The sequence below is a fragment of the Streptomyces sp. NPDC057623 genome (assembly GCF_042800355.1).
In the GTDB taxonomy this organism is placed as follows: Bacteria; Actinomycetota; Actinomycetes; order Streptomycetales; family Streptomycetaceae; genus Streptomyces.
On the sequence record NZ_JBHVGZ010000022.1, the window covers coordinates 1 to 42,410 of the forward strand.

26 protein-coding genes, 2 pseudogenes and 1 riboswitch are annotated in these 42,410 nt (G+C 71.8%); of the genes and pseudogenes, 16 read left to right on the forward strand and 12 right to left on the reverse strand.

From position 1 onward, the window contains the following. The coding region (locus tag ACFU95_RS22710) for a precorrin-8X methylmutase (protein ID WP_383830479.1) at positions 1-564 on the reverse strand (564 nt) is incomplete at its 3' end. Next, on the reverse strand, positions 554-1,819 hold the full coding sequence (locus ACFU95_RS22715) for a cobalamin biosynthesis protein CobG (protein WP_383830482.1): 1,266 nt from the start codon (positions 1,817-1,819) through the stop codon (positions 554-556). The genes ACFU95_RS22715 and ACFU95_RS22710, both read right to left, overlap by 11 nt. Before the next feature lie 94 nt (positions 1,820-1,913). Next, positions 1,914-2,059, forward strand: a riboswitch (cobalamin riboswitch). Between the two features lie 30 nt (positions 2,060-2,089). Between ACFU95_RS22715 and cobN the strand changes: the two genes are divergently transcribed. Beyond that, the gene (gene cobN / locus ACFU95_RS22720; protein ID WP_383830485.1) at positions 2,090-5,674 is read left to right on the forward strand and encodes a cobaltochelatase subunit CobN; all 3,585 of its coding nucleotides are present in this window, start codon (positions 2,090-2,092) and stop codon (positions 5,672-5,674) included. 89 nt (positions 5,675-5,763) lie between these two features. Here cobN and ACFU95_RS22725 read toward each other — a convergent pair whose 3' ends face one another. Together ACFU95_RS22725 and ACFU95_RS22730 are read right to left on the reverse strand one after the other, a co-directional pair. Beyond that, positions 5,764-7,419 (reverse strand): purine-cytosine permease family protein, encoded by a 1,656-nt coding sequence (locus ACFU95_RS22725; protein ID WP_383830488.1) that lies wholly within the window; start codon positions 7,417-7,419, stop codon positions 5,764-5,766. A gap of 224 nt (positions 7,420-7,643) precedes the next feature. Beyond that, positions 7,644-7,879: pseudogene (locus ACFU95_RS22730) on the reverse strand (ABC transporter ATP-binding protein); the annotation flags it as partial. 317 nt (positions 7,880-8,196) lie between these two features. Between ACFU95_RS22730 and ACFU95_RS22735 the strand changes: the two are divergent. Then, a pseudogene (locus tag ACFU95_RS22735) lies at positions 8,197-8,397 on the forward strand (phospholipid carrier-dependent glycosyltransferase); the annotation flags it as partial. 143 nt (positions 8,398-8,540) lie between these two features. Here ACFU95_RS22735 and ACFU95_RS22740 read toward each other — a convergent pair. Further along, entirely contained in the window at positions 8,541-11,222 is a 2,682-nt protein-coding gene (locus ACFU95_RS22740) for a cellulosome protein (RefSeq protein ID WP_383830491.1), read from the reverse strand. Between the two features lie 329 nt (positions 11,223-11,551). Here ACFU95_RS22740 and ACFU95_RS22745 point away from each other — a divergent pair, with 329 nt between their 5' ends. The 5 genes from ACFU95_RS22745 (at position 11,552) to ACFU95_RS22765 (ending at position 17,486) form a co-directional block, all read left to right on the forward strand. Beyond that, on the forward strand, positions 11,552-12,574 hold the full coding sequence (locus ACFU95_RS22745; RefSeq protein ID WP_383830494.1) for a LacI family DNA-binding transcriptional regulator: 1,023 nt from the start codon (positions 11,552-11,554) through the stop codon (positions 12,572-12,574). 134 nt (positions 12,575-12,708) lie between these two features. Continuing rightward, a complete protein-coding gene (locus ACFU95_RS22750; protein WP_383830497.1) occupies positions 12,709-13,950 on the forward strand; it encodes an extracellular solute-binding protein in 1,242 nt (413 codons plus the stop codon). Position 13,951: 1 nt separating this feature from the next. Further along, positions 13,952-14,851 (forward strand): carbohydrate ABC transporter permease, encoded by a 900-nt coding sequence (locus ACFU95_RS22755; RefSeq protein WP_383830499.1) that lies wholly within the window; start codon positions 13,952-13,954, stop codon positions 14,849-14,851. Further along, positions 14,848-15,663 (forward strand): carbohydrate ABC transporter permease, encoded by an 816-nt coding sequence (locus ACFU95_RS22760; protein ID WP_383830502.1) that lies wholly within the window; start codon positions 14,848-14,850, stop codon positions 15,661-15,663. Before ACFU95_RS22755 ends, ACFU95_RS22760 begins: the two co-directional genes overlap by 4 nt. A gap of 59 nt (positions 15,664-15,722) precedes the next feature. Then, complete coding sequence (locus ACFU95_RS22765) at positions 15,723-17,486, forward strand: trehalase family glycosidase (RefSeq protein WP_383830504.1); 1,764 nt, start codon at positions 15,723-15,725, stop codon at positions 17,484-17,486. A gap of 83 nt (positions 17,487-17,569) precedes the next feature. Here ACFU95_RS22765 and ACFU95_RS22770 read toward each other — a convergent pair whose 3' ends face one another. The 4 genes from ACFU95_RS22770 to ACFU95_RS22785 are packed head-to-tail and all read right to left on the reverse strand — an operon-like array spanning position 17,570 to position 30,027. Further along, the gene (locus ACFU95_RS22770) at positions 17,570-19,336 is read right to left on the reverse strand and encodes a fatty acyl-AMP ligase (RefSeq protein WP_383830507.1); all 1,767 of its coding nucleotides are present in this window, start codon (positions 19,334-19,336) and stop codon (positions 17,570-17,572) included. After that, on the reverse strand, positions 19,329-19,595 hold the full coding sequence (locus ACFU95_RS22775; protein ID WP_383830510.1) for an acyl carrier protein: 267 nt from the start codon (positions 19,593-19,595) through the stop codon (positions 19,329-19,331). The genes ACFU95_RS22770 and ACFU95_RS22775 overlap by 8 nt, the downstream gene beginning before the upstream one ends. After that, positions 19,592-22,513 (reverse strand): aldehyde dehydrogenase family protein, encoded by a 2,922-nt coding sequence (locus ACFU95_RS22780; protein ID WP_383830513.1) that lies wholly within the window; start codon positions 22,511-22,513, stop codon positions 19,592-19,594. The genes ACFU95_RS22775 and ACFU95_RS22780 overlap by 4 nt, the downstream gene beginning before the upstream one ends. A 14-nt stretch (positions 22,514-22,527) precedes the next feature. Then, positions 22,528-30,027 carry an SDR family NAD(P)-dependent oxidoreductase gene (locus ACFU95_RS22785; protein ID WP_383830516.1) on the reverse strand — a complete coding sequence of 2,500 codons (7,500 nt, stop codon included), beginning with the start codon at positions 30,025-30,027 and terminating at the stop codon, positions 22,528-22,530. A gap of 440 nt (positions 30,028-30,467) precedes the next feature. Here ACFU95_RS22785 and ACFU95_RS22790 point away from each other — a divergent pair, with 440 nt between their 5' ends. Beyond that, on the forward strand, positions 30,468-30,878 hold the full coding sequence (locus ACFU95_RS22790; protein WP_383830519.1) for a hypothetical protein: 411 nt from the start codon (positions 30,468-30,470) through the stop codon (positions 30,876-30,878). A 150-nt stretch (positions 30,879-31,028) separates the two neighbouring features. Here ACFU95_RS22790 and ACFU95_RS22795 read toward each other — a convergent pair whose 3' ends face one another. Next, positions 31,029-31,253, reverse strand: a complete 225-nt coding sequence (locus ACFU95_RS22795; RefSeq protein WP_383830522.1) for a twin-arginine translocase TatA/TatE family subunit — start codon at positions 31,251-31,253, stop codon at positions 31,029-31,031. A gap of 247 nt (positions 31,254-31,500) precedes the next feature. On the opposite strand from ACFU95_RS22795, the gene ACFU95_RS22800 reads away from it, so the two are divergent. The 3 genes from ACFU95_RS22800 to ACFU95_RS22810 all read left to right on the forward strand — a co-directional run bounded on the left by ACFU95_RS22800 (position 31,501) and on the right by ACFU95_RS22810 (position 34,359). Continuing rightward, entirely contained in the window at positions 31,501-31,890 is a 390-nt protein-coding gene (locus tag ACFU95_RS22800; RefSeq protein WP_383830525.1) for a BlaI/MecI/CopY family transcriptional regulator, read from the forward strand. 6 nt (positions 31,891-31,896) lie between these two features. Next, on the forward strand, positions 31,897-32,829 hold the full coding sequence (locus tag ACFU95_RS22805) for a M56 family metallopeptidase (RefSeq protein WP_383830528.1): 933 nt from the start codon (positions 31,897-31,899) through the stop codon (positions 32,827-32,829). 237 nt (positions 32,830-33,066) lie between these two features. Further along, on the forward strand, positions 33,067-34,359 hold the full coding sequence (locus ACFU95_RS22810; protein ID WP_383830531.1) for an LCP family protein: 1,293 nt from the start codon (positions 33,067-33,069) through the stop codon (positions 34,357-34,359). A gap of 64 nt (positions 34,360-34,423) precedes the next feature. Here ACFU95_RS22810 and ACFU95_RS22815 read toward each other — a convergent pair whose 3' ends face one another. After that, positions 34,424-34,879: a tellurite resistance TerB family protein gene (locus tag ACFU95_RS22815; protein ID WP_383830809.1), complete on the reverse strand. Its 456-nt coding sequence runs from the start codon at positions 34,877-34,879 to the stop codon at positions 34,424-34,426. Between the two features lie 57 nt (positions 34,880-34,936). Next, a complete protein-coding gene (locus ACFU95_RS22820) occupies positions 34,937-35,920 on the reverse strand; it encodes a sporulation protein (RefSeq protein WP_383830534.1) in 984 nt (327 codons plus the stop codon). A gap of 361 nt (positions 35,921-36,281) precedes the next feature. Between ACFU95_RS22820 and ACFU95_RS22825 the strand changes: the two genes are divergently transcribed. The 5 genes from ACFU95_RS22825 to ACFU95_RS22845 all read left to right on the forward strand — a co-directional run bounded on the left by ACFU95_RS22825 (position 36,282) and on the right by ACFU95_RS22845 (position 42,345). Continuing rightward, positions 36,282-37,619 (forward strand): hemolysin family protein, encoded by a 1,338-nt coding sequence (locus tag ACFU95_RS22825; protein ID WP_383830536.1) that lies wholly within the window; start codon positions 36,282-36,284, stop codon positions 37,617-37,619. Continuing rightward, positions 37,616-38,638 (forward strand): hemolysin family protein, encoded by a 1,023-nt coding sequence (locus ACFU95_RS22830; RefSeq protein ID WP_383830540.1) that lies wholly within the window; start codon positions 37,616-37,618, stop codon positions 38,636-38,638. The genes ACFU95_RS22825 and ACFU95_RS22830 overlap by 4 nt, the downstream gene beginning before the upstream one ends. Positions 38,639-38,743: 105 nt before the next feature. Next, a complete protein-coding gene (locus ACFU95_RS22835) occupies positions 38,744-39,859 on the forward strand; it encodes an acyltransferase family protein (protein WP_383830543.1) in 1,116 nt (371 codons plus the stop codon). A 138-nt stretch (positions 39,860-39,997) separates the two neighbouring features. Next, positions 39,998-41,329: a hemolysin family protein gene (locus ACFU95_RS22840; RefSeq protein WP_383830546.1), complete on the forward strand. Its 1,332-nt coding sequence runs from the start codon at positions 39,998-40,000 to the stop codon at positions 41,327-41,329. After that, on the forward strand, positions 41,326-42,345 hold the full coding sequence (locus ACFU95_RS22845) for a hemolysin family protein (RefSeq protein ID WP_383830549.1): 1,020 nt from the start codon (positions 41,326-41,328) through the stop codon (positions 42,343-42,345). Before ACFU95_RS22840 ends, ACFU95_RS22845 begins: the two co-directional genes overlap by 4 nt. The last annotated feature ends 65 nt before the right edge of the window (positions 42,346-42,410 follow it).

Genomic DNA, 42,410 nt, shown 5'->3' on the forward strand with positions numbered 1-42,410 from the left:
CTCCAGGCCCGACGCGTGCTGGGCCAAGGCATCCTTGGACTCCATCGCGCCGACGAAGCCGACCGGGACGCCGATGACGGCGGCCGGGCGCGGGGCGCCCTCCTCGATCATCTCCAGCAGCCGGAACAGCGAGGTCGGCGCGTTCCCGACCGCGACCACCGAGCCCTCCAGCCGGTCCCGCCACAGCTCCATGGCGGCCGCGCTGCGCGTGGTGCCCATCTGCGCGGCCAGCCCGGGGACGGCCGGGTCGGACAGGGTGCACAGCACGTCGTTGCCGGCGGGCAGCCGCTTGCGGGTCACACCGCTCGCCACCATCTGCACATCGGTGAAGATGGGCGCACCCGCACGCAGGGCCTCCCGGGCACGGGCCACCACCCCCGGCGAGTACACGAGGTCGCGCACCAGGTCGACCATCCCGCAGGCATGGATCATCCGGACCGCGACCTGACTGACGTCGGCGGGCAGGCCCGCGAGGTCCGCCTCCGCGCGGATGGTGGCAAAGGACTGGCGGTAGATGGCCGCACCGTCCTTCTCGTACTCGAACACCGTGCTCCTACAGGTCATGCGTGCGGGCCGCCGCCAAGTCGGCGGCGAGCTTCGATGGGTTGTCGGTCGTCGTCGTGGCGCGGACCCGGCCGCCTCGTACGACGGAGATCAGGTAGCCGCCGTCCGGGGCCGCGACGACGTCCACGTGATCGCCGCGCGGGCGACCGCAACGGCGCTCGCAACCGGACCAGTACGCCGGCAGCCCGCCGCCCGTGGTGAGCGACGCGGCCGCGTCCGTACGGATGTCCGCCCGCGACTTGGCGCAACCTGGCCGTCCGATGCAGGCACCGATGCCCAGCCAAGGGGAGTCCGGGTCCGTGATCAGACCGACGGAGTCTAGGCCGGGCAGCCGGTCGGAGCGCACTGTGGGAAGGATCACCCCGCGCCAGGGTGTGAGGCGCAGCTCCCCGGACACGGCCGCGGTCAGCTCCGTCCACTGCGCCGCGGTGAGGCGGCCCAGCGGGGCGAGAACGGAGAGGCTCGTCGTGCCGTCCGGGCCGGTGACGACGCCGGGGGAGGGGGAGATGCCGCTCGCGAGCGGCCAGGCCGGCGAGACCTGCCCGCCCCCCAGCCGCCGTACCACCTCGTGCGTCAACTCCTCGGCGGGCGACGGAAGTTCGGCCACCCGCCAGACCTGGCCGCCACTCGCCTCCAGGAACACCTCGGCGGCCAGCAACGCGGCCCTGGGCGCGTCCTCGGCGCTCAGGACGGCGACGGAACCGGCGGCCCCGATCCGCAGCCACCCACCCCCGTCCGGCGCGGCCCGCAGCGTCACGTCCGCATCGAGCCCCGCCACGTCCCCGCGCCCGTCGTCGAGCGCGAACAGGAACCGCCCGGACAGCCGGGCCGCCGCCTCGCTCGCGCACAGCAACGCGTCCAACGTCCGCAGCCACGGCCGTACGTCGGCGAAGCCGCGCCCGTCCAGCCCGGACAGGGGCGAGGCCACCACGTTGCGCACCCGCTCGTGCCGCCACGACGGCAGCAGCCCAGCCGCGTCCAGCCGGGTCGCCAACTCCCCGCCGCAGCCGGTCGTCAGACCGCGCAGCTGGACGTTTCCCCGCGAGGTCAGATGCAGTTCCCCGTCGCCCAGTTCGCGCGCCGCCCGGCCGAGATCCCGTGCCTGACCGACCTGAAGCACACCCCCGGGAATCCGGATCCGGGCGAGTGCGCCGTCGTCCGCCGTGTGCAGCCTCAGTGCGCCCGGGCATGCGTCGCCCCGGTCCCGTGAGACCCCTGTGGCCTGGGACGACGGTCGGATCGACGGCGTGGACATGGCGGCGAGCATACCGACCGCCCCGCCGACCGTATGCGCCGCCTCGGTAGGCCGACGCCTCTTCCCGCGCCCCCTGCCCGCGCCCCTTACTATGCTTCTCGGTGGATCATCCGGTCCGCCACCGCCACGACGGCGACAGGGGAGGAAGCCGGTGCGAATCCGGCGCGGTCCCGCCACTGTGAGCCCACCCCGCCAGGGTCGGGTGAGTCAGGAACTCCCGCCGTCAGACACCGCCCGGGGCGCGGACACCCCGAGGAAGGCCGACGCCGCATGATCCTTCTCCTGTCGACGTCCGACACCGACCTGCTCAGCGCTCGCGCGGCGAACGGCCCGGTCCCGTACCGCTTCGCCAACCCGGCCCGGCTCCCGCTCGACGACCTGCCCGCGCTCCTCGACGGCGTCGACCTGGTCGTCGTACGCCTGCTCGGTGGTCTGCGCGCCTGGCAGGAGGGCCTCGACCTGCTGCTCGCCGACGGCCGCCCGGTCGTCGTCCTCTCCGGCGAACAGGCCCCGGACGCCCAGCTGATGGCCGCCTCCACGGTCCCCGTCGGCATCGCCGCCGAGGCCCACGCCTACCTCGCCCACGGCGGCCCGGCCAACCTGGACCAGCTCGCCCGCTTCCTGTCGGACACCGTGCTGCTGACCGGGCACGGCTTCGAGGCACCGGCGCCCGCGCCGAGCTGGGGCCCGCTGGAGCGCGAGTCCCGCGCCGACGGCCCGACGATCGCCGTGCTCTACTACCGCGCCCACCACATGAGCGGCAACACCGCCTTCGTGGGCGCCCTGTGCGACGCGATCGAGGAGGCCGGCGCCCGGCCGCTGCCGCTGTACGTCGCTTCACTGCGGGCCCCCGAGCCCGAACTCATCGACGAACTGCGCGCAGCCGACGCCATCGTCACCACCGTCCTCGCCGCCGGCGGCACCAAGCCCGCCGAGGCATCGGCCGGCGGCGACGACGAGTCCTGGGACGCGGGCGCCCTGACCTCCCTCGACGTGCCGATCCTCCAGGCCCTGTGCCTGACCGGTTCGCGCACCGCCTGGGAGGAGAACGACGAGGGCGTCTCCCCGCTGGACGCCGCCAGTCAGATCGCCGTGCCCGAGTTCGACGGCCGGCTCATCACCGTGCCGTTCTCCTTCAAGGAGATCGACGAGGACGGCCTGCCCGCCTACGTCGCCGACCCCGAGCGCGCGGCCCGGGTCGCCGGAATCGCCGTACGCCACGCGCGTCTTCGCCACATCCCGGCCGCCGACAAGCGCCTGGCCCTGGTGCTGTCCGCCTACCCGACCAAGCACTCCCGGATCGGCAACGCGGTCGGCCTGGACACCCCCGCCAGCGCCGTCGCGCTGCTCAGGCGGCTGGTGGCCGAGGGCTACGACTTCGGCGACAGCGACATCCCCGGCCTGGTCTCCGGCGACGGCGACGAGCTGATCCGCGCGCTCATCGAGGCCGGCGGCCACGACCAGGACTGGCTCACCGAGGAGCAGTTGGCCCGCAACCCGGTGCGCATCCCGGCGGCCGACTACCGGCGCTGGTTCGCCACGCTTCCCGAGGAGCTGCGCACGTCCGTCGAGGAGCACTGGGGCCCGGCGCCCGGCGAGATGTTCGTCGACCGCAGCCGCAACAAGGAGGGCGACATCGTCCTCGCGGCCCTGCGCTTCGGCAACCTGCTGATCCTCATCCAGCCCCCGCGCGGCTTCGGCGAGAACCCCATCGCCATCTACCACGACCCGGACCTGCCGCCCTCGCACCACTACCTGGCCGCCTACCGCTGGATCGCCGCCCGCGCCGAGGACGGCGGTTTCGGCGCCGACGCGATGATCCACCTCGGCAAGCACGGCAACCTGGAGTGGCTGCCCGGCAAGAACGCCGGCCTGTCCGCCGCCTGCGGCCCCGACGCCGCCCTCGGCGACCTGCCCCTGATCTACCCGTTCCTGGTCAACGACCCCGGCGAGGGCACCCAGGCCAAGCGCCGCGTCCACGCCACCCTCATCGACCACCTCGTCCCGCCGATGGCCCGCGCCGACTCCTACGGCGACATCGCGCGCCTGGAGCAACTCCTCGACGAGTACGCCCAGATCTCCTCCATGGACCCGGCCAAGCTCCCGGCCATCCGCGCCCAGATCTGGACCCTCATCCAGGCCGCCAAGCTCGACCACGACCTCGGCCTGGCCGACCGCCCCGACGACGACGGCTTCGACGACTTCCTGCTGCACGTCGACGGCTGGCTGTGCGAGGTCAAGGACGCCCAGATCCGCGACGGCCTGCACGTCCTCGGCGCGCCGCCGCAGGGCGGCGACCGCGTCAACCTCGTCCTCGCCATCCTCCGCGCCCGCCAGATCTGGGGCGGCACCACCGCCCTGCCCGGCCTGCGTGAAGCTCTCGGCCTCGACGAGTCCGCCGCGACCCGTACGACCGCCGACGAGGCGGAGGAGAAGGCCCGCGCCCTGGTCCAGGCGATGGACGACGCGGGCTGGGACCCGGCCGCCGTACCCACCGAGCACGGCGAACAGGTCGCCGCCATCCTGGAGTTCGCCGCCCGCGAGGTCGTCCCGCGGCTCGCCGCGACCACCGCGGAAATCGACCACGCCCTGCACGCCCTCAATGGCGGCTTCGTCCCCGCCGGGCCCTCCGGGTCCCCCCTGCGCGGCCTGGTCAACGTCCTTCCGACGGGCCGCAACTTCTATTCCGTCGACCCGAAGGCCGTCCCGTCCCGCCTCGCGTGGGAGACCGGCCAGGCCCTCGCGGACTCGCTGCTGGAGCGCTACCGCACCGACAACGGCGAATGGCCCACCTCCGTCGGTCTCTCCCTGTGGGGCACGAGCGCGATGCGCACGGCCGGTGACGACGTCGCCGAGGCCCTCGCGCTGCTCGGCGTCCGCCCGGTCTGGGACGACGCCTCCCGCCGGGTGACGGGCCTGGAGGCCATCCCGTACGAGGAGTTGGGCCGCCCGCGCATCGACGTGACCCTGCGGATCTCGGGCTTCTTCAGGGACGCCTTCCCGCACACGATCGGGCTGCTGGACGACGCCGTACGGCTGGCCGCCTCGCTGGAAGAGCCCGCCGAGGTCAACCACGTACGCGCCCACGTCCAGTCCGACCTGGCGGCCCACGGCGACGAACGCCGCGCCACCACCCGTATCTTCGGCTCCCGCCCCGGTACCTACGGCGCCGGACTGCTCCAGCTCATCGACTCCCGCGACTGGCGCACCGACGCCGACCTCGCCGAGGTCTACACGGTCTGGGGCGGCTACGCCTACGGCCGCGAACTCGATGGCCGCCCGGCGCGCGACGAGATGGAGACGGCGTACAAGCGCATCGCGGTCGCGGCGAAGAACACGGACACCCGCGAGCACGACATCGCCGATTCCGACGACTACTTCCAGTACCACGGTGGCATGGTGGCCACGGTGCGCGCACTGCGCGGCACCGCGCCCGAGGCGTACATCGGTGACTCCACCCGGCCCGAGACGGTCCGCACCCGCACGCTGGTCGAGGAGACCTCGCGTGTCTTCCGCGCCCGTGTCGTCAACCCCAAGTGGATCGAGGCGATGCGCCGCCACGGCTACAAGGGCGCCTTCGAACTCGCCGCGACCGTGGACTACCTGTTCGGCTACGACGCCACGACCGGCGTGATCGCCGACTGGATGTACGACAAGCTCACCGAGACCTACGTCCTGGACCCCACCAACCGTGAGTTCCTCCAGGAGGCCAACCCCTGGGCCCTGCACGGCATCGCCGAGCGGCTGCTGGAGGCGGAGTCGCGCGGGATGTGGGAGAAGCCGGACCCGGCGGTGCTGGAGGCGCTGCGCCAGGTGTACCTGGAGACGGAGGGTGACCTGGAGGGCGGCGAGTGAGGCACCGCCGCCGCATGTGACACGGCGAAGGGCTCCCGCGAGCACCCGCTCGCGGGAGCCCTTCGCCGTGTCCCCGGGGTGAAGTGCCGTCAGGCGACGGTGGGTGCGGCCGGCAGTACGTGGTCGCCGAGCTTGTCCGTGCTCAGGCACAGGGAGCAGACCACGGCGTCGTGCGTCTGGCAGGCCGCCACGTCGGGGCGCTCGAACTGCTGTCGGCACACATGGCAGTCGTAGGTGACGGCGCTGGGGTTGCCGTCCTCGTCCAGGAGCGGCTCGTCGATGCCGTCGTCGGTGCGGCGCAGGTAGTACCTGCCCTTGGTGACGATCGCCATCAGCGGGGTGAGGACGAAGGCGATGAGGGCGGCGGCCACGGGGGAGTACGGCTGAAGGGTGTCGCCGAGTGCGTGGAAGTACATGGCGATGGAGAGGCCGGAGGCGGCGACGAAGGCCACCACGCCGACGGGGTTGACGGCGTAGAGCATGCCGCGGCGGAACTCGGGCTGCAGCGGGGAGAGCTTCAGCAGGTACTTGTTGACGCCGATGTCGGTGGCGACCGTGACGACCCAGGCGATGGCGCAGTTCGAGTAGAAGCCCAGGATGCTGTTGAGGAAGCTGAACATGTCGGCCTCCATCAGCACCAGCGCGAAGGCCAGGTTGACCAGGACGAAGACCATCCGGCCCGGGTAGCGTCCGGTGACCCGGGTGAAGGAGTTCGTCCAGGCGAGGGAGCCGGAGTAGGCGTTCGTCACGTTGATCTTGATCTGGCTGATCACGACCAGCGCCACGGCCAGCGGGAGGACGATCCAGGACGGCATCATCGCGTCGAAGGCGTGCTTGAACTGCTGGATCGGCTCGGGCGCGGCGGTCGGACCGACCTCGGCCAGGATGTAGACCGCGAGGAAGACGCCGATGGCCTGCTTCAGGGCGCCGAGCACCACCCAGCCGGGACCGGCCATGACCACGGCCGTCCACCAGGCGCGCTTGTTCGCCTCGGTCTTGGGCGGCATGAAGCGCAGGTAGTCGATCTGCTCGCCGATCTGTGCGATCAGGGAGAGACACACGCCCGCGCCGAGCAGCACGGCGGCGGTGTTGACGCCGCCCTCTCCGTCGGTGCCGGCGTAGGCGAGGAAGCGGTCGACCGTGCCCGGGTCGGTGGCGACCAGGTAGACCAGCGGGCCGACCATCAGCAGCAGCCAGATCGGCGTGGTCCACACCTGGAGCTTGCTCAGCGCCTTCATGCCGTAGATCACCAGCGGGATCACCATGAGGGTGGAGACCAGGTAGCCCAGCCACAGCGGCAGTCCGAGGCCCAGCTTCAGGCCCTGGGCCATGATCGAGCCTTCGAGGGCGAAGAAGATGAAGGTGAAGCTGGCGAAGATGACACTGGTGAGGACCGAACCGAAGTAGCCGAAGCCGGAACCGCGGGTGATGAGGTCCAGGTCGATGTTGTAGCGGGCCCCGTAGTAGGCCAGCGGGAAGCCGGTCACGAAGATGACGACCGCCGCCACCGCGATGGCGATCAGCGCGTTCCCGGTGCCGTGGGCCAGGCCGATGCCGGCGCCGATGGAGAAGTCGGCCATGTAGGCGATGCCGCCGAGGGCGGTGGTGGCCACGACCATGGGGCTCCAGCGGCGGTAACTGCGCGGCGCGAAGCGGAGGGTGTAGTCCTCCAGAGTCTCCTTGACCGCCTGGTCGGCGGATGGTGTCGGGTCTGTCGTTGCCGACCGTGACTCTGTGGTGCTCATGTCACGCCTCCCGGTGGCGCTCGGTTCGGGTGGTGGGGGGATGCGTGGGAGCCCCGCTTGGCGTCGTCGGCAGGACGGGGGAGTCGACGGATCGTCATGAGCCGTCAGGAGGGCCTGTATACGACTCCGATCCCACGGGCCGCCACGTTAGAAAGCGGTTGTTTCCGTGGGGGTTCGACTGCTGTGAACGCGATGTTTCCGGGATCTCACCCTGACCGGCTGGGACGGCTCAGCAGGTCCGGCGTCAGGCCGACGGTGGTGGCCAACTCGTCCACCCGGGCCGGTGTCTCCGCCCGGCGCCCGGTGGTGTGCGGGGGCTCGGCGATCAGGTCGGTGAGCCGGAGGCGGGGGTCGGCGGAGAGCCGGGGCCGCTGGAGAGGCGACGCCGAAGGCGGCGCGCAGGTCGCGCGGGGGGCGATGGCCGCCCACGCCCTACGGGTGCGCCATCGAGCAGCAGGGTCGCAGTCGTTCAGCTATTGCTGCGACTGGGGAGCTTGGGAGCTTGCCCATGGCCATGAGGCCCAAGTCATCCGATCGACGTCGTACGACTGAGGTCGTCCGATGACGAGTAGCAGCGTGTCGCGTGCCCACGTCCTCGACGGCATCCCTACGCCGGCGGCACCCGACAACTGGCGGGCACGTCTGCGCCAGTTCGGATACGTCGCCGGCCGTCGGGCCGACACCCGCGACCTTCTCGTCCCTCCCTTTCCCCGGCCCGCACGGGGGCACGGAGCCGCGCGGCCGACGGCCTGGCTGGGGCCCGTACTCGTCGCCGTCCTGGCCGGGGCGATGACGCTGGGCGCGCTGCTGGGTCCGCCGGGGGCGGGGGAGAGACGCCGGATGTGGGGTGCGGTGCCGGCGGGCGCGCTGGTACTGCTCATCGCCTGGAACTTCGTCCACTTCTTCCCGGTCTACACCGGGCAGACGATCCCGTACGCCGACTGGCACGCCAGGATGTGGCTCGACACCTGGATCTGAGACCCGGTGGGTGCCCCGGGAGACCTGGCTGATCCGACAGCCGGGCCGGCTTCATCGACGGAGCCGTCGAGAGCGGGGCCCGCGTGGCCGCCGCGTCCGCACCGGGCTGGACGAGGCGAACCACGCGGGCCGACCGGCTGTCGTCACCCGGCTGCCAGCGGTGTGACGGCGACCTGGTCGATCACCGGCGCGTACGGCGATCGCTGGTCGTACTGGTTGTAGGTGTCGCCGTCGAAGTCCGGGAGTTCCTCCGCGGTGAAGGTGAGACGGTTCGCGCCCTTCTTCAGGGTGACCGGAACGGTCAGCTCCCAGAAGTTGTTGAAGTGGAAGGTGGTGGGGAACAGCACGCGTCGGGCCGGCGCTCCGTTGACGGACAGATCGGCGTGGCGGGCGATCGGGTCGGGGTTGTAGTGGGTGGCGGGTGCCTGCTCGGCGTTCGAGTAGCGGATGGTCAGCGCATGCCGGCCCGGCTTGGCGGCGACCACGTCGAGGGTGAGGGCGTTGGCCTTTCCGTCACCGATGTCCGTGACGGCCTTGCCGTTCGTCGCGAAGGTGTAGGCGTCGGTCACCTTGGCCGCCCCGGAGAGCGTCCCGTTCTCGGCCTGGTACACGGTGGGCTTCAGCGTGTCCTGGGACCTGGCCACCCGTAGCCGGTCCAGGACCAGCGCGCCGGACCTGCCCGTCACCGTGATCTTGTTGATGCCGCCGGACAGGAACAGCCGGACCGTGTCCGTGCCCTTCCTGGTGCCTCCCGCCTTCGGCACGTCGAGAGGCTCGCCGTTGAGCGCCAGGCTCGCCCGGCCGCCGCCCAAGTGGTCGACGGACACGGTCGATTCACCGTCGACGGGGGAGTGGACCCAGAACGTCGCGGACGCGCCCTTCGGCAGCGGAACGGCGCCCGGCCCGGAGGCACCGGCGTAGCCGTAGCCGGGGACGCTCGCGCCGAGCGTCGCGTACTCGGCCTCGTAGATCGCCGGCGCGGTCACCTTTTCGTCGCGCAGGGCGAGGTCGATCTTGTCGATGATCGCGTCACCCTTGGTGACACCGAGGTCGGGGTCCTGCGCGGCGAGCGTGATCTTGTGCCGTCCGGCCGTCAGCCTCACCGTGGTGTCGGTGTGGCCCCACACCACCCACTTGTAGCCCAGTGGCAGCCGCAGCTCCTGTGGGTCCTTGTCGTCGACGCGCAGGAAGACGTTGGTGGGGCCCTGCTCCTTCACCAGGTCGTACAGGTTGTAGGAGTTGGCGAACACACTCAGGTCGTACGTACCGTCCCGCGGGACCTCGACATCGAAGGCGAGGACCCCGTCGGAGCCGGTGCGCAGCCCGCCCACGTTGTAGGCGCCCGATGTCGCGAACTTGCCGACGTCGGACGGTGTGCCCTCGGGGCCGTTCCTGGAGTAGCCCTTGCCGGTGTACGTGGCGTTCTCCGCCTCGTACGTCCTGCGCCAGCCCACCGAGGGTGCGTCCGGCGTCGAGCCGTTCCCGCCGGGGGAGAGGATGACCTGGTAGGCGGACATCTCGTTCATGCCGGTCATCGGCAGGGTGACGGTGCCGTCCTCGCCGACCGCGACCTCCTGGTCGGCGAGCCGGAGCGGCTGCGCCGAATCGCCGACCTGCCCGGTCCAGGGGATCTCCTGCACGGTGGCGCGCACCTTCGTGCCGAACAGGTCGCGGTCGATGTTGCGGAAGACGACGTCCGCGTCTCCGCTCTTGCCGCCGAAGAGCGCCCGGGACTGCTTCTTGCCCTGGTCGAGGGTGGCCACGCCCTGGAGGGTGTACTGCTGGTTGGGGTGCGGGGCGGTCACCTGGACGGTGTGCCCGGACATCTGGCCGTAGGCGTTGAACAGCCACCACTGGCCGTTGCCCTTGTTGGCCTCCACGGCGGAGTCGTTGAGGTTGCCGTCGATGTTCCAGTAGGCCAGATCGGCGTCGATCTTGGACTCCTCGATGGCGGAGACCCACTGGACGACCTGGCCGGGCACGGAGAGGTGGAAGTTGTGCCCGTACTCGTTGACGTTGATCGGCAGCGGGCCGATCCCGATCTCGCGCTCCCACTGCCGGTACTTGGCGACGCTCGTGCGCACCGTGGCGGGCGAGGACAGCTCGTGCCAGGTCATCACGTCCGGCACCACGTCGTTGTCCTTGGCGTACTTGAGGAAGCCCTTGACCTGGTCGAAGAGGACGGAGGTGTTGGGGCCGGCGATCCGGGCCTCCGGGTCGAGGCTCTTGATGAGGTGGTAGGTCTCCTTCCAGGCCGCGAAGTACTGCTGCGGGTCCTTGAGCCAGGAGACCTTGTCGTAGCTCCACTCGCCGGTCCCGAACATGTTGCCCTCGGGCTCGTTGAACGGGACGTAGACGACGTGGTCCTTGTAGGCGCCCATCGTCCTGACCTGCTCGACCTGTTTCCTGATCTTCGCCTTGAAGTCCGCGAGCCGTGCGGGACCGTCCGCGCCCGGCCACTGGTAGGGGAAGCCGCGGTAGATGTCGGTCATGTAGATGTAGACGTCCTTGCCGCCCGAGTCCACGAACGGCGGCAGCATCTCCAGCGCGTCCGCTCCCGGATGCTGCGGACCGTCCTGGGCCTTGGTGGACACCGTCCGCAGACGCATGCCCTCGATGAGGTTGCGGCTGGGCACGCCGTCGCCGTAGACGCCGTAGAGCGAGCCGGCGGCGCCGCCGTGGAAGGCGCCGGTGTCGGTGCCGAGGTCGATGACCAGCCGTTCCGGTTCCGCCGCCCCGGCGGTTCCGGCGGCAGGGCCGGTCAGGAGGGTGGCGAGGACCGCCGTCACGGCGGCACCCGCCGCCGTCGTTCTGCTTCGTCGCACTGAGGTCTCCGTGGATTCAGTATGGCGTGGACTGGGCGAAAGAAGTCGAACCGGTTCGACTGGGTTGTGGAAGCTAGCACCGGGGGAGATCGCCCAGCAATACCTCTGGCGCAACCTGTGTGTCACCACATCCCGGGCCTTCAGGGGCGATGCGAGAAGTGGATCGCCGGGTGTTGACAGCCGTCCGTGGTGGTTTCTACCGTCACTTCATGCGAACCGGTTCGACAACCGGGAGTCGCTCTCCTCCGCACCCCCCGACCCACCTGACCGGTAACCTGCTGTACGACGAGGTGTCGAACCGGTTCGAGCAATTCGAGCAAGGAGTTCCCGTGAACATCGGTGAGATCGCCCGACGGGCCGGTGTCTCGCGGAGCACCGTGTCCTACGCGCTGAGCGGCAAGCGGCCGGTGTCGGACGACACGCGCCGGAAGATCCAGCAGGTCGTCGACGAGCTGGGATACCGGCCCAGCGCCAGTGCCCGCGCCCTGGCCAACGGCCGGACCAGCACCATCGGCCTCGTCTTCCCGCCGGCCGGCCCCCACTACACCGGGATGCAGCTGGAGTTCATCGGCAGTGTCGTCGAGGCCGCCGCGGCCCACGACTACGACGTGCTGCTGTCACCGAGCGGCGTGGACAGCGACCGGTCGTTCCAGCGGCTGCTGGGGGAGCGGCGGGTCGACGGCGCCATCCTGATGGAGATCAGGCTGGCGGACGACCGGGTCGACCACCTGGCCGCGCTGGACTTCCCGGCCGTCGCCATCGGCCGCACCGCCCGTCCGGAGGGCGGCTGGTGGGTGGGCCTGGACCACACGGCCCTGGCGGCGGCGTGCGTCCACCATCTCGCCGACCTCGGCCACCGCAGGGTCGCCTTCGTCAACCGGCCCGAACAGCTGCTGCGGGCCGGATACGAGTCCGCGCACCGCGGCCTGGACGGCTTCACCAAGGCCGCGGCCGAGCGCGGGCTGACGGTGCGGACGTACTGCTGCGGGGACGACGCCGCCTCGGGCCAGGCATGCCTGGAGCGGATCCTGCACGACGACCCGGAGACCACCGCTCTGGTCACGCTCAACGAGGCCGCGCTGGGCGGACTGTACCGAGGTCTCGCCCAGGCGGGCCGCCATGTGCCGCGTGACTTCTCCGTCACCGGAGTGGTGGCGAGCCGGTGGGCGGAGACGGTGACCCCGCAGCTCACCGCGGCGGACGTGCCGGCGGCGGAGATGGGCCGGCGCGCCGTCGAACTGCTGGTCGAGCGGCTGGACACCCCGGACGCCCCAGCCCGGCACCACCTCCTGGCACCCCCGATCTCCCTGCGAGCCAGCACCGGCCCCGCCTCCGGCGCCCCGCAGCGCTGACCCGACCCCGCCCTCCTCCCGTACGCCCATCCCCCCACCGCCTCCCTTCGGCGTGCCCGTTCTCCCCACATCGCCCCTGCCTCGGCACCTCCATGCCCCATCGGCACCTCCTGCCATGAACGAAGGAACCCGCGATGCACAGCTCCCCCAGACGGCACCTCGCCGCCGTTGCCCTGACGATCGCCCTCGCCGCCACCGGCACGGCCTGCTCCTCCGGCTCGGGCGGCTCGGGCGCAGGCGGCGCGGACAGCGGCACGTACACGATCTGGGACCCCTACCCGCAGTTCGCCAAGGGCGCGGCCTGGCCGAACCTGCTGGACAAGTGCGGCACCCAGGCCGGCGTGAAGATCAAGCGGACCGGCTTCGACACCAGCGACCTGGCCAACAAGACGCTGTTCGCGGCCCAGCAGGGCAACTCCCCGGACGTCCTCGTCGTCGACAACCCGGTGGTGTCGACGCTGGCCGAGGCGGGCGTGCTCACCACCACCGACGACACCAAGCTCGACACCTCGAAGGTGGACCCCAACCTGCTCGCGGCCGGACAGTCCGGCGGCAAGACCTACGGCACCCCGATCGGCGCCAACACCCTCGCCCTCTACTACAACAAGGAGGTGCTGAAGGAGGCCGGTGTCGACATCGCCTCGGTCAAGGACTGGCCCTCGCTGACGGCGGCGCTGGCGAAGGTGAAGGGGGCGGGCAAGAAGGGCATCACCTTCTCCGCGATCGGCACGGAGGAGGGCAGCTTCCAGTTCCTCCCGTGGTTCTGGGGCGCGGGCGCGAAGCTGACCGAACTCGACTCCGCCGAGGCCGTCTCCGCACTGGCGCTGTGGAAGGACTGGCTGAAGCAGGGATATGCCCCCAACTCGGTCATCAACAACACCCAGACCACCAGCTGGCAGGAGTTCGCCGGCGGCGACTACGCCTTCGCGGAGAACGGCACCTGGCAGCTGGCCAACGCCCGGAAGGCGGGCTTCGACTACGGAGTCCTGCCCGTACCGGCCGCCGGCGGAGGCAACGCCGCCGCCCCGACCGGCGGCGAGTTCGTCACGGTCCCGGTCCAGGGCGACACCGGCCGCTACGCCACCTCCCGGAAGCTGGTGACCTGCCTGACCAGCACCCAGAACCTGTACGACACCGACACCACGCTGTCGTACGTGGCTCCCACGAGGGAGGTGCAGGACAAGCAGGTCGCGGCGAACGCCGAGCTGAAGCCGTGGGTCGACGCGGTCGAGGCGGCCCGGGGACGTACCAGCGACGACCTGGGCACCAGGTACCCCAAGATATCCGAGCAGCTGTGGAAAGCCGTCCAGTCCGCCCTGAGCGGCTCGAAGTCCCCGAAGGACGCGCTCACTTCGGCTCAGGCAGCGGTCAAGTGACATGCGCCCGATGAAGCAGACGCCCCGGCCGCAGTGGGCCGCCTGGGCGTTCCTCACCCCGGTCATCCTCTACCTGGCCCTGTTCTACGCCTATCCGCTCTACCGCAACGTCGACCTGAGCCTGCGCGACTACACCGTCCGCTCCTTCGTCCAGGGCGACGCGCCGTTCACCGGCCTGCGCAACTACCGGACCGTACTCGACGACCCGGCCTTCGCCCCGGCCCTGCTCCACACCGTGGTCTTCACCGCCGTGTGCCTGGTTCTGCAGTACGCGATCGGCCTGGCCCTCGCGGTCTTCTTCAACCAGAACTTCCGGCTCTCCGCCACCCTGCGCGCCCTGTTCCTGGTGCCGTGGCTGCTGCCGCTGATCGTGTCGGCCTCCACCTGGTCATGGATGCTGAACAGCGACTCCGGTGTGGTGAACGCCCTGCTGAGCGCGGTAGGCGTCGACCCGGTCAACTGGCTGACCTCCCCGTCCTGGTCACTGACCTCGGTGATCATCGCGAACATCTGGATCGGCGTCCCGTTCAACCTGGTCGTGCTCTACAGCGGCCTCCAGTCCATCCCCGCGAGCCTGTACGAGGCTGCGGCACTCGACGGGGCCAACGCCTGGCAACGCTTCTGGCGGGTCACCTTCCCGCTGCTGCGCCCGGTCTCCGCGATCACCCTCCTGCTGGGGCTGGTCTACACGCTCAAGGTCTTCGACATCATCTGGATCATGACCAAGGGCGGACCGGCGGACTCGTCCACGACCTTCGCCACCTGGTCCTACCAACTCGGCTTCGGCAACCTGCTGCCCGCCTTCGGCCCCGGAGCGGCCGTCGGCAACCTCCTGGTGGTGGCCGCCCTGGTCTTCGGCCTGGTCTACGTCCGGGTCCAGCGAAAGCAGGCGTTCTCATGAGGCGGCGCACCTGGGGAACGACCACCGTCGGCGTCCTGCTGACGGCGGTCATGCTCTTCCCCGTCTACTGGATGCTGAACGTGTCGCTCACCCGCGACCAGGACATGCGCAAGAGCCCGCCGGACCTGTTCCCGGTGCACGGCACCCTGGCCGGCTACCGCACCGTCCTGGACGAGCAGTTGCCCTACCTCGGCACCAGCCTCGTCATCGGCCTGGGCACGGTCCTGCTGACCGTCGCCCTCGCCGCCCCCGCCGGATACGCCCTGGCCAAGCTGCGCCCGCGCGGCGGCGGCCTGCTGAGCTTCGTCCTGCTGGCCGCGCAGATGATCCCCGGCATCATCATGGCGATGGGCTTCTACGCCATCTACCTCCAGCTCGGCCTGCTCCAGTCCGTCCCCGGCCTGATCGTCGCCGACTCGACCCTGGCGGTCCCCTTCGGCGTGCTCATCTTCACCGCGTTCATGTCCGGCATCCCCGACGAACTGCTCCAGGCCGCGCGGACCGACGGCGCCGGACCGTTGCGCACCTTCTGGTCGATCATCCTGCCGATGAGCCGCAACGCCGTCGTCACGGTGTCGCTGTTCGCGTTCCTGTGGTCCTGGTCCGACTTCGTCTTCGCCGGCACCCTCGTCAACGGCGGCGCCCACGAGCCCATCACCCTCGGCATCTACCACTACATCGGCAACAACAACCAGGAGTGGAACGCCATCATGGCCACCGCCGTCGTGGCTTCGCTGCCGGCCGCGGTCATCCTCGTCCTCGCCCAGCGCCATGTCGCCGCCGGCGTGACCGCCGGCGCCGTCAAGGACTGATCTCCACCGGGGCGCCCCCTGCCGCCGACGATCCCTGCTCGAGAAACGAGTCACCCTTCATGACCGCCGTCGCACCCGGCCCGGCCTTCTCCGTCCAGCACATCCCGTTCAGCACGCACGGCTCCTGGTTCGACATCTCACCCGTGGTCGCGGAGAAGACGTACGCCGAGGACCTCCACCTCGTCTCGCACCAGAACGGCATGCACGCCGTCCTGCGCCTGATCCCCCTCGACCCGGTGACGGGCGACCGCGTCGAGACCCGCGTCGAGGCCACCCCGGGCCTGCTCAGCTGGATCGGCACAGGCGGTCGCATCGACCTCGCCTACGCCTCGCCCGACACCGTTCACCTGCGGGGGAGCGGCCTCGGCATCGGCGTCCTCGCGGCCGCGCGGGCCCTGACTCCGTTCAGCGGGACGTACTTCTACCGCGATCCGGCCGCGCAGGCCCACGTGTTCACCTCGTACGAGACCGGGCGCCGCTATCGCGTGACCGTGCTGTCCGGCGACCGCGCGGACCCGGCCGGTGACCAGGCTCTGGGCGGCGCCGAGCGGGGGCTGACCCTGGCCGCGGCGGCGGGCGGGGACTGGGAGCTGGCGATCGAGGAACTGGACTCCGCGCGCCCGCCGTACGTGTCCCCGGGGCCCTTCGAGGCCGTCGTGGAGTCCGGGCGCGGCGCGTTCGCGGACTTCGTCGAAGCGGTGGCGCCCTGGCGCTCGTCCCGGACCCCGGCCGCCGAACTCGCCGCCTACGTCCTCTGGTCGGCGACCGTACGCCCCGCCGCCCTGGTCACCCGGCCCGCCGTGCTGATGTCCAAGCACTGGATGGACAAGGTCTGGAGCTGGGACCACTGCTTCAACGCCCTCGCCCTGGCGCCGGGCTGCCCCGAACTTGCCGTGGACCAGTTCGCTCTGCCCTTCGACCACCAGGACGCCGGCGGTGCCCTGCCCGACTCCGTCACCCACTCCGAGGTGCTGTACAACTTCGTCAAACCGCCCATCCACGGCTGGGCCTTCGGCCGTCTGCGCCGCCGGCTGCCGACCCCGCTCAGTGACACCGAACTGACCCGGACCTACGACAGCCTGGCTCGCTGGACGGACTTCTGGCTGACCGCGCGGCGAGCGCCCGGCGCCGACCTGGCCCACTACCAGCACGGCAACGACAGCGGCTGGGACAACGCCACCACCTTCGACCCCGAGCGCGTCGTCGTCACCGCTGACCTGGCTGCCTTCCTCATCCTCCAGATGCGTGAACTCGCCGACCTCGCCGCACAGTTGAGAAAGCCGGACGAGACGCTCCGGTGGACCCGAGCCGCCGAGGAGATGCAGTCGGCACTGCTCGACCAGCTGTGGACCGGCGACCGGTTCGTCGCCCGCGGAGTCGACACCGGGGCCACCTGGGGCAGCGCCGGCCTCCTCGACCTGATGCCCATCGTGCTGGGCGAGCACCTGCCCGGCCAGGTCAGCGACGCGCTCGCCGACCGCATCAAGGCCCACCTGACCCCGTACGGCCTCGCCACCGAAGTGACCACCTCCCCGCACTACGTCGCCGACGGCTACTGGCGGGGCCCGATCTGGGCCCCCGCCACGGTCCTGATCGAGGACGGCCTGCGGCGCGCGGGGCACCACCGGTTCGCGGACGACATCAGCGCCCGCTTCCGCGCCCTGTGCGAAACCCACGGCTTCGCCGAGAACTTCGACGCCCTCACCGGAACCGGCCTGCGCGATCGCGCCTACACCTGGACCGCGAGCAGCTACCTTCTGCTCGCCGAAGCACACGCGCACGCGCACGCCACGCACTCCGAGGAGGCGATCAGCGGAAGCTGACCTCCTGGCCGGCCAGGGTCCTCTCGTCGAGCGGGCTGCCGCCGCGAGCGCCCCGGCGCAGGCGCCGCCATACCCGGGCCGGGTCAGGCGGGCCGGGGCGGGCGAACGTCGGAGGGGAGGTCGCAGTGCAGGGTACTGAGGCGGGTCGCGAGGAGTTCGTCCCGGGTCCTGGAACGCTGGATCTTGCCGCTCGTCGTGCGGGGCACGCTCATCGGGCCGACGATGACGACCCGCACCGCCAGGCGCAGTTCGTGGGCCAGCCGTCTTCTGATGAGGTCGGCCAGGGCCGCGGGAGTGCGGCCGTCGAGGTGGAGGGGGCGGACCTCCTGCACCAGGACGATGTGTTCGTGCCCCGAGGCGTCGGGCAGGGTGAAGGCGGCACACAGACCGGTGGCGGGGTCGGCCGACTCGCTGACACGCTCGATGTCCTGGGGGTGGATGTTGCGGCCGTTGGCGATGATGAGGTCTTTCGCGCGGCCGGTGACGAAGAGTTCGCCGTCCTGGAGGAAGCCGAGGTCACCGGTGCGCAGGAAGGGGCCGTCGCCGTCGGCCGTGGTGGCGGCGAAGTGCTCGGCGGTGGCCTGCGGGTCACCGAGGTAGCCGTCGGCGACGCTGACCCCGCACACCCAGATCTCGCCGATGTGCCCGTCCTTGAGGGGCTGTGCGGTGGCGGGGTCCACGATGCGGACGTCGGCGCCGACCGGCGGGCCGCAGCCGACCAGGTCCACACCGTCCGGGACGGGGACGGCCTGTCCGGCCTCCAGGGCCTCCCGGTCGAAACGCCCGAGCGTCGGACCGCGGCCGCAGGGAGTGCCGGTGACCATGAGGGTGGCCTCGGCCAGGCCGTAGCAGGGTGCCCAGATGTCCGGGCGGAAGCCCAGCGGGGCGAGCCGGCGGGCGACCGCGTCCAGGACGTCGGCGCGGACGGGCTCCGCGCCGTTCAGCGCGAACCGCAGTGAGTCGAGGTTCAGGTCCGGGTCCAGGTCGGTGAGCTGGGCGCCCTTGAGACTCCTCAGCAGCCAGTCGTATCCGAAGTTGGGCGCGAAGGTGTAGAACGCCCGGTACCGGCTGATCATCTGGAGCCACAGCAGCGGGTGGGCGACGAAGGACACCGGTGAGCAGAACACGAGGTTGCCGTAGCTCGCGAGCGGGCTGAGCAGCATGCCGACCAGGCCCATGTCGTGGTAGTGCGGCAGCCATCCGGCGCCGGTCGGCGACGGGTCGTCGCGCAGTTCGTCCAGAACCTCCCGGGGGACGACGGTCTCCCTGATCGACAGCAGGTTGTGCAGCAGGTTCCGGTGGGTGATGACGACACCGCGCGGCTCGCTGGTTGATCCGGAGGTGTACTGCACGTAGGCGGTCGCCGAGAGGGTGGTCGCGGCGGGGGACCAGGTGCCCGGGTCCGGCAGCCCGGGACAGTCCGTGGCGACGCACTCCGCCCGCGGCGCCGGGTCCAGCCCGGCGAGCCAGGAGCCGAGCGCGGGCTGGTGCGCGGCGTCGCTCAGGACCAGGCCGACACGCGCGTCCCGGAGGATGCCCTCGGCGCGTTGCAGGGCCCGCCGGTCGGTGGCCGGCAGCGGGGCGGGGATGGCCACTCGCCCGGCGTACAGGCAGCCGAGGAAGACCGCGAAGAACTCCAGGCCCGCCGGGTACATCAGCAGGACGCGTGCCCCGGGCTGCGTACGGTCCGCCAGCCAGGCCCCCACCGCCCGGGCCCGTGCGTCGAGCTGGGCGTAGCCGAGACGTTCCACCTCGACGAGTTCGCCGCGGACACTGTCCACGCGCGCGTGCCAGCGGGTGTCGCCGAGCACCCACATCTTCTCCCGCAGGAACCGGACGAGTTCACTCACCGCCGGCTCCGATCCGCCCGCTCAGGGCGTCCTCGATGTGGCCGACCACGGCGCCGACCGTGTGCAGCTCCCAGGCGACCTCGTCGGGGATGCGCACCCCGAACCGCTCCTCCGCGACGACCGTCATCCGCACCAGGACGAGCGAGTCGAGACCGAGGTCCGCGACGAACGCGGTCTGTTCCTCGACCTGTTCCGGGTCGACGTCACCGAACTCGGCGAGCATCGCCTTCAGTTCGGCCAGGATCGCCGAGCGGTTCACCGGGCGGACCCCTTGCGCGGGACGTCCCAGGCGACCGGCAGGACGCTGAGCCCCCGCTCGAACATGCTGGGCCGCCACCGTGGGATGCCGTCCAGCCGCAGGCCGGGAAGCCTGCGCAGCACGGTGGTGACGGCGGCCTCGGCCGTCATACGGCCGATATGGGCGCCCAGACAGTAGTGGGCGCCGTGACCGAAGGCGAGATGGCCCGGTGTGGGGCGGCGCAGGTCCAGCCGGTCGGGGTCGGGGAAACGCGCCGGGTCCCGGTTGGCCGCGCCCAGGCACAGGAACAGGGAGTCGCCGGCCGGGACGGTCACCTCGCCGAACCCGACGGGTTCGAGGGTGCCCCGCCAGCTCGTGAACGGCAACGGGCTCTCGTAGCGCAGCAGTTCGTTCAAGCCGGTCGCCATGAGGGAGGGGTCGTCGCGGAGCTCGGCGAGCCGGTCGGGGTGGGCGAGCAGCGCGTGCAGGCTGTTGCCGACGCTGTTGATGCTGGGGTCCTGGCCCGCGACGAGCATCATCATGACCTGGCCGTGCAGTTCGTCCTCGCTGATCAGGCCGTCCTGGTCGCGGGCCCGGACCAGCAGCGAGATCAGGTCGTCGCCGGGGGAGCGGCGCTTCTCGGCGACGGCCGCGCGGACGAACGAGTCGACCTCGTGGGCGAGCGCCGCGACATAGGGGACGTCGTTGTTCCATTCGGCGGTACGCCAGATCATCGCCCGCAGATGGTTCATCTGGGGCGGGGTGGCACCGAGCACGGAGAACAGGACGTTGCCGCCCAGCGGGTACGCCACGGCCGCCATGAGGTCGCCGTGACCCCGGTCCGCGATCCGGTCGATGCGCGTGTCGACGATGCGCTGCACCCGGGTGCGCCACTGTTCCTGCCGGGTGGGGGTGAAGAACGGCCGCATGACGGCGCGCAGTTCGGCGTGGCGCGGGTCGTCGCTGTCCAGCAGGTGCACGAACAGCCGCTCCCGTAGTTCGGACGGCCAGTGCCGCAGCCACATGAGACCGGCCGGGATGCGCTTGCTGTCGCAGGTCACGCGCGGGTCGGTGTGGGCGGTGCGGACGTCGTCGTAGCGGGTCAGCAGCCAGCCCGGACCGTCCGGGCTGATGACCCGGCTCACCGGGCGGTGCTCACGCAGCCAGCGCAGCGTCGGGTAGGGGTCGTGGTGGAACGCCTCGGTGAACGGGGCCGGCAGTCCGCCGGGCAACTCCTCGGGGGGCCAGCCGGGCGGGTACTCCCGGGCGGCCTCGACCCTCGGCCGCGGCTGCGCGGGGACACAGGGCGCGGCGGCCTGGGAAGGCGGTACGGACTGGGCGACGGACACGCCCTGGAGGCGGCTGGTGCGCAGCATCGGGTAGTTGAGTTCGCCGAACCGGTCTCCGCTCAGGCCCGGCCCGCCGTGGTTGGACAGGAACGGCACCCCCGCGAGGTGCGAGTCGTTCACCCGCAGCTGACCGCACGAGCGGACGTCCCGGACGAACCGGTCGATGACCTCCTCGGTCCGCGTCCACAGGGAGTTGCGCAGTCCGTAGGCGCCGGTGGCGACGAACGACACCATCTCGGTGAGGAGTTCGTCGTCGGCGGCGACGGGATGGGGGACGGCCAGGGTCAGCAGGGGGAAGAACGTCTCGTACCGCACCGAGCGCAACTCCCGCGCCCGGCCGAGCCCGTCGACCCGTACGAGAGCCGGCTCGGCGAACACGGCCACGTCGCTCTCGCGGCCCTGGACGTCCAGGTGACGTCCGCCGGTCAGTACGCGGGCGCCGGCCCGCCGGGCGTCGGCGAGCGTGGCGTCGTAGCCCGCGGTGTTGGGCGTGGCGGCCAGCACCACCTCGGGGTCGTCGGGGAACCCGGGCCGCAGGGCCCGGACCCGCTCGGTCAGCCGGTCGGTGAGTTCGTCGGCGATCTCGGGGTGCACGAGCGCGATGTTGGGCGCGCAGCAGATCTGGCCACTGCCGTGGTACGAATCCATCAGCGCCGCCACGGCCTGGTCCAGGGGCGCGTCGCGCCACACCACGACCATGTCGTTGCCGCCGAGTTCCAGGATCGGCTTCTTGCCCGCGGCGAGGCACGCCTTCTCCAGTTGCTCGCCACGGATCGAGTCGCCGAAGTACAGCACGTCGTCCACCAGCGGACTGGCCAGCCACGCGTCCAGCGCCTGGGCCGGGTCGGTGCACAGCGCCGACAGGACGCCGGGCGGGGCGCCGACCTCGGCCAGCGCGGGCACGGCGATGCGCTCCAGCAGGTACATGGCGGCGATCGGCGCGTGCCGGGACAGCCGCACCACCAGTGCGTTGCCGGCCAGCACGGACTGGAAGGCCGCCCCGACACCGAGCGCCGGGGTGTTCTGCGGCGGCTGTACGCACACCACACCGTCCGGTACCCGGCGCAGCGTCACCGTCCGGCCGTCGGCCTTGTGCCGGGTCTCCATCTGCCCCAGACACCACTCGGTGGTCTGCGGGCCGAAGAAGGTGAGGAGGTCGGCGACCTCCGTCCGGGCCAGCCGGACCGGGTGACCTTCCTCCACCAGCAGCCGGGTCACGGCATCCGCGTGTTCCCGCAGCCCCGCGCGGAACGCCTCGGCGAGCGCGGCGCGTCGTTCCTGGGAGCTGCCGCCCCACTCGGCGGCCGCGCCCCGGGCGGCCCGCAGCGCCGCGTCCAGGTGGTCCGGTCCGGCAAGGGCGCAACGGCCCAGGATCGTCTCGGGGTGGGCGTCCGGGGCCATGCGCCCGGCGTTGAGCGCGTTGCGGTAGCAGGTGGCGCCGACGGGATCGTCGATCAGCGCGCTCGCGCGGATCGTGTAGACCCATTCGGTGTGGTCGGTGACGGAGACGCCGCCGATGAGCGGGCCGAAGTCGAGCATGTCCTCGACGGAGTCCGTCGCCGGGCCGTGCGGTTCCTGGCAGGTCACCATGACAGGCCTCTCTCTCAGCCGTTGGCGGTGTCGGTGGTGCGGACGCCGAGGCGCAGCAGCACTTGGCGGGCGAGGTCGGTGAGGGTGTTGCCGCCCTGGAGGAGTTCCATCGGCGGGATCTCGACGTCGAGGCGCTGCCGCAGCGTGGTCAGCAGTTCGGCGCCCATCAGGGAGTCGACGCCGTGGTCCTGGAGCGGCTGCCGGGCGTCGAGGCGGGCGGCGTCGGTCTGAAGGATCCCGGCCAGCAGTTCGGCGAGCGTGCCGCTGACGGCCTCCAGCGCCTCGTCCGCCCTGAGGCCGGCCAGGGCGGCCACGAGGTCCTGCCGGGAGTGCCCGCCGAGGCCGCCGTCGGCGGGCAGCAGTGCCGCGAAGCGGGGCGCCGCCAGGGCGGGCAGCAGGGTGCGCAGCCGGGACCAGTCGTGGCGGCCGATGCCGGCGACGGCCGTACCGGACGCCGTCAGCGGAGACAGGGCGGCCAGGGCCGCACGGGAACCGACGGGGCCTGTGCCGAGTGCCTCCATGGCCGGTCCGAGGCCCTCGCGGGCGACATGGCCGCAGTCCCCGAGCGCACCCCAGGCGACCGCGAGGGCCGGTCGGGTGCCGTGCCGTCGCCGGGCCAGCGCTTCGGTGTACAGGTTCCCGCCGGCGTAGGCGGACTGCTTGATGTTGCCGATGACCGTGCTGATGGAGGAGTACAGCCAGAACAGTTCCAGATCGTGCTCCCGGGTGAGGGCGTCCAGGACCGCCGCCCCGGCCATCTTCGGAGCCAGGACCGCGCGGATCCGCTCGTCGGACAAGTCGGTGAGCGGGGCGTCGTCCAGGGTCATGGCCGCATGGACGACACCCGTGAGCCGGTGCCCGGTGGCGTCGATCCGGCCGATCACCTCGGCCATGGCGGCGGCGTCGGTGACATCGACGGCGTACGGCGTGGCCGTCACGCCCAGCGCGGCCAGGCCGGACAGCAACGCGGCCGCCTCGGGGCCGTCGGCGCCCCGCCGGGAGACCAGGGCCAGGTGGCGGGCTCCGAGTCCGGCGAGATGGTGTGCGGTGGCGCCACCGAACCCGCTCAACCCGCCGGTGACCAGGTAGCTTCCGTCCGGATCGAGACGGGGTGGCGTGGGCCGGGTACGGACCGGAATCGGGCCGTCCTGCGGATCGAGGCCGACGACGACCTTCCCGATGTGCCGCGAGTGCTGAAGCAGCCCGAACGCCTCCTTGACCCGTGCGGCCGGGTACACCGTGTGCGGCAGCGGCCGGTAGCGGCCGTCCGCCACTCGTACGGCGACCTCGGCCAGCAGCCGCCGACCGGCTACGACGCCGGCCTCGTGGGACATCAGCGCGGTGACGTCGACGCCGAAGAAGGCGATGTTGCGGCTGAACGGCCGCATGAGCAGTGGCTTGTTGGCGTAGATGTCCCGCTTGCCGAGTTCGACGAACCGGCCGCCGGGCCGCAGCGTTTCCAGACCCCGGTCGATGGCCTGCCCGGCCAGCGAGTTGACCACCACGTCGACGCCGCGCCCGCCGGTGATCCGCAGGGCCTGACCGGCGAATTCCAGGGTGCGGGAGTCCAGGACGTGTTCGACGCCCAGGGCCCGCAGGAGGTCACGCTTGGCCGGGCTGCCCGCGGTCGCGATCACCGTGGCGCCCACCAGGCGGGCGTACTGGAGGGCGGCCAGCCCGACCCCGCCGGCGGCCCCGTGCACCAGCACGGTCTCCCCGGCCGTCAACCGGGCCAGATCGTGCAGCGCGTAGTGGACCGTCAGGAAAGCCACCGGCAGGGTCGCCGCCGCCGCGAAGCCGAGACCGTCGGGAATCCGCACCACGGCCGAAGCGGGAGCCACCGTGTGCGAGGCCAGAGAGCCCGGGACGGCCGTACACACCCGGTCGCCGACGGCCAGGTCGTGAACGCCTTCGCCCACGGCCGTGACGACCCCGGCGCATTCCAGACCGGGGCCCTGCTCGCTGGGCCCCGACTCGGTCGCCTCCGGGGGCAGCAGGCCGGTCGCCAGCATGATGTCGCGGTAGTTGAGCGCGGCGGCGCGCACGGCGATCACCACTTCGCCCACCTCGGGAGCGAGCGGCCCGGTCCGCGCCCAGACCGGCTCGTACGACAGCCCGGGGGCGCCGATCTCCAGCGCGAAGGGTTCGGCGCCGCTCGGCACGGTGTGCTCACCGGACGGCAGTGCGCGTTCCCGGGGTACGAAACGGCCTCCCGAGGTGAGCACGATCTCGTCCTCCCGCACCGCCGGACCGGCGTCGTCACCGGACGGGGCGACGGGTTCCAGCAGCTCGCCGGCCAGCCGGTGGGCGTCCGCGGCGGTCGCGCCGAGGCGCTCCAGTGACAGCCGGGTCACCCGCAGGCCCGGGTGTTCGTTGGCCAGGGTGCGGGCCATGCCCCAGGCGGCGGCGTCCTGCGGCTGGCCGGCCCGTTCGGGAGCGGGAAGCGCCCCGCTGGGCCGGGTGACCAGCCACAGGGCCGGCCGCCTGCCGTCGGGGAGGTCCTGACAGGCCGAGGCCAGGGCGCGCAGCGTGGCCGCACGGCACACGGCCTGGTCGAGCATCGCCTCCGGGTCGGCGGGCGCCTCGCCCAGGAGGAGCACGACCGCCGGGTCACCGTCCTCGGCGAGGGTCGCCGTCCAGGCCGCCGGGTCGACGGGAGCGGGCAGCACCGGAACGGACCGCGATCCACCGCCGGTCAGCAGGGCCGCGAGATGCTCGGCCAGCGGGGTCTCCGGTCCGCTCTCGGTGGCCACGATCCACCGGGTGCCGCCGTCCGGCCCGGCGGCCACGGGCTGGACGGTCTCGTACACGGGCGCCGAGGCCAGCAGCAGCGAGGTGGCCTCACCGGCCGACTCGATGGTGTCCCCCACGCCGACGACATCGGTGAAGCCGGCCGTGCGCAGGGTTTCGAGCCACTGCTCGCGGACCAGCAGGGGCGAGTCCGGACGGACTTCGTCGTCGTGACCCCAGAAGCTGTCCAGCGTGCCGAAGAACGGCAGCAGATAGTCCGTGTCGTGTGTTTCGAGGGCGAACAGTCGTCCGGCGGGTGCCAACAGCCCACGCACCCGGTCCAGGGCCGCGCGCAGGTCGGCCGCGGTGTGCAGGGAGTTGGCCGCGACGACCAGGTCGTAGGCGCCGTCGGCGAAGCCCTGCGCGCCCGGGGCGGCGTTCAGGTCCAGCGGACGGTAGTCGACGAAGGGGTGGTCGCCGAAACGGTGCTGGGCGCGGGTGAAGAAGCCCGCGGACACGTCGGTGAAGTGGTAGACGGTCCGTTCCGGCGGCAGGAGCGGGAGCAACGCGGCGGTCGTGCCACCCGTACCCGCGCCGACCTCCAGGATCCGCAGGGGCCGGTCCCGGGGCCAGGTCCGCACGACCTGCGCCACGAGCGCGGCGAGGACCCGGTTGTTGCCCCGGCACGTCGGCGCGAGGTCGTAGAAGTGCTCGAGGGCGTCGCGTGTGCCCTGGTCGGTGAGCAGGTGCAGCGCGTCCCGCGTGCCCCGCAGCAACTGCGGAAGATGCGTCAACTGGCGCAACGCGAGCTGTACTTCGGCGGTGAAGGCCGGGAAGTCCAGCGGCAGCCGGTACATCAGGGGCGCCGGGTCCGCGGTGCCGGCCAGCCGCCACCCGCCGGCTTCGCCGACGATGGCCATGCCGTGGCGGGCCGCCAGCCGGAGCAGGGCCCGCGCCAACCGCTCGTGGCCGGGCAGCATGCCCTGCCGGACCAGGTCTGCGGGCGTGAACTCGGCCGCGCCCGCGGGCAGCAGGTCCGCGAAGGCGGCCGCGGCCACATGGGCGGTCAGCTCCTTGAGCCGGGCCATGAAGTCCGCGCAGCGCACCCGGCGGGAGTCCGCCCGCGCCGCGTCGACGCTGCCCGCGGCGGCGTCGGCGATCTCCTGGTTGCCGGGCGCCGGCGAGAGCGCTGCCGGCAGGCGCGGATGCGGCGCGGCGCGCAGCACCGTCTCGTACCGCTGCGGGGCCCGGTCCACCGGGCCGGGCAGGCGCCGCATGCGCACACCGTCCAGTTCGGCGGTGACGCTGCCGTCCGGGTCGGTGACGGTGATGTCGAAGCAGAGCTCGGTGGTGCCGCGCGTGCGGTCGCGGACATGGACCAGCCCCGTCGGGGACGGGCTCCGCCACACGCGTACGGCCCCGATCGAGGCCGGAAGCCAGACCTCCCCGGCATCCGCGCGGGCGGCGGCGAGCGGCACGCACGCGTGCAACGCACCGTCGAGCAGCGCCGGATGCGCCACGTACCGAGAGGAGTCGGCCGCGTCCGTGGTGTGCCGGTAGGCGGCCAGCACTTCCGCCTTCCCGAGGTGCAGCCGCACGAGCTGCCGGAACGCGGGCCCGTAGTCCAGGCCGCTCGCGGCCAGTTCGCGGTACAGGACGTCCACGTCGCCGCGGCGGACACAGCGGGCGCGCACCCCGGCCGGGTCGATCCGCGCGGGCGGGCGGCCGATCAGCTCACGGACCCGGCCCCGGGCGTGCGGACGCGGCTGCGCGCCGTCGGCTTCGGCGCCGTCGTCGGCCTCGGTGCTGGTGACGGACACCATGCCGTCGTCGGGTGAGAACGCCAGCTGCACGCGGACGTCCCCGGCCCGGCCCCACGGGACCACCAGCGGTCGGCTCACCTCCAGCCAGCCCAGTTCCACCGGCCCGTCCAGCACCCGCCGGCCCGCGGCCAGAGCCATCTCGACGTAACCGGTCGCGGGAAACAGCACGGATCCGGCCACCCTGTGGTCGGCCAGCCAAGGGACCAACGTCGGTTCGACGGGCCCCTGCCAGGAGGGCTCCGCCGTCGGCAGCCGCTCGCCCAGCAGGGGGTGGTCCAGCCGTCCCGTTCCGCTGCTGACGATCCACTGCTGCGGGGTGCCGCTCCAGTGCCGTTTCCGCTGCCAGGGGTATGCGGGAAGCTCTGCCACCCGGGCGGGGCGGGGGAACCAGCGCGCCCAGTCCGTCTCGGCCCCGGCGGCGATCAGTGCCTCCACCGAGCGGCGCAGCGCGGTCGGACCGGCGGTGTCGCGGCGCAGGGCGGCGAGCAGGGCCACCCGGCCGCGTCCGGCGGAGATGCGGCGCAGGAACGTGCGCAGGACGGGATGCGGGCCGACCTCCAGCAGGACGTCGACGCCCGTGTCGAGGGCGTGCCGGACGGCGGCGGCGAACCGGACGGGTTCGCGGACGTTGCGCCACCAGTACTCGGCGTCCAGGCCGCAGGCGGGGACCGGCCCGCCGGTGACCGTGGAGATCAGAGCATCGGTGTTCCCCTGCGGGGCCAACCCGTCGAGACCGGCGGCCATCGGCGTCCGGATCCGCTCCATGGCCGGGCTGTGGAACGCGTAGTCGAGGTCCATGAGCCGGAAGAACACCTCACGTGCCGCCAACTCGTCGCCCAGCGACTTGAGTTGGTCCACGGGACCGGCGAGCGTCACGTCCCTGTCGGTGTTCACGGCGGCCACGACCAGGCCCGGGTAAGCCGACAGGACCTTCTCCGCCTCGGCCGCCGGCAGCCCGACCGCGGCCATCCGGCCCCGGCCGGCCGTGACCGCCTGCGCCCGGCTGCGCTCCGCGATCACCCACGCCGCCTCCCGAAGCGTCAGCGCGCCGACGGCGTACGCGGCGGCGACCTCCCCGACGCTGTGCCCGAGGGCGGCCGTCCATGTCACGCCCCGCTCGCGCAGCACCGCGGTGACACCGGCCTGCACCGCGAACAGCAGTGGCTGGGCCACCTCGGTGGCCTCCAGCCCCCATTCGTCCGTGGGCCGGCGCAGCGTCTCGGCGACCGACCAGCCGAGCCGGGGCGCCAACGCGCCGTCGACCGCGTCCACTTCGGCGCGGAACACCGCGTCGCCCAGCAGATCGGCGGCCATCCCGGACCACTGCGAGCCGTTACCCGCGAACACCAGCGCGACCCGGCCACGCTCGACCGCCTCACCCGTGGCGCCCGCGCCCGCCACGCCCTCGCCGCACAGGATCCGTGCGGCTTCGCGCGGTGTCGCGGCCAGCGCCACCCGGCGGTAGCGGTGCCTGGCCCGGCGCATGGCGGTGGTGGCGGCGATGTCGTAGAACTCCGACCACTCCTGCGGCGACGGCTCCGATGCGGCCGCGCCCGTCAGCCGGGCGGCCAGCCGCAGTGCGGCCTCCACGGCCGCCTGCGGGGTACGCCCCGAGGCGATCACCGGAAGTTCGGCCGCCGCCTCGACGCGGGGGTGCGGCACGGCGGCGGGCGGCGGGCCGACGACCACATGGGCGTTCGCCCCGCCGAACCCGAAGGAGTTGACCCCCACGAAGCGCCGTCCCTCCGGCGCTGCCAGCGGACGCGTCCGCCCGACCGGCTCCAGGCCCAGCCAGGCGAAGTCGATGCCGGGGTTGAGGGGTTCCAGGTGCAGCGAGGCGGGGATCGTGCCGTGCCGCAGTACCGCGAGGGCCTTGAACAGCCCCGCCATGCCCGACGCCGGCTCCAGATGGCCCACGTTCGACTTCACCGAGCCGATGGGCAGCGGCCCCACCGACCGTGCGGCACCCAGCACCCGGCCCAGCGCGGTGCACTCGGCCGGATCGCCGGCCTGCGTGCCGGTGCCGTGCGCCTCCACGTACGCCACTTCGTCGGCTGCGATGCCCGCCCGCTCGTACACCTGCCGCAGCAGATCCTCCTGCGCCCGAGCGCTGGGCAGGGACAGCCCGGCGGTGCGCCCGTCGCAGTTGCTGCCCGACGCGGCGATCACGCCATGGATCCGGTCCCCGTCGGCCACGGCGTCCGCCAGCGCCTTCAGTACGACCACGCCCGCGCCCTCGGCCCGGACGAACCCGTCCGCGTCCGCCGAGAACGCCGCGCAGCGGCCCCGCTTCGACAGCATCGACGCCTGGCTGAACCCGACGAAGCCGCTCGGGTTGAGCAGCACGTTGACCCCGCCCGCGAGCGCCACCCGGCTGCCGCCCGACGCCAGCTCCCGGCAGGCGCGGTCCACGGCCATCAGCGAGGACGAGCAGGCGGTGTCGATCCCCATGCTCGGCCCGCGCAGGTCGAAGAAGTGCGAGAGCCGGTTCGCCGCGATCGAGTGGGCGCCGCCCGCCATGGAATAGGCGTTCATCTGCCGGGCCCTGAACATCTGCAGCCCGCCGTAGGAGAAGTCCGAGATACCCATGAAGACGCAGGTGTCGGACCCCGCCAGCGTTGCGGGGTCGATCCCCGCGTCGTCCAGTGCCTCGGCAGCGGTCTCCAGCAGCAGCCGGTGCTGGGGGTCCATCTGCGCCGCCTCCCGCGGCGCGATCCCGAAGTAGTCCGCGTCGAACCCGGCGATGTCCGCCAGGAATCCGCCTCTCGCGGTGTACGACTTCCCGGGCCTCGTCATCGCGGTGTCGACGAACCGGGCCGCCTCGAACCGGTCCTCCGGGACCTCCCCGACGAGGTCACGCCCCGCCTCCAGCGCCTCCCACAACCCGGCCAGATCCACGATCCCGCCGGGCAGTCGGCATCCCAGGCCCACGATCGCGAACGTGCTCGAGTCAGCGCCCATGTCGGCGCCCGTGTCTGCTCCCGCGTCTGTGCCCGTGCCGGACAAATCCCCCACCATCCCCACACTCCCATCCCGGAACCCTGTGCGATCGAGTGACCCTGAGGTCATGCCGAGCGGTGAAGCCGCAACGACCTATTCGTGGTCGCGGAGACCGGTGACGAGGGAGGGGTAGGGGCGTACTCGGGCCTGCATCGAACTGAATGCGCGCAGCGGAAAGCACAGTGATCACCGTAGGGCGGGGCCGGTCAACTGGCCTATTTCGCCCGCTTTTTCACCTCAACGACGGAATGGGTGATCAAATAGGCGAATGCGACCTGTAGGCGTGTGAGCGGCGTTATCACCAGCGTCTTCGCGCCGGAACCTCTGAAGGCAGAGGTTCACCCCGGTCCGCCGTGCGGAGACGATGGCCGAGCTCAGAAACGACCATGAGGGGGAAACTCATGTCCAAGCGCACTCTCGGTGTACTCGCCGCGACGGGCGCGCTCGCCCTGTCCGCCGGCCTGGCGGGCACCGGGTCCGCGCAGGCAAGCCCGTCCGCGACGCTCTACGGCTGTCCGTCCGGGTACGTCTGCTTCTACCAGACGTCGAGCGTCAACTCGCCCATCGTCTTCAAGACGGCCGGCAACTGGTACGGGGGCGAGTTCGCGACCCAGGCGGCCTTCAACAACGGGAAGCACTACCCCGGCGCCGACCACGTCCGGTACACCTTCCACTACCCGTCGAGTCCGAACACGAAGCACACCGACTGCATGACCTACCACAAGACGGACAGCCCGGTCGTGGAGTCCGGCGAGAGCGCCAGTTTCATCGAGCGCCACGTCGAGAAGATCGAGTGGGTCGGCTCCTGCTGAGCGCCGCCCGCGCCTCGCGACCGGCGACTTGAGCCGAGGGCGCCAGGCGCGAACTGCGAGGCCCGGCCCGGGCTGCCCGGGCCGGGCCTCGCATGTCTGTCGGTCCTCTTCCCGCTCACCCGGACCGCGGGCCGGTTCCCCCGGTCACCGTCAGTGCTGCTGCGTGCCCTGCGGCTTAGGCTCGCCGGGGGTGACGGTCTCACCCTGGATCACGCAGGGCGTCGCCGGGTCGTCCTCGTCCTTCATCGCCCTGGCCTCGGCCTTGAGGATGCGCGCCGACTTGCCCGCCGAACGCGTGAGTTCGGGCAGCTTCTTGGCGCAGAGGACGGCTATGACGACGAGGAGGATGATCGCGAGTTCGCTCAGTCCGAACATAAGGGTCCAGTCCTTCTGGTGAGCCGGGGAGGGGCGGGTCGGTGCAGGTGGAGAGCAGCATCCCACGGCCGGGCCCACCGAGCGGTGCCCGTCCGAAGCTCTGGTGAGGTTGTTGTAGAAGACGAAGTGCGTACGTCTTGAATCTACAACACTGTAGAAGAAATGGCAGACGGTCCTCTGCTTTCCTTACGATGGAGCGCTCGATGTATGGCGCATGACACGCAGGTCAGCGGAAGGGAGACAGGGCATGACGGATCACCGGCAGCGTTCCGGACGCCGGGGACAGGGCGAGCTGGAGGCGCTGGTCCTGTCGGCGCTGCGGGAGGCGGACGGCCCGGCGACGGCCGGCTGGGTGCAGGAGCGGCTCGGCGGCGGCCTCGCCTACACGACGGTGATCACGATCCTGACCCGCCTGCTGGCCAAGGGCGCGGTGACCCGGGAGCGCGCGGGCCGGTCCTTCGCGTGGACGCCCGCGTCGGACCAGGCGGGCCTCGCGGCGCACAGGATGCGCAGGGTGCTCGACGGCGAGAGCGACCGGGAGGCCGTACTGGCCAGCTTCGTCACCGGGCTGGGGCCGGACGACGAGCGGTTGCTGCGTGAACTGCTGGGTGAGTCCGGGAGCGAAGGGGAAGCCTGACACCTCATGGGGGTCTTCGTCTTTCTGCCGCTCGTCCTGCCGCTGACGGCATGGCCGATCGCGCGCCTGGCCGAGCAGCATCTGCATCCCCGCACCGCGACGCGGCTGCTCACCGCGGTGGCCGCGGTGATGGCGCTGTGCAGCACGGTCTGCCTGGGTCTGGTGATGGTGGTGGGCACCGCCCAACTGCCCGGGAATCCGCTGCCCGACGGCTGGTCCGACCCGGAGGTGCGGGCCGCGGTGCCGTTCGACGAGGTCGTCGGCAAGGCGGCGATTCCGGCGCTGTGCGCGGTGGTCGTGGCCTGCGCGCGGACCCTGTGGCGGCACGGCCGGGTGCGCCGGCAGGCCCATCGGGCGCTGGCGGGACTGCCGGCGACGGGAGTCGCCGTACTCCCCGACGAGGTGCCGTACGCGTACGCGCTGCCGGGCGGTCGCCGGGACCGCGTGGTGGTGACCACCGCCCTGCTGGACCGCCTCGAACCCGCCGAACGCCGGGCGCTGTTCGCTCATGAGCGGGCTCATCTGGCCGCGCGGCACCACCGTTTCCTGCTCGCCGTCCAACTGGCCGCGCGGGCCAACCCGTTCCTGCGCCCGCTGCGTACGGCGGTGTCGTACACAGCGGAGCGGTGGGCCGACGAGGAGGCGGCGCGGACGGTCGGCAGTCGCCGCACGGTGGCGAGCGCGATCGGCAAGGCGGCGCTGGTGTCCCGAGGCACCCCGGTCGCGACGCTGGCGGGCTTCGCGGCGCCCGGCCCGGTGCCGCGCCGGGTGGCCGCACTGCTCGGGCCCGCTCCGCTCGTGCGCCGCTGGCCGTCGCTGTTCACCTCGGTGGGGCTGGCGGCGTGGTGCGCGGCCGCGGGGACGGCCGCCTCGGCGATGTCGTCCGCGAGCTCGGCGGTGACGATGGTGCTCATCCTGCGGGCGGCGACACCGCTCTGATCGCCGAGCGGGCCCGGGTGACGCGAGAAATCCGTGAGGTCCGGGCAACGGATGTCGCGAAGATCGTCGTCTGTTCATGGTGAGGGGGCCGGGGCCTTTCGGCCGTACAACTACACACGCACATCTACAGAGGGGGCGCGGGTGAGCGGAACAGGGCGGCGGCGACGTACGTCGGGCGGCGGCGCGGGGAGGACCCGGCTGACGCGACGGGGGCGGATACTGGCCTGGAGCGGGGGCGTGACCTCGGTGGTCGTCCTCGGCATCGCCGGGGTGGGCGCCTGGGTCTACAACGACCTCGACGGCAACATCAAGTCCGCCGATGTCGACGACAAGATCGGCGGGGACCGCCCCGAGAACCTCAGCCCCGGCTCGAAGAACATCCTGGTCGTCGGTTCCGACAGCCGCGACGGCGCCAACGCCGAGTACGGCAAGGACCTGACCACCATGCAGTCGGACACGCTGATGGTGCTGCACGTCCCCGCCAACCGGAAGTGGGCCGCGGTGGTGTCGTTCCCCCGTGACTCCTGGGTGGAGATACCGGCCTGCGACAAGGGCGACGGGAGCGACTCCGCGCCGCACCACGCCAAGATCAACGAGGCGTTCGCGCTCGGCGGCAGCAGCGGCGAGGTCGCCGGGGCCGCAGCCTGCTCCATCAAGACCGTCGAGGCCAACACGGGCCTGCGCATCGACCACTTCATGTCCGTCGACTTCCAGGGCTTCAAGGGCATGGTCGACGCCCTGGACGGCATCGAGGTCTGCCCCGAGCAGGCCATCCACTCCAAGAAGGCCCGCCTCGACATGGACGCCGGCTGCCAGACCGTCGAGGGTGAGAAGGCTCTCGGCTATGTGCGCGTCCGCTACGGCGTCGGCGACAACTCCGACATCGGACGCATCGGCCGCCAGCAGGAGTTCATGGACGCCCTCGCCGAGAAGGCGCAGGCCAAACTGACCAACCCCAAGGCGCTGTACGGCTTCCTGAAGTCCGCCACCAAGTCCCTGACCACGGACCCCGACCTGGCCGGCATCAAGCCGCTGACCGGGCTCGCCTCCGAGCTGAAGGGGATCCCGAGCGACCGTCTGACGTTCCTCACCGTGCCCAACTACCCGCGCGAGGCCGACGTTGCCGCCGACAAGGCCAACGTCGCCTGGCAGTACCCGCAGGCCGCCGACCTGTTCGCCTCCCTGGCCAAGGACAAGGAGATCGACAAGAAGCGGCTGGAGGCGGACACGAAGAACCCCGTGTACGCCTCCTCGGTGCGCGTGCAGGTCCTCAACGGCACGGGAGTCTCGGGACGGGCCGCCACCGTCGCCGAGAAGCTGGGCGCGGCCGGCGTCAACGTCGTCGCCACGGGCAACGCCCCGCAGACCACCGGCAAGACGAGGGTCACCTACCCGGCGGGACTGGAGAAGCAGGCCGCGGCGCTCGCCGGCCGGTTGCCCGGGATCCCCGCCACACGGGCGGCGGATGCGGCCGCGGGAGTGGTCACCCTGGTCATCGGCACGGATCTCGTACCCGACGACATCCGCTGAACCGCCGCGCCGGGCGGACGCCGCTCGCGTCCGCCCGGCCGAGGTGCGGGCGAGTGCCGGTCGCTCAGAGGTCGAACTCGTGCGGGGGCAGGTCGAGCGCGTAGCACGCCTCGCGGACCACGGCCTGCTCGTCCTTGTCGAAATCGCCGTCGGCGCCGCCGATGACGATGCCGATCTGGATCACGGCACGCGCCTCGGCGGGCTTCTTCTTCGCCTTGGCGATCTCCTGCATCACGCTCACCTTGCCGAAGTCGAAGTCGGTGGTGAGCCGGTTCAGGTTCTCCTCGAACCGGCGGCGCAGGTCGTCGGCGGGGAAGTTCTGCAACACCTCGTTACCGGCGATCAGTTGGGCCACGCGCTGCCGCTCGGAGGGGTCGACGGTGCCGTCGGCCGCGGCGACGAGCGCGCACATCGCCATGCTCGCGTCGCGGAAGGCACCGCTCTTGAGGTCGTTCTTCCTCGCCACCAGCTGGGTCTGCATCGTCGATGCGGACTCCTTGATGCGGTCCCACAGGGCCATTGCGGACTCCATACGTCGTTGACTTCTACAGCACTGTAGAAGTTACCAGGTCCCGGCTCAGCCCTCCTCGTGCTCTTCCCCGCCCTCCTCCTCTCCCTCGAAGAAGTCCCCGACCTCGTCGACGACCTCGGCCGCGACCATGCCGCCGACGACGCCGACCGCGAGCCCGGCCGCGCCCGCGGCGACGGCCGTAACCGTTCCGGGGCCGGAGCGGTGACCCTCGTGGTGGTGGTCGTCCTGCCCGGGCCCGTACCCGGCGTGCGAGCCGAGTGCCGCCCGGTGCTCCGTCAACTGCCTGATCCAGCCGTCGACTTCGGCGTTCCAGTCGCGGGACTCGTGGTGGCCGACGGTGAAGCGGGCGAGCGAGTCGTGGCCGGGGGAGAAGAGGCCGCCGCGCTTGTCGGCCTCCAGGATCACCTCCAGACCGGCCGGGTTCGCGAGAAAGGTCACCTCGATCTCGTTCACCTGGTCCGCGTACCGCGGCGACGGGGTGATCTCGATCTCCTGGTAGAAGGGCAGCTGCTGCCCCGTGCCCGCGATGCGCCCGTACTCCAGGTCGGTGGACCTGAAGCCGAAGCCGAGCTGTCCGAGGGCCTCCAGGATCGCCTCCTGCACGGGCAGCGGTCCGACGGTCAGCGGGTCGAGGTCGCCCTTGTCCTTCGCTCCGGCCACCGACAGCTCGGTGCGCACGCCGAGAACGACGCCCAGGGGCTGGCCGTACAGCTCGGTGACCGGAGTCTCCCAGGGCAGCGTCACGCTGAACGGCACGGACCGCTCCTCGCCCTCGGCGAGCCGGAAGCCGCCGGCGACGGTGAACCGGTCGAAGGTGACGACGCCCTCGCTCTCACCCTCCTCGTGCTCGGCCTCGACCCGCGCCACCAGCTCCAGGGTGATGTGCTCGACGTCGAAGTCGGCGCCGCCGCCCTTGAGATGGACCTGGCCGGCGAGTGTGCCGCCCGGCCGGACGGGGCCCGGTTCGAGAACCGTGTCCACCGTGGGGCCACCCACGCCGAGCGAACCGAGCAGTCGTTTGAACACCATCGTGGCGTTCACTCCTTCACGTGCGTACGTGCGTATCCGTGGGAACAACCGGGAATGCCCGGCCGTTCTCTACAAGCGAGTAGAAGCATAGGGTGGTCGAGCCCGTCGGAGCCGGTGTCGCGAACCCTGCTGCGGGAAAGTCCGAAAACGGTCGCAAGTTGGCTGCTGCAAAGGGCTTGACCGGCGAGCTTTGCTTGCCCTTTACCATGGGGTCCGAGGGAGCGGATGCCCTGCGCCCTCACCGAACCGAGATGTCCGCCGAACCGAGAAGGAGACACGAGCCCGCGATGGGTGAGCCTCCCAGTACCAGCCGTGCCATGCCCCGCACGCCCCACGCGCACGAGGGAAGGGGGGTGGCACGGTGACCGAGGTCCTGCTGCTCCTGCTGGCCCTCCTCCTCACTCTGGCCTGCGCCCTGTTCGTCGCGGCCGAGTTCTCGCTGACCACCGTCGAGCGCGGTGAGCTGGAGCGGGCCGCCGCGTCCGGCGAGCGCGGCGCCGAGGGCGCGCTGAAGGCCGTACGCCACCTGACCTTCCAGCTCTCCGGCGCCCAGCTCGGCATCACCGTCACCTCCCTGGTGATCGGCATGCTCGCCGAGCCGTCGCTCGCGGCACTGCTGCGCGGACCGCTGCGGGCGGTCGGTCTGGGCGGGGCCGCCGCGTCCGTGGCGACCGTGCTGGGCGTGGTCGTCTCCACCATCGTGCTGATGGTCGTCGGCGAGCTGGTGCCGAAGAACTGGGCGATCTCCCGGCCGCTGGCCGTCGCGAAGGTGGTCGCGGGCCCGCAGCGCGGATTCACGGCCGCCTTCGGCCCGTTCATCCACCACCTGAACAACACCGCCAACCGTGTCGTACGCCGCTTCGGCCTGGAGCCCGCCGAGGAACTGGCCTCGGCCCGCAGCCCCGAGGAACTCGTCGCGCTCGCCCGGCACTCGGCGGCCCAGGGCGCGCTGGAGCCCGACTCCGCCGAACTGTTCGTGCGCACCCTCCACCTGAGCGAGCTGACCGCGGAGAACGTGATGACCCCGCGGGTCGACGTCAAGGCGCTCGAAGCACACGCGACGGCCGCCGACGCGGCCAACCTCACCCACGCCACCGGACTGTCCCGCTTCCCCGTCTACCGCGACAGCCTCGACGAGGTCATCGGCACCGTCCACATCCGCGACGTCCTCGCGCTGGATCCCGGGAAGCGGCTGGTCACACCCGTCACCGACCTGGCCACCGAACCCCTCCTCGTCCCCGACAGCCTCACCGCCGACCGGCTGCTGGAGCGCCTGCGGGCCACCCGCACCATGGCCGTCGTCATCGACGAGTACGGCGGTACGGCGGGCGTGGCGACGATGGAGGACATCGTGGAGGAGGTCGTCGGCGAGGTCCGCGACGAGCACGACCCCGTCGAGGCCCCCGACCTCCAGCCCGCCCCGGCGACACACGACGGACGCGCGGTGTGGGAGGCGGACGGCGGCGTACGCCTCGACGAACTCGCCGCGATCGGACTGACCGCGCCGGACGGCCCGTACGAGACGGTCGCCGGACTGATCGCCACCCAGCTGGCCCGCATCCCCGCCAAGGGGGACCTGATCGACCTGGACGGCTGGCAGGTGGACGTCCTCGACGTCGACCACCACCGCGCCGACCGGATCCGCATCACCGAACCGGCCGTCGCACGGCCGGTCGAGCTCGCGGAGGACGCCCGATGACCGCCCTGCAACTCGCCATCGGCGCCCTGACCCTGTTGACCAACGCCTTCTTCGTCGGCGCCGAGTTCGCCCTCGTCTCCGTGCGCCGCAGTCAGGTCGAACCCCGCGCCCACGAGGGCGACAAGCGGGCCAGGATGACCCTGTGGGCCCTGGAGCACCTCTCCGCGATGATGGCCACCGCCCAGCTCGGCATCACCGTCTCCTCGCTGGTCCTCGGCGCGGTCGCCGAGCCGGCCATCGCCCACCTGCTGGAGCCCGGCTTCGAGGCGGTCCAGCTGCCGCACGCCCTGGTGCATCCGGTCGCGTTCGTGATCGCGCTGACCGTCGCCACGTATCTGCACATGCTGATCGGCGAGATGGTGCCGAAGAACATCGCACTCGCCGCCCCGGTGACCAGTGCCCTGCTGCTCGGCCCGCCCCTGGTGGCCCTCACCCGGGCGCTGCGGCCGTTCGTGTTCGGCATCAACGCCTTCGCCAACGCCCTGCTGAAGCTGCTGCGCGTCGAGCCGAAGGACGAGGTGGAGGCCGTCTTCACCGATGACCAGCTCGCGCGCATGGTCGCCGAGTCCGGCGAGGCCGGGCTGCTGACCCCCGCCGACGGCGAGCGCCTGCGAGACGCGTTGGAACTGGGGACGCGGCCGGTGGGCGAGATCCTCGTCCCGGCGCGGCGCATGCGCACCGTCGACCACACCGTCACCCCGGCCGGGCTGGAGCGCGTGGCCGCCGACGCGGGCTACTCCCGCTTCCCGGTCACCGGCCCCGAGGGCGCCCTCCTCGGCTATCTGCACATCAAGGACACCCTCGGCGTCGCCGACCGCGACCGCCCCTTCCCGGCCGGCGCCCTGCATCCGGTCACCCGGGTCCGCATCGACACCCCGCTCGACGACACCCTCACCGCGCTGCGCGCCGAGGGCAGCCATCTCGCGGGCGTCCTCGGGGAGGGCGGCAAGGTGATCGGATTCGTGACGATGGATGACGTGCTCTCGGAGCTCGTCGGCCCCGCCCCGGCCACCGCGTGACCACCGAGCCACCCCGTGCGAGCCGCGCGCGGGGTGGCTCATACGTGTGCGTTCGCACACGGTGTGGTTGATCCGGCGCAGGGAAATGTGCTTAGGGTGCTGGCGATGTCCGCTGACGCCACACCCGTAACCACTGTCACACGCGCACCGGAGCGACGGCAGCAGCCGCTGCCGTCCGCAGGGGCGGCGGAGAGACAGGTCGAGCAGCGGGACCCCTTCCTCGACAACGCCAAGTACCTGGGGATCCTGCTGGTGGCGGCGGGCCACGCCTGGGAGCCGCTGCGGGACGGCAGCCGGACCGTCACCGCGCTGTACATGCTGGTGTACGCCTTCCACATGCCGCTGTTCGCCCTGGTCTCGGGCTACTTCTCGCGCGGCTTCGAGGCGGAACCGCGCAGGATCGGACGCCTGCTGACCGGTGTGGTCGTTCCCTATGTGGTCTTCGAGGTGGCGTACACCCTCTTCACCCGGTGGACCAGCGAGGATCCCGACCGGCCGATCAGCCTGCTGGACCCCCTGTACCTGACCTGGTTCCTGGCGGCGCTGTTCGTCTGGCGGCTGACCGCCCCGGTGTGGCGGCTCGTACGATGGCCGCTGCCGCTCGCCCTCCTCGTCGCGATGCTCGCCACCCTCTCGCCCTCCATCGGCGACGACCTCGCTCTGCAACGTGTCCTGCAGTTCCTGCCGTACTTCGTGCTGGGCCTGCTGCTCGAGCCGGAGCACTTCCGGCTGGTGCGCCGCCGCTCGGCGCGCGTCCTGGCCCTGCCGGTGTTCGGCTGTGCCCTCGCGGTGGCGTACTGGGCGGTCGCCTGGATGAACTACGCCTGGTTCTTCCACAGCGAGAGCGCCGAGGAACTCGCCGCGCCCGCCTGGTACGGCCCCGTGATGACCCTGGCCGCGTTCGGCTGCTCCGTCGTCCTGGTCGCCTGCTTCCTCGCCTGGGTTCCCGGGCGCCGGACCTGGTTCACCGCGCTGGGCGCCGGCACGCTGTCCGGCTTCCTGCTGCACGGCTTCGTCGCCCAGGCGGCCAAGCACTGGGGCTGGTACGAGCCCGCCTGGATCCGGCACCCCGCCGGTGAGATCACGGTCACACTGATCGCCGTAGCGCTCATGACCGTGCTGTGCGCCCCCGCTGTCCAGCGGGTCTTCCGCCGCGTGACGAATCCGCGGATGGCGCAGGCCTTACGGGATCGGGAACCCCGGTTCGGCCAGAATCGTTGAATCGAGGAACACCAGAACAAGGAGCTGCTACGTGTCCGCCACACCGACGGACCCTTCGGGGCACAGACCCCGACCACCCCGCCAGGTTCTCCCTGAGCACGGCCCACGGCGGGGTGCCCCCTCCCCGTCGACACGCCGTTGAGCGCCGCCCTCGGCCTGCTGGCCGTCTTCGTCCTGACCGCCGGCACCGGCTACTTCGTCGCTCAGGAATTCGCGTACGTCTCCGCCGACCGGCTCGCCCTGGCCCGGGAGGCCGAGGCCGGGGACAAGAAGGCCGCCCGCGCCCTGAAGGTGCTGGAACGCCTGTCCTTCATGCTCTCGGGCGCCCAGCTCGGCATCACCGTGACCGGTCTGGTCGTCGGCTTCATCGCCGAGCCGTCGGTGTCCGCGCTCCTCAAGCCCGTCCTGACCGGCATGGGCATTCCCGACGGCGCCGTCAGCGGCATCTCCGTCGTGCTCGCCTTCGTGCTGGCCACGGTCGTGCAGATGGTGCTGGGCGAGCTGGCCCCGAAGAACTTCGCCATCGCCGTCCCCGAACGGCTCGCGAAGTCACTGGCCGCCTCCACGCTGGCGTACCTGAAGGTCGTCGGACCCCTCGTGCGGATCTTCGACGGCGCCGCGAACAGGCTGCTGCGCAAGGTCGGCATCGAGCCGGTGGAGGAGCTGCACCACGGCGCCACCCTGGAGGAACTGGGCCATCTGATCGGCGAGTCCCACGAACAGGGCCGGCTGCCGCGCGCCACCGCCGAGCTGCTCGACCACGCTCTGGAGTTCTCCGACCGGACCCTCGACGAGGTGATGGTGCCGCGCGCCGACGCGGTCTTCGTCCGCATGGACGCCACCGCCGCCGAAGCGGTCGACCTCATCGCCAGGCACGGCCACTCCAACTACCCGGTCCTCGGCGACCACCCGGACGACGTCGCGGGTGTGCTCGGCGTACGGGAGCTGATGGGGCTGCCCGCCGACCGTGCGGCGGCCACCACGGCGGGCGCGGCGGCCCGGCGTCCGCTGCTGCTGCCCGACACGCTGCCGCTGCCCGACGCGGTGGAGCAGATGCGCGAGCGGGACGACGAGTTCGCCGTCGTCCTGGACGAGCACGGCGGTGTGGCCGGCATCGTCACCTACGAGGACATCGCCGAGGAACTGGTCGGTGACATCGCCGACGAGTCCGACACCGTCACCGAGGTCGCGGTCGTGGACGGGGAGGGCTGGCTGGTGGATGCCCGGCGGCGCCTGGACGAGGTGGCCGACGCGATCGGCGTCGAGCTGCCCGAGGAGGACGACTACGACACCGTGGCCGGACTGATCGTGGACCGGCTCGGCCGTTTCCCGACCATCGGGGACCGGCTCACGGTCGCGCTGTCCGACGGCGACAGCGCGGTGATCGACGTACGCACCCTCGACCGGCACGTGCCGGAACGGGTGCGCATCCAGCGGCTGGTGGCCGAGAAGACGGAGGAGCCGGCATGAGTTTCCCGATGGCGCTCTTCGTCACCGTGCTGCTGCTGATCGGCAGCGGGTTCTTCGTCGCCGCCGAGTTCGCGTTGGTCGCCGCGAAACGGCACCGCATGGAGAAGGCCGCGGCCGAGGGGCAGCGCGGCGCCAAGGCGGCCGTGGCGGGCATGCGCGAGCTGTCGCTGATGCTGGCCGGCGCCCAGCTCGGCATCACCGTGTGCACGCTGGGCCTGGGATCGGTGTCCAAGCCGGCGATCTCACACGAACTCGACCCGCTGCTGCACGACCTGGGCCTGCCCAGCGCCCTCAGCTACGGCGTGGCGTTCGCCGTCGCCATGATCGTCGTGGTGTTCCTGCACATGGTGCTCGGCGAGATGGCACCCAAGTCCTGGGCCATCGCCCACCCCGAGCGCTCGGCGATGCTGCTCGCACCTGCCTTCCGGGGCGTGGTGAAGGCCGTACGCCCGCTGATCTGGGCGCTCAACAAGCTGAGCAACGCTCTGGTACGGCTGTGCCGCGTCACCCCGCGCGACGAACTGGCCTCGGTCCACAACCGCGAGCAACTCACCCACCTGGTCGAGGAGTCCGAGCGGCTCGGCCTCATCAGCGAGACGGATTCGGAGTTGCTGACCCGTTCGCTGACGGAGCCCGAGACGCCGGTGCGCGCACTCCAGGTGCCGGCCGCCGGCATCCGGTGGGTCGACGCGGACGTCGACGCCGACGAGATCCTGCGCCTGGCCGCCGACGTCGACCGCACCCGGCTCCTGGTCCGGGACCACGACACCGTCGTCGGCTCGGTGCATGCCCGGGACGCCCTGGTCGCCCGCGCCCAGGGGCGGCCCGCCGACGCCCGGTCACTGGCCCGCCCGGTACCCGAGTTGACCGAGGACGCCACGGTCGCGGCCGCGATCGACCTGCTGCGCCGCCGCCGGTCCACGCTCGCCGTGGTCCGTGACGCGTCGGGCCGGCTCACCGGCATGGTGACGCTGGACGACCTGCTGGCCCGCTTCCTCCAGCCGCAGACGGCCTGACGGCCTGACGGCACCAAGGCGCGTCCCGGGGCGCCTTGGTGCAGGGCCGCCGCATGCCGTCGGCA

Bases quoted from the DNA above. Each gene is read 5' to 3' on its own strand.
- ACFU95_RS22715 (WP_383830482.1), bottom strand. From the start codon at position 1,819: ATGTCCACGCCGTCGATCCGACCGTCGTCCCAGGCCACAGGGGTCTCA.
- cobN (WP_383830485.1), top strand. From the start codon at position 2,090: ATGATCCTTCTCCTGTCGACGTCCGACACCGACCTGCTCAGCGCTCGC.
- ACFU95_RS22725 (WP_383830488.1), bottom strand. From the start codon at position 7,419: ATGAGCACCACAGAGTCACGGTCGGCAACGACAGACCCGACACCATCC.
- ACFU95_RS22750 (WP_383830497.1), top strand. From the start codon at position 12,709: ATGCACAGCTCCCCCAGACGGCACCTCGCCGCCGTTGCCCTGACGATC.
- ACFU95_RS22755 (WP_383830499.1), top strand. From the start codon at position 13,952: ATGCGCCCGATGAAGCAGACGCCCCGGCCGCAGTGGGCCGCCTGGGCG.
- ACFU95_RS22760 (WP_383830502.1), top strand. From the start codon at position 14,848: ATGAGGCGGCGCACCTGGGGAACGACCACCGTCGGCGTCCTGCTGACG.
- ACFU95_RS22765 (WP_383830504.1), top strand. From the start codon at position 15,723: ATGACCGCCGTCGCACCCGGCCCGGCCTTCTCCGTCCAGCACATCCCG.
- ACFU95_RS22780 (WP_383830513.1), bottom strand. From the start codon at position 22,513: ATGGTGACCTGCCAGGAACCGCACGGCCCGGCGACGGACTCCGTCGAG.
- ACFU95_RS22785 (WP_383830516.1), bottom strand. From the start codon at position 30,027: ATGGGCGCTGACTCGAGCACGTTCGCGATCGTGGGCCTGGGATGCCGA.
- ACFU95_RS22790 (WP_383830519.1), top strand. From the start codon at position 30,468: ATGTCCAAGCGCACTCTCGGTGTACTCGCCGCGACGGGCGCGCTCGCC.
- ACFU95_RS22795 (WP_383830522.1), bottom strand. From the start codon at position 31,253: ATGTTCGGACTGAGCGAACTCGCGATCATCCTCCTCGTCGTCATAGCC.
- ACFU95_RS22800 (WP_383830525.1), top strand. From the start codon at position 31,501: ATGACGGATCACCGGCAGCGTTCCGGACGCCGGGGACAGGGCGAGCTG.
- ACFU95_RS22805 (WP_383830528.1), top strand. From the start codon at position 31,897: ATGGGGGTCTTCGTCTTTCTGCCGCTCGTCCTGCCGCTGACGGCATGG.
- ACFU95_RS22815 (WP_383830809.1), bottom strand. From the start codon at position 34,879: ATGGCCCTGTGGGACCGCATCAAGGAGTCCGCATCGACGATGCAGACC.
- ACFU95_RS22820 (WP_383830534.1), bottom strand. From the start codon at position 35,920: ATGGTGTTCAAACGACTGCTCGGTTCGCTCGGCGTGGGTGGCCCCACG.
- ACFU95_RS22830 (WP_383830540.1), top strand. From the start codon at position 37,616: ATGACCGCCCTGCAACTCGCCATCGGCGCCCTGACCCTGTTGACCAAC.
- ACFU95_RS22835 (WP_383830543.1), top strand. From the start codon at position 38,744: ATGTCCGCTGACGCCACACCCGTAACCACTGTCACACGCGCACCGGAG.
- ACFU95_RS22845 (WP_383830549.1), top strand. From the start codon at position 41,326: ATGAGTTTCCCGATGGCGCTCTTCGTCACCGTGCTGCTGCTGATCGGC.